Raw genomic sequence first — 56962 nt, forward strand, 5'->3', positions numbered from 1 at the left:
CGGGCCATGTAGTCGCCCAGCGGTACGTGTACGGCGACCAGCACGCTCAGGATCAGCAGGGCTTGCAGCCATCCGGCCACGGTCATGCCTCCTTGGCGGGGTAGCTGCGGTCCAGCGCGAGGTTCAGGGTCAGCACATTGACGCCGGGTTCACCCAGGACGCCGAGCGCACGCGGGGTGGTGCTGTCGCGGACCAGACGCAGCACGTCGGCCACGGTGACGCCCCGGGCCTGGGCCACCCGCGGGGCCTGGACTGCCGCGTAGGCGGGGCTGATCTGCGGGTCGAGGCCGCTGGCGCTCGCGGTGACCGCGTCCGCGGGCACCGCCGGGTGGGCCGGGGCATCGCCGCGGACCGGCAGCACCGAGGCGGCGCTGTAGTCCGCCCCCGGAGTCGCACACCGGACCGCCACGCCCTGATAGCTGCTCAGGAACGGTACGGCGGGGCAGGCCTGGTCCAGGCTGACCACCCGGGTGACCCGGCCGTCGGTGCGGAACACGCCGAGGACGGCACCGACGCCGTCGGCGGTGCAGTACGGCCGTGAGCCGTCCAGGTGCTCCAGCTGTCCCACCGCGAGGCTGCGGGTGCAGACCTGGGTGAGCAGGCTGGGTCTGCCCGAGGCCGGGTCGCCGGGGGCGGGGAGCCTGTCGACGGTGTTCTCAGGGCCCAGGTTGCTCGCGCCGCTGGCGGTGGGGTCGTAGCCGGCCCCCGCCGCGGACGGGCGGGACTGGAAGTACCGCAGCAGCGGACTGCCCTTGGCGTCGGTGAAGGACTGGCCGATCAGGCCGCTGCCGACGGCCCGGCCGCCGCTGGTGCGGACGACTGAGCCCTGCGCCTGGTGGTCGAGGCCTGGCAGCAGGGCGACGGCGGTCAGGGCGAGCGGGTAGAGCAGGCCCACCAGGACGGTGAGCACCAGCACGACCCGGACGGCCGCCAGGTGTTGGGCGGCCCAGTGCGGAATACGACGCATCATCAGATCCCCGGGATGAACTGGACGAGGGCGACGTCGACGAACTTGATCGCCAGGAACGGGGCGAGCACGCCGCCCAGGCCGTAGACCCACAGGTTGCGGGTCAGCAGGGCGGTGGCGCTGCTGGGCCGGTAGCGCACACCGCGCAACGCCAGCGGGATCAGCGCGACGATGACGACCGCGTTGAAGATGACGGCCGACAGGATCGCCGACAGCGGCGAGTGCAACCGCATGATGTTCAGCGCGCCCAGTGCCGGGTAGACCCCGGCGAACATGGCGGGCAGGATCGCGAAGTACTTGGCGAGGTCGTTGGTGATGCTGAACGCCGTCAACGCGCCCCGGGTGATCAGCAGTTGCTTGCCGATCTCGACGATCTCAATGATCTTCGTGGGGTCGGAGTCCAGGTCCACCATGTTCCCGGCCTCCTTGGCGGCCGAGGTCCCGGTGTTCATGGCCACGCCCACGTCGGCCTGGGCCAGCGCCGGGGCGTCGTTGGTGCCGTCGCCGGTCATCGCGACCAGCTTGCCGCCGGCCTGCTCCCGCTTGATCAGGGCGAGTTTGTCCTCAGGAGTGGCCTCGGCGAGGAAGTCGTCGACACCGGCCTCGGCGGCGATGGCGGCGGCGGTCGCCGGGTTGTCGCCGGTGATCATCACGGTGCGGATGCCCATGGCGCGCAGTTGTTGGAAGCGCTCGCTCAGGCCGGGTTTGACGATGTCCTTGAGGTGGATCACGCCCAGGATCCGGGCCGTTCCGTTCGCGGACTCGGCCACGGCCAGCGGGGTGCCGCCGGAGATGGAGACCCGTTCGACCAGGACGTCCAGCCCGGCCGGGACGATCCCGCCCTGCTCGCGTACCCAGTCGGCCACCGCGGTGGCGGCGCCCTTGCGAAGGCTGCGTGCCCCGGGGCCGGCCAGGTCGACGCCCGACATCCGGGTGGTCGCCGAGAAGGGCACCCACGCGCCGTCGCTGTACGGGGCAGTTGCGAGGCCGTAGTGCTCGCGGGCCAGAAGGACCACCGAGCGGCCCTCAGGGGTCTCGTCAGCCAGGCTGGACAGCAGGGCGGCCGAGGCCAGGTCATGTTCCCGCACATGGGAGACCGGCAGGAAGGCGACGGCCTGGCGGTCGCCGAAGGTGATGGTGCCGGTCTTGTCGAGCAGCAGGGTGTGCACATCGCCCGCCGCCTCCACCGCACGCCCGGACATGGCCAGCACATTGCGCTGCACCATCCGGTCCATCCCGGCGATGCCGATCGCGGACAGCAGCGCACCGATGGTGGTCGGGATCAGGCACACCAACAGCGAGACCAGCACGATGCCGGTGACGCCGTTGCCGTTGATCGCCCCGGTGTCGGGCATGGAGGCCATCACCTGCTTGGAGAAGATCGCCATCGGCTGCAGGGTGACCGTCGCCATCAGGAACACGAACGTCAGCGCGACCAGCAGCAGGTTCAACGCCAGCTCATTGGGGGTCTTCTGCCGTTTCGCCCCCTCCACCAGCGAAATCATCCGGTCCAGGAAGCTCGCCCCCGGTTCCTGCGTGATCCGCACGACGATGCGGTCGGAGAGCACCCGGGTGCCTCCGGTCACCGCGCAGCGGTCGCCGCCGGACTCGCGGATCACCGGCGCGGACTCGCCCGTGATCGCCGACTCGTCGACGCTGGCCACGCCCTGGACCACGTCACCGTCACCGGAGACCAGCTCCCCGGCCTCCACCACCACGACGTCCCCGCGCCGCAGTTCGGCGGCGGAGACCTCCTGCTCATCGTGCAGGACGGCCGGCGAGCCCTGCTCCCAGTCGACCAGCCGCCGGGCGGTGCTCTGGGCGCGGGTGCGGCGCAGCGAGTCTGCCTGGGCCCGGCCCCGGCTCTCGGCCACCGCCTCGGCCAGGTTGGCGAACACCACCGTCAGCCACAGCCACACCGTGATCAGCAAGCCGAACACGGTGGGGGTGACCAGGACCAGGCCGGTGGTGAGCGCGGCGCCGGCCTCGGTGACGAACATGACCGGATTGCGCACCAGCGTCACCGGGTTGAGCTTGCGCAGTGCCTGCGGCAACGCCCGCCACAACGCTCTCGGATCCAAGGCGCCCGCGCCGACCCGGTAGGAGCGGCCGTCGGTATCAGGTGGCTGAGTGCGTGGACGACGCGCCCGCACCGATGTCTGAGAGGTCATCAGAACTTCCCCGGGTAGCGGACGGCCAGGACCAGGTAGCCGACCAGGGCGGCTGCGACCAGCAGTCCCACCAGGCTGTCGACATTCACGCGAAGCACCTCTCATCTGTCGGAGCGGCGGCGACCTGCCACCGCCCGGACACATGAAAGCGCTGGTCCAGGACCTGTCCGGGGTTCCTGACGCGGTTCCAACGCCGAACCGCCCAATCTTGCCGTGCCCTTGACAGCGGGTGATCGACGACGGTCGGGAGGGGCTCTCGGCCGACGTCGCCCGGATGGCGGGCAGCTGCGTCAAGGCGGCATCAGGGTTCGCCTCCCGACGATCAATGAGGCGTCAGGGGGAGGCCGCCGCCGGGAGCTGCGGGCATAGCTTCGGCCACAGCGGCCCGACCACCTGCACCACCCACCACGGGCCGGTACGAGAGGACCTGAGGGACGTGTCCGAGGACCACACTCACCAACCGCTCTTCACTCCGGTGTGCGACAACGCCTGCGGCTTCACGCTGCGGCTGTTCCGCAACCGGGACGGCTCGCGCTGCACCGTCGCCTTCACCACCCCCGAGCGGCTGACCGCCCTCCTCGGGACCGGGCAGCGCTGGGTCGAACTGGCCGAGCCCGCACTGCGGGAGCTGGTGCGTCCGCTGGGTGTGCAGCACCTGGTCGTCGACCCCAACCTGATCGCTCCGTCGGTCGCGCCGCACCCGCAACCCGCTCCGCAGCCGCTCGCCCGCCCAGCCGTGACCCTCGTCGGGTCGACGGGCGCCAGAGCCGTCCCTCCGTACCAGTGCACGCCGTGACAGACAGGGAGAATCCCATGCTCACCGACCACCCCAGGACCGTTCACCCGGCCCCCCTGGACTCCGGACCCGTGGACCCCGGACCGGACGAAACCGCCCAGGACTGGACTCCGCTGGGCGCCCCTGGCCCGCCGCCGCTCGCCGGCAGGGCGATGACGTCCTGGTCGGCGGGGTCGGCCTGGCCCAGCTGGCGGCCCGCTTCGCCACCCCGCTGTACGTCCTGGACGAGACCGAGGTCCGCGAGCGCTGCCGCGCCTACCGCCGGGCCATGCCGGAGGCGGACGTGCACTATGCCGCGAAGGCGTTCCTGTGCGGGGCGGTGGCCGAGTGGGTCGAGCAGGAGGGTCTGGGCCTGGACGTCTGCTCCGGTGGCGAGCTCGAGCTCGCGGTCACCTGCGGCTTCCCGCCCGAGCGGATCATCCTGCACGGCAATGCCAAGAGCCCCGAGGAGCTCACAGCGGCTGTCCGGCTGGGGGTGGGCCGCATCGTGGTCGACTCCTTCCCCGAGATCGCCCGGCTGGCCGTCCTGGCCTCCGCCGACCGCCCGCAGAACGTCATGGTCCGGGTGGTCCCCGGGATCGCCGCCGGACACCACGCCTCGGTGCGTACGGGCGTGGAGGAGCAGAAGTTCGGCTTCTCGCTCGACTCGGGGGACGCCGCCGACGCCGTGGCCCGGATCCTGAACCAGCCGCATCTGCGCCTGGTCGGGCTGCACTGCCACCTCGGCTCGCAGATCCCCGACATCGCACCGTACCTGGCCGCGGTCGACCGGCTGGTGCCGGTGCTGGCCGCCATCCGCGACCGGCACGGGATCACCCTGCCCGAACTGGACCTGGGCGGCGGCCACGCCGTTCCCTACCGGGCCGGCGAACCGGCCTTGAACGTGCAGGAGTTCGGGGCCGTGGTGACCGCCACCGTGGCCCGGCAGTGCGCGCGGTTCCGGCTGCCGGTGCCGCGGCTGACGATCGAGCCCGGTCGCGCGATCATCGGCCCCGCCGGTGTCGCGGTCTACCGGGTGCTGACGGTCAAGCACACCCCCAGCGGCCTCACCTTCGTGGCGGTGGACGGCGGGATGAGCGACAACCCCCGTCCGGCGCTCTACGGCTCCCGCTACACCGCCACCCTGGTCGGCCGTGCCTCCGAGGCTCCCCTGGCCGAAGCCCGGGTGGTGGGCCGGCACTGCGAGGCCGGCGACGTCCTGGTGCCCTCGGTCGGTCTGCCCGCCGACATCCGCCCGGGCGATCTGCTGGCCGTACCCGCAGCCGGGGCCTACCACCTGTCCATGGCCTCCAGCTACAACCTGGTGGGCCGCCCGCCCCTGATCGCGGTCCGCGACGGGGCAGCCAGGATGCTGATGCGGCGCGAGACCCTGGAGGACTTCCGCCGCCGGGACATCGGCCGCTGACACCCGTGGTGGGGCACGGTCACCCAGGTGCTGGCCGTGTCCCGCAGGCCGACGGCATCAAGACCGTGTCAAGGTTCCTGCACAGGCCGCAAGAGAGGCGTTAACAAACCCCTACACCCGGCTGACGTGCGGTTCTCTTGCGTTGCCGGCATTCGCGGTGCCGCCCGGGAGTCCTTCCCGGGCGGTTGTGAACCATTCGACCTCTGGGGTGCAACCTCATGCTCGACGTGCTCTTTGTCGGGGTGACGATCCTTGTGTTCGCCGTCCTCGCCCTGATCGTCAAGGGAGTGGAGAAGCTGTGACCGCCGACAACATCGTGGGCCTGATCGTCTCGATCGCCCTCGTCGGATACCTGATCGTGGCTCTGATCCTCCCGGAGAAGTTCTAGTGAACGCTACTCTTGCGGGTTTTCTGCAGGCCCTGGCGCTGGTCGGGGCGCTGGCGTTGTCCTATCGGCCGCTGGGTGACTACATCGCGTACACCCTGACCACGCGCAGGCACCTGCGGGTGGAGCGCGGCATCTTCAAGGTGATCGGGGTGGACGGTGACGCCGAGCAGACCTGGGCGTCCTATCTGCGCAGTGTGCTGGCGTTCTCCTTCGTGTCGGTGCTGTTCCTCTACGGGTTCCAGCGGTTGCAGGAGCACCTGTGGCTGTCGCTGGGCTTTTCCGCGGTTACTCCGGCGATGGCGTGGAACACCGCTGTCTCGTTCGTGACCAACACCAACTGGCAGTCGTACTCGGGTGAGTCGACCATGGGCCACCTGGTGCAGATGGGCGGGCTGGCGGTGCAGAACTTCCTGTCCGCCGCGGTGGGCATCGCCGTGGTGGCGGCGCTGATCCGCGGCTTCACCCGCAACAAGACCGACCACCTCGGCAACTTCTGGGTCGACCTGACCCGGATCGTGCTGCGGGTGCTGCTGCCGATCTCGGTCGTGTTCGCGCTGGTGCTGGTGGCCGGCGGCGTGGTGCAGAACCTGCACGCCGCGCACCTGTACACCACGCTGTCCGGTGGTTCGCAGTCGATCCCGGGCGGGCAGGTGGCCTCGCAGGAGGTCATCAAGCAGTTGGGGACCAACGGCGGCGGCTTCTACAACGCCAACTCCGCGCACCCGTTCGAGAACCCCAACCCGTTCACCAACCTGCTGGCGATCTACCTGCTGCTGGTGGTCTCCTTCGCGCTGTGCCGCACGTTCGGCAAGATGGTCGGCAACCACCGCCAGGGCTACACCATCTTGTCGGTGATGGGCCTGTACTGGGCTGCCTCGGCGGCGCTGATCACCTTCTTCGAGCACCAGCACTCCGGTGTCGCGGCGCACATCGCGGGCGCGGCGATGGAGGGCAAGGAGGTCCGCTTCGGGATCCCCGGCTCCTCGCTGTTCGCGGCCTCGACGACGTTGACGTCGACCGGTGCGGTGAACTCCATGCACGACTCGTTCACCCCGCTGGGCGGCGGCATGGCGATCCTGAACATGATGTTCGGCGAGATCGCGCCGGGCGGGACCGGTTCGGGCCTGTACGGGATCCTGGTGCTGGCGATCGTGACGGTCTTCGTGGCCGGTCTGATGGTCGGCCGCACCCCGGAGTACCTGGGCAAGAAGCTGGGCGCCCGGGAGATGAAGTTCGCCTCGCTCTACATCCTGGCCACCCCGGCGATCGTGCTCTGCGGCACCGGCCTGGCGATGGCGCTCAAGGCCGGCACGGCGGCGGGATGAACAACTCCGGGCCGCACGGCTTCTCCGAGGTGCTGTACGCCTTCACCTCGGCGGCCAACAACAACGGCTCCGCGTTCGGCGGGATCACCGTCACCTCGCCGCACTGGCAGACCGCCCTGGGGCTGGCGATGCTGTTCGGCCGGTTCCTGCCGATGGTGTTCGTGCTGGCCCTGGCCGGCTCGCTGGCCAAGCAGCAGCCGATCCCCGAGAGCGCAGGGACCCTGAAGACCACGAGCCCGCTGTTCGTCGGCATGCTCTCCGGCGTGATCCTCATCGTCGTCGGACTCACCTACTTCCCGGCCCTGGCACTGGGACCGCTCGCGGAAGGCCTCCACTGATGTCCACCCCCGCCCTCAAGACCCCGGTCCTGGAACCGGACCCGCAGCAGACATCAGCACAGGTCGAACACCGGCTCTCGGCCGGACTGCTGGACCCCAGGCAACTGCTCACCTCCTTCCCCGACGCGGTCAGGAAGCTCGACCCGCGGGTCATGGTCAAGAGCCCGGTCATGTTCGTGGTCGAGATCGGCTCGCTGCTGACCACGGTCTCGGCGATCGAGAAGCCCAGCGTCTTCGCCTGGGTGATCACCGTCTGGCTCTGGCTGACCGTGGTCTTCGCCAACCTGGCCGAAGCCGTCGCCGAGGGCCGCGGCAAGGCCCAGGCCGACACCCTGCGCCGCACCAAGACCGACACCGTGGCCCGCAAGGTCCAGGGCCACTGGATCCCCGGCGCCGCCGGAGTCGCCGAAGCAGAGGTCGCGGCAGCCGACCTGCAGCTGGGCGACTTCGTGATCGTCGAGGCCGGGCAGACCATCCCGGGCGACGGCGACGTGGTCGAAGGCGTCGCCTCGGTGGACGAGTCCGCGATCACCGGCGAGTCCGCACCGGTGATCCGCGAGTCCGGCGGCGACCGCTCCGCGGTGACCGGCGGCACCAAGGTGCTGTCGGACCGCATCGTCGTGAAGATCACCTCCGAGCCCGGCAAGACCTTCATCGACCGGATGATCGCCCTGGTCGAGGGCGCCTCCCGGCAGAAGACGCCGAACGAGATCGCCCTGAACATCCTGCTGGCGTCGCTGACGATCGTGTTCCTGCTGGCCGTGGTCACCCTGCAGCCGATGGCCAAGTACGCCGGCGCCGAGCAGAGCATCGTGGTCCTGGTCGCGCTGCTGGTCGCGCTGATCCCGACCACCATCGGGGCGCTGCTGTCCGCGATCGGCATCGCCGGGATGGACCGGCTGGTGCAGCGCAACGTGCTGGCCATGTCCGGGCGCGCGGTCGAGGCGGCCGGCGACGTCTCCACCCTGCTGCTGGACAAGACCGGCACGATCACCTTCGGCAACCGCCAGGCCGCCGAGTTCCTGCCCGTCGACCAGGTGACGGACCGTCAACTCGCGGACGCCGCACAGCTCTCCTCCCTGGCCGACGAAACACCCGAGGGCCGCTCCATCGTCGTGCTGGCCAAGGAGGGGTACGGGCTGCGCGAGCGCGCACAGGGTGAACTGGGCCATGCGACCTGGATCGAGTTCACCGCCCAGACCCGGATGTCGGGCGTGGACCTGGACGAGGCCTCCGGGGTGCACCGCATCCGCAAGGGCGCGGCCGGGTCGGTGGCGGCCTGGGTGCGGGACAACGGCGGCAGCACCGGCACCGAGTTGGATGTCGCCGTCGAGCGGATCTCCCACCGCGGCGGGACCCCGCTGGTGGTCGCCGAGCAGCGTGGCAGCAACCCGGCCCGGGCGCTGGGCGTGATCTACCTCAAGGACGTGGTCAAGCCCGGGATCAAGCAGCGCTTCGAGGACCTGCGGGCGATGGGCATCCGCACCGTCATGATCACCGGGGACAACCCGCTGACGGCCGCCGCCATCGCCGAGGAGGCCGGCGTCGACGACTTCCTCGCCGAGGCCACCCCCGAGGACAAGATGGCCCTGATCAAGCAGGAGCAGGCCGGCGGCAAACTGGTCGCGATGACCGGCGACGGCACCAACGACGCCCCCGCCCTGGCCCAGGCCGACGTCGGGGTCGCCATGAACACCGGGACCTCGGCCGCCAAGGAGGCCGGGAACATGGTGGACCTGGACTCCAACCCCACCAAACTGATCGAGATCGTCGAGATCGGCAAGCAACTGCTGATCACCCGCGGCGCACTGACGACCTTCTCGATCGCCAACGACGTCGCCAAGTACTTCGCGATCATCCCGGCCATGTTCGCCGCGGTGTATCCGGGGCTGGACCAGCTCAATGTGATGGGCCTGCACAGCCCCAAGTCCGCGATCACCTCGGCGATCATCTTCAACGCGCTGATCATCATCGGCCTGATCCCGCTGGCCCTGCGCGGCGTGCGCTACAAGCCCTCCTCGGCCCAGTCGCTGCTACGTCGCAACCTGGGGATCTACGGGGTCGGCGGGCTGATCCTGCCCTTCGTCGGGATCAAGGTCATCGACCTGATCATCCAGTTTCATCCCCGGTCTGCACTGAGAGAGCGTGACGACACCATGGCCAAACCCCTTCCCACCCCGGTGCGCAACCACCTCACCGGCCTACGGATCCTGCTGCTGTTCACCCTGATCTGCGGACTCGCCTACCCCCTGGCGATCACCGGAGTCTCCCAGGTCGCCTTCAGCAAGCAGGCCAACGGCTCACTCGTGAAGGACGCCAGCGGCAAGACCGTCGGCTCCAGCCTGCTGGGCCAGAACTTCACCGTCACCAGCAAGGACGGCAAGACGGTCAGCCCCGACCCCAAGCTGTTCCAGTCCCGCCCCTCGGCGGCCGGTGCGGACGGCTACGACCCGACCGCCTCGGCCGGCAGCAACAAGGGCACCAACGACCCCGACCTGGCCACCACCTACACCCAACTGAAGGCCGCCGTGGCGAAGTTCAACGGGGTCAGCCAGAGCCAGGTCCCCCCGGACGCCATCACCAAGTCCGGCTCGGGCCTGGACCCCGACATCAGCCCGGCCTACGCCGCGATCCAGGTCAACCGCGTCGCCCAAGCCCGCGGCCTGACCAACAGCCAAGTCCAGGCCCTGGTCGCCAAATACACCCAGAGCCGCACCCTCGGCTTCCTCGGCGAACCCAGAGTCGACGTCCTGCAACTCAACATCGCCCTCACCAAGCTCGGCTGAACTCGGCCGTGCTGACGAGCGGTCCGGCCGCACGGGGATGCCTTCCCCGTGCGGCCGGACCGCAATAGGTCCATCAGCGGTTCGAACGACCTGCCGAAGAGGAAAGGACAATTCCGGTGGCACCGCAGCAGGAACAGCCTCCGTACTACTCCCGCGCGAGCGGCCGTAAGGGCAGGCTGAAGGTCTTCCTCGGCGCCGCCCCCGGCGTCGGCAAGACCTACCGGATGCTGGACGAGGCCCGCCGCCGCTCCGAACGCGGCACCGATGTGGTGGTCGCCTTCGTGGAGTGCCACCAACGCCGCAACACCGAGGAGAAGCTCGCGGGCCTGGAGATCCTGCCCCGGCTGACCCGCGAGTACCGCGGCACCGGGTTCACCGAGATGGACGTCGAGGCTGCCCTGGCCCGCCGTCCCGACGTCGCCGTCGTGGACGAACTCGCCCACACCAACATCCCCGGCGGTCGCAACGCCAAGCGCTGGCAGGACATCCAGGAACTGCTGGACGCCGGGATCGACGTGCTCACCGCCGTCAACATCCAGCATCTCGAATCGCTCAACGACGTGGTCCAGAAGATCACCGGGGTGCCGCAGCAGGAGACCGTCCCGGACGCGGTGGTCCGCCGCGCCGACCAGATCGAGCTGGTGGACGTCGCCCCCGAGGGCCTGCGCCGCCGGATGGCACACGGCAGCATCTACGCGCCCGAGAAGGTCGACGCCGCGCTCTCGCACTACTTCCGCGTCGGCAACCTCTCCGCACTGCGCGAACTCGCACTGTTCTGGCTGGCCGGACGGGTCGACGAAGGCCTGCAGAACTACCGCGCCGAGCACGGCATCGCCAGTGTCTGGGAGACCCGCGAACGCGTGGTGGTCGCGCTGACCGGCGGCCCCGAGGGCGAGACCCTGATCCGCCGCGCCTCGCGGATCGCGGCCCGAGCCGCGGGCGGTGACCTGCTGGCGGTTCATGTGGCCCGCAGCGACGGCCTGGCCGATGCCAACCCGGCGGCGCTGGCCGCCCAGCGTCACCTGGTGGAGACCCTCGGCGGCAGCTACCACTCGGTGGTCGGCGACTCGGTGCCGCGGGCCCTGATCGACTTCGCCCGCGCCGAGAACGCCACCCAGCTGGTCCTGGGCACCAGCCGCCGCAGCGCCCTGACCCGCTCCCTGACCGGACGCGGCATCGGCGAGACGATCACCGCCCTGTCCGGCGACATCGACGTCCACATGGTCACCCACGAGCAGTCGGGACGCGGCCGCCGGCTGCCGGTCCCGGGCCGGCTGCACTCCCCGGCCCGGCGGATCGCCGGGCCACTGGCCGGACTGGCCACCCCGTTCCTGCTGACCGCCCTGCTCAGCCAGACCAGAGGAGCGGTCAACCTCACCAGCGACATACTGCTGTTCCTGGCCGCCGTGGTCGGCGTCGCCCTGCTCGGCGGCGTCACCTCCGCGCTGCTGGCCTCGCTGGTCGCGTCGCTGCTGCTGAACTACTACTTCATCCCGCCGATCCACCGCTTCACCATCGCCGACCCCAACAACCTGCTCGCCCTTGCCGTCTTCGCCGCCGTCGCGCTGACCGTCGCCGCCGTGGTGGACCGGGCCGCCCGGCTGGCCCGCCGCGCCGCCCGCGCCACCGCCGAGGCAGAGACCCTGTCCGCACTGGCGGGCAGCGTCCTCGGCGGCCAGAGCGCCATCGAGGCACTGCTGTCCCGGCTCCGGGAGACCTTCGGCATGGACTCGGTCGCCCTGCTCCAACGCGGCCCCGGAGACCTCGCCCAGCCGGCCGAAGTCGCCCAGCGCGAAGAGATCGCCCACGTCGGGCCCCCTCAGAACCCAGTAGGTGCCGCCGATCCCGGATCAGCGGGTGAACCCGAAACAGAACCCCAGGCCGTCGAGGAGGTCCCGGTCGGGGAGGACGCCGTGCTGCTGCTGCGCGGACGCCCGCTGCCCGCCGCCGACCGGCGCGTCCTCGCCGCCTTCGCCGCCCATGTCGCCGCCGCCCTGGACCGGGCCCACCTGGCCGAGGTCGCCGCCGAGATCGAGCCGGTCAAAGCCGCCGACCGGATGCGCACCGCGCTGCTCGCCGCCGTCAGCCACGACCTGCGCACCCCGTTGGCCGTCGCCATGGCCTCGGTCAGCTCACTCCGCAGCCAGGACGTCCAGTTCTCAGCGGAGGACCAGCAGGAACTCCTGGCCAGCGCGGAGGATTCGCTGGGCAAACTCAACCGGCTGGTCGACAACCTGCTCGACATGAGCCGGCTCCAGGCCGGAGCCCTTCCGCTGGACCCGCAACCCACCGCCCTGACCGACGTGGTGTCCGGAGCGGTCCAGTCACTGACCGAGGACCCACAGCCGCACATCGAGGTCCACGGCCTGGACCAGGTGTCGCTCGTGCTCGCGGACGGACCGATGCTGGAACGCGTGGTCGCCAACCTGATGGCCAACGCCCTGCGTTACAGCGGCGGCGTTCCGGTCCTGGTCACCGCCAGCGCGCTGGCCGACCGGGTCGAGGTCAGGGTGGTCGACCACGGTCCCGGACTGCCCGAGGACGAACGGGAGCGGGTCTTCCTGCCCTTCCAGCGCCTGGGCGACACCGACAACGGCACCGGCGTCGGCCTGGGGCTTGCTCTCTCCCGCGGGCTGACCGAGGCCATGGGCGGCACCCTGACCCCCGAGGACACCCCCGGCGGCGGCCTGACCATGCTCCTCACCCTGCCAGCCGCCCCGCAACAGCCCGACACTCCCCGCTCCGGGCAGTCCACGCCCGTCGGCAGCCCTGCCGTGCTCCAGTCCAGCACCCTTCAGACAGGCCCGCTCTCGTGACCCGTGTATTGATCGTCGACGACGAGCCGCAGATGCTGCGCGCCCTGCAGATCAATCTGCAGGCCCGTCAGTACACCGTCGCCACCGCCCTGGACGGCCCCCGCGCCCTGGACGACGCGGCCAGGATCCCCCCGGACGCGATCATCCTCGACCTCGGCCTGCCCGGTCTGGATGGCATCGACGTGATCCGGGCGCTGCGGGTGTGGAGCTCGGTGCCGATCATCGTCCTGTCCGGCCGCACCGACGCCGCCGACAAGATAGCCGCGCTGGACGCCGGGGCCGACGACTACGTCACCAAGCCCTTCTCCATGAACGAACTGCTGGCCCGGCTCCGCGCCGCGCTGCGCCGTCCGGCCACAGTGGAACCAGCCGGCGGCACCGCGGTCATCGGCGACTACACCATCGACCTGGCCAGCTGCACGGTCCGCCCCACCCGAGGCACGGCTCCTGCGGCAGAGGAGGAGGACACGCTGCGGCTCACCCCCACCGAGTGGCGCATCCTGACCGTCCTGATCAGTCACCCGGGACGACTGGTGACCGGCCGCGACATCCTGATCAGCGTCTGGGGCCCGGGACACGAGCGCAAGACCAACTACCTGCGCGTCTACCTCTCCGGCATCCGCCACAAGCTCGAACGCGACCCCACGCACCCCCGCCACCTGCTCACCGAACCGGGGATGGGCTACCGCTACCAGCCCTGACCGAGGTCAGCCCTCGTCCGTGACCGGGGCGTTGGGAGTGTCGAGGCGCGGGGCCCTGTGCGGCTTGGAAGCGGCCTGGAGTTCCTCGGAGGACACGGCCGGCCGTCGGTGCCGTTGCCACAGGGACAGTTCCTTGAGCAAGGCCGGCGGCGGGACCGCCAGCACCCGGCAGCCGGCGTGGGAGACGACGTAGCGGCTGGTGGCGCCGTGGAACCAGCGGGCCGGCCAGCCGCGCTCGCCGGCCCCCAGCACGAGCAGGTCGTCGGACCGGTCAGCGATCGACACCAGGCCGTGGCCCGCTTCGGCGCGTACGACGAGAGGGTGGATCGCCACCCCGCTCGGATAGCCGCCGAAGGCTTCCTCGAAGCTGTTGCGCAGCCGCACGCACGCCTGCGCCTCCCACAGGGCGAGCAGGTCGGAGCACGGGGCGCGGCGGTAGCCCGCCTCGCCGCCCACGGGTGTCCAGGCCATGACTGCCAGCAGCTCGGCCCGCCCCCGACGAGCCTCGTCAACCGCAGCGCGCAGCGCCTCCAAGCTGCTCAGCGACCCGTTCACGCCCACCACGACCCGCCCCACCGGCACCGTCACGACCGCCCCTCACCTTTGTCTCGACGCGGCTATGCAACATCCGACAGGTGGGCCAAGAAAAGCTCCCTGACGATTCCCATATACAGATGATCGGTACTTTGACGCCGACTTGACCGGCGCCCCGCTCGAAGAGGCAGAGGCCCGTCCCAGGCCCGTCCCACAGGCGGGTTAAGGCAGCGACAGAATGCGGTCTCCGACCGTCAGGGGCGCGCCAGGAATCCCGCCCACGGCTTGCCCACGCAACTCAGGATCCGGTTGCATCGGACGCATGGGCCCACTCATCCGCAGCACCGACAGCGCCGTCACGGCGCCGGCCTGCCCTGCGCAGCCGGAGCACGCCGCTCCGCACCCCGGTCGTCTCCACGACGACCGGCCGCCGCATCCCGGTCGCTGAACGCCGCCCTTCCCATCCCGCCTTCTGCCGCGGACGGTCGCCCCAGCGCGCCCTCCCCGCCTGCTCCCGCACGCCGGACGCTTCCGTTCGGGGTGCGGTGAGGTCTGACCTTCCACGGACCGGTGCCTGCCACGGCCCGCCCGGTCCTCCAACGAACGGACCCCTGTGTCTTCTCTCTCCTCCCACGGCCTCGCCTTCGCCGACCGCACCGCGCTGGTCACCGGCGCCACCGAGGGCCTGGGCTTCCAGACCGCGCTGCGCCTGGCCACCGGCGGCGCGCGCGGGTGATCGTCCACGGCCCCAGCGCCGAGAGCACCGCACTCGCCGTCCAGCGCCTGGCGGCGGCCGGCGCCCCCGCTTCGCAGCTGGAGCAGGCCTCCGCCGACTTCGCCCACCTCGACCAGGTGCACCAGCTCGGCACCGCACTGGCCGAGCGGTACGAGCGACTCGACCTGCTGGTCAACAACGCCGGCATCACCGCACCCGAGCGGCGCACCCTGACCCGGCAGGGCAACGAGCTCTGCTTCCAGGTCAACTACCTCGCGCCCTACCTGCTCACCCGACTGCTGGAACGCCCCCTGGCCCGCAGCGCCGACAGCCGCGTCGTCGCCCTGGGGTCCAGCCTGCACCGCACCGCGAACATCGACTGGACCGACCTCACCCGCGCCAAGCGCTACTCCCGTGTGGTCGCCTACGGCCAGTCCAAGCTGGCCCTGACCACCTTCACCGGTGCCCTGGCCCAGTGGCTCCCGGCCGGACACACCGCCATCACGGTGCACCCCGGCGTCGCCGAGACCGCGATCCGCCCGCTGTACGGGACCTCCGGGCGCCCGGCCGCCGAGATCGCCGAGATCCTGCTCACGCTGTGCTGCCCGCTGACCGAGGTCGTCAACGGCGGCTACTACGACCAGCTGATGCTCAGCACCCCCGGACCACAGGTCAACGACAAGCGCTCCATCGAGCGCCTGCTCAGGCTCAGCGAAAAGCTCACCGAACGAGTGCCGCTGTCGGTCTGACGATGCGCCACACCAGATTCCCGCGCATACCCGCGCTGGGACGACTACTCTCCCTCTACTCTCCCCCAGGACGGCGGAGGGTGATGTGGGGTTCGAAGGCGTCGAGCAGCAGTTCGCGCATGCGCTCCACCGGCATCTCGGCGCTGCCCGACAGCATCTGTATCGCCAGCCCGTCCACCAGGCCGGTGAAACGGCTGGCCAGGGCCTCGGGGTCGGCGTCCGGAGCGAGGCCCTCGCGCTGGCAGCGGCGGACGAGGTCGAGGACGATCCCGCGCCAGCGCGAGTAGACGGCACGCTGACCTTCGCGCAGGGACGGCTCGAGCATGGCCGCGGTCCAGGACTGGATCCACACCGACCATTCGTCGATGTCATCGCTGCTGCTGGGCAGTTGGACCTCGACGAGTCGGCGCAGCATCTCCATCGTGTCGCCCACCTGCTGGAACTCGCGTTCCAGGCGGTCGTGCAGGCGGTCGGCGTAGAACAGCAGCGCTGCTCGCAGGGCCCCGTCCTTGGCGGGGAAGTGGTAGTGCACGGTGCCGGTGCTGGTGCCGCAGGCACGGGCGATGTCGGCCACCCGAACGGCGTGGATGCCGTGCCGTGCGATCAGTCGCGCCGTCGCTTCCAGGATCTGGATGCGGCGGGTGTCGGTGTCCAGGGTCTCGGCCCGTCGCCGTGACCCGGCGGCCCGGGTCACGGCGATCGGTTCCCGTCCGCTCCCGGTGGTGAGGTAGCGCACGGGGACCTTGCCGACCCGGGCGATGGCGGCCAGCTCGTGGTCCTGCAGTCGGCGGGTGCCGCGCAGCGCCTTCGAGAGTGCGGTGGGGTCCATCCCGATGAGTTCGGCGAACCTGCGTTGGTTGACGTCGGCCGCCAGCACCACCCGGCGGGCCCGGTCGGCCACGGTCCCGTCGGTGGGCTCGGGGTCCTGCATCGTGGTCGTCTGAGTCTTCTTCGCCATGGCACTTCTCATTATGCCCGCCCGGCCACGTCCAGCTACGCCCGGCTGCCCGGCGGTTCGTGGACCTCAGTCGCCGTCCGCTGCCGGGCGAACCGTTTCGGCCAGGGCCTTGGCGACCTCGTCGGCGGCTCGGTAGCCCGAGCCGATGGCGCCGTCGATGTAGCCGTTCCAGCGGGTGGCGGTCTCGGTCCCGGCCCAGTGCAGGGCACCGGTGGGCTCACGCCATCCGTGCTCGCCGTAGCCGCTCCAGCCGCCGGGGGCGAGGAAGGCCGCATAGCCTCCCCGGGCGAACTGGTCCTGCGGCCATATCGTCTCGGTGTAGTCGACCGGATCTGCGGCGCGGTCGCCGACGACGGCGCGCAGGCTGTCGAGCACCGCGGCACGGCGTTGTTCCGGGTCCGATCCGCTCCAGTCGGTGGCCCGGTCGCCGTAGAGGAAGGCCACCAGGACGCCGGTCGAGGCGTCCTGCGGCGAGTTGTCGAAGACCACGCCGACGGGCAGGTCACCGTAGAGGGTCGCGATACCGGAGAGTCCGTCGGCCCGCCAGAAGGGCTCGGGGTAGACGGCGTGGACCTTGGCGACCCTGCCCATCGGACTGTGCGTGATCCATCCGCTGCGGGCGGCCGGCAGCGCGGGACTGAACGCGATGCCCTGGACCGCCGGCGGCGGAAGGGCGATGACCGCGCGGCGGGCCTCGACCACCGCACCGTCGTCGGTGCGTATCCGGACCCCGGAGGCGTCTCCTGCGGCATCGACGAGTTGCTCGACAGCGCGAACGCGCGCGCCGAGCCGGATCCGGTCGCCGAGCAGGGCCGCGATCGCCCGCGCCGGGGCGGCCGCACCCTCGGCGAACCGCCGGTCCTGGGCGCAGTCCCGAGTCTCCATCAACTGCTCGTAGCTGCCTGCCGCCCGGATGTAGAACAGCAGGTGGAAGAGCGATATCTCGCGCGGTTCGGCGCACCACACGCCCTGGACCGCGAGGGCGAGGCGCACCAGCGCGTCGGCGTCGTCGGTCTGCTCCTGGAAGAAGGACTCGGCGCTCCGGCTGTCCCATTCCGCGAAGCGCGGTGTCAGCCAGGGGTGCTCCGGGTCGACGGTCAGCGCGGACGCGTCGAGCAGCGCGGTGATCCGGAGGTACTCCGCGATCCCCGGACCGGACGCCGGCGCGGCTCCGGAGTATCCGACACGGGAGCCGTCGTGCCACACCTCGGTGTGCTGTCCGGCCTCCCAGGTGGGGAAGGTTCGCTGGCCGAAGCGTTCGGCGAGGGCCAGCAGATGACGCTGGGTCGGCCCGACCCACTGGCCGCCGTGGTCGAGCACCGGTCCTGACTCCCGCTGCTCGCTCAGCACCCGGCCGCCGACCCGGGGCGAGGCCTCCAGGACGACGACGTCCAGGCCGCGTTCCAGCAGTTCGAGCGCGGCGGCAAGGCCCGCGTAGCCGGCTCCGACGACCACGACGTCGGCGAAGGCGGTCGGCTCCGCCGTGGCCGCTCCGCGCGGCGGTGCGGTGGCGGAGGGCTCGGATCCGCTCGGCTCGGGTGCGGTCGGCTCGGGTTCTCTCTGTGGCCTCATGACTCCGAGCCTGCAGCAAGACTGATCCGGAAGTCAATAATTGCGATTGCTTCCTCCCGACCTCTTGACGCGACCTTCACGGTCAGCAATATTGACTCGCTAATCAGTGTTGCGATCCCGGCTTTTCCTCCGCCTATGAGCAATGAGGAGCTTCCATGCCAACCACCACGCAGGCCGAGCCCGACGGCCTGGCCGACATGTCGTCCAAGGGGCTGAGACCAGGGGCGCTGTCCATGGCCACCAGCCTGATCCTCGCCACCGCCTCGGCGGCACCGGCCTACAGCCTCGCCGCCACCCTGGCCTTCGTCGTCGCGGCGGTGGGCTTCCAGGCCCCGGCCGTCGTCGTGCTCGCCTTCGTCCCGATCCTGTTCGTGTCCTTCGGCTATGCGGCGCTCAACCGGGCCGACCCCGACTGCGGCACCATCTTCACCTGGGCCTCCCGGCAGCTCGGCCCACGGGTCGGCTTCCTCTGCGGCTGGGCGATCATCTCCTCGTTCGTGCTGGTCATGGGCAGCCTCGCGCAGGTCGCAGGCCAGTACGTGTTCCTGCTGTTCGGGGCCAACGGCATCGGCGAGGACCCGACGAGCCCCTGGGTCGTGGCCGTCGGCCTGGGCTGGATCGCCCTGATGACCGCCGTGTGCTATCGCGGCATCGAGGTCGCCGCCGCCGTCCAAAGAGCGCTGCTGTTCCTGGAGTTCGCCATGCTGGTGGTGTTCTCCGCGGTCGCGCTGGTCCGGGTCTGGACCGGCCACGCGACTCCGGGCGCCCAGCATCCGCGACTCTCCTGGTTGAATCCCTTCGCGATCTCCTCGCCGAGCGCCTTCGTCAGCGCGCTGGTCCTGATGCTGTTCATCTACTGGGGCTGGGAGACCGCGCTGACGGTCAACGAGGAAACGGCGGACCGTCGCCGCACACCGGGCCGGGCCGCGACGCTGTCGACGATCCTGCTGCTCGCGCTCTACCTCGGCGCGACCATCGCGACGGTCTCCTTCGCCGGAATCGGCACCACCGGCAACGGCCTGGCCAACCCGGACCACTCCGGTGACGTCTTCTCCGCCCTCGGCGGCGCGGTGTTCGGCACCACCGGCTTCGGCTCGGTGATGCTGCACCTGCTGATCCTCATGGTGCTGTCCTCGGCCGCCGCGTCCACCGAGACCACCGTCCTCACCCTCGGGCGCACCCTGCTGGCGATGGCCAGCCATCAGGCGCTGCCCGGTACTTTCGGTTCCGTGCACCCGCGCAACGCGATCCCGCGGACGGCCACGATCGCGACCGGCGTGGCCGGTGGCGCCGCCTACCTGGTGATGAGCTTCCTGGCCCACGGACATGTGATCGGGGACGCCGTCTCCTCCTGCGGCCTCATGATCGCCTTCTACTACGGCCTCACCGGAATCACCTCCGCCTGGGCCTACCGGCGCCAGGTCCGGCGCAGCGCCGCCGACCTGTGGCTGCGGGTGGCCCTCCCCGCCGCGGGTGGTCTCGCGTTGGTCGCGGCCGGCCTGTGGAGCCTGCGCAACGACTGGAGCCCGGACTCCGGCTACACCTCCTGGACGATGCCGTTCCCACCGCACTGGCACATCGGCGGGGTGTTCCTGATCGGAGTCGGCGCGATCGCGGTGGGTGTGGTGCTCATGCTCGTGCAGCAGCGGCGCGCCCCGGACTTCTTCGCCGCCAAACTGCCGTCCCCCGCGTCGGAACAGGAACCCGGCGAGGGCGTCCTGGCTGCCGCGAACCGCGGCTGACCCCTCCGCCCATCCATCACCGGCCTTTCCGGGCCGTCCAACACCCTATGGAGCTTCCATGCCCTTCGACATCCGCGACGCCCTGGACCTCACCGGCGAGCAGCAGCAGATCGTCAGCCTGGCCCGCGAGTTCGCCGCGAAAGAGATCCGTCCCCGGGCTCGGGAGGTCGACGACGCCCAGACCGAATCGCCGCTCGACCTGTGGTCCAAGGCGGCAGCGATCGGCCTGTCCTCCTTCATGATCCCCGCCGAGTACGGCGGGGGCGGCGTCACCGACATGCTGACCCAGGTCCTGGTCCAGGAGGAGCTGTGCCACGGCGACATCGCCATCGGCAACCTGATGACCTCCAGCGGGTTCTTCGCCGACCCGATCCTCGAACTGGGCACCGAGGAGCAGAAGCGACGCTGGCTGGGTCCGCTGTGCGACGCCGCGCCGCCGCTGACGGCACTGGCGGTCACCGAGCCGGGCTACGGTTCCGACGCCGCCGGCATCCGCACCCGCGCGGTACTGGTGCAAGTCGACCGGAACGGGAGCCCGGACGGGGCCACGGCGCTGGGCGACCACTACGTGCTGAACGGCCAGAAGGCGTGGATCTCCAATGCCCCCTACGCCCAGCGCTTCGTCGTCTTCGCCACGGTCGACCCCGCCCTCGGCGCCAGGGGGGTGACCGCGTTCGTGGTCGAGCGCGACACTCCCGGCCTGTCCGTGGGCAGGCCGATGCGCAAGATGGGGCAGCGCGCGATCGTCAATGCCGAGGTGTTCCTGGAGGACGTACGGGTGCCGGTCGCGGACCGGCTCGGCGACGAGGGTCAGGGCTTCGTCGGACTGATGCGGACCTTCGACGCCTCGCGCATCCTGATCGGCGCGTCCTGCGCCGGGCTGTGCCGTGCCGCGCTCGACTACGCGACCGACTACGCCCGGGAGCGGGTGCAGTTCGGCGTGCCGATCATCAAGCACCAGGCGGTGGCGTTCCGACTCGCGGACATGGCGGTGCGCACCGACGCGGCCCACTTGTTCGCGGTGCGCGCGGCGCAGCTGTTCGACCGTGGCGAGCGGGTCACCGCCGAGGCCGCGGCGGCCAAGCTGGTCGGTTCGGAGAACGCCATGGCCAACAGCTGGGCCGCGGTCCAGACCCTGGGCGGCTGGGGCTACTCGCAGGAGTTCCTGGTCGAGAAGTGGATGCGCGACGCCAAGCTGGAGGAGATCGAGGAGGGCACCTCGGACATCCAGCGGCTGGTGATCTCCCGCTCGCTGTCCCGGTTGGCCGGAGCGTCCCGGTCGACAGGAACGTCCGGGTCGGCCGGAACCGCCTCGTCGGGCCGGCAGGCCGGCCGATGAGCGGACTGGACGTCTTCCGCGACCCGGCGTCGATCGCCGTCGTCGGCGCCAGTGACTCGCCGACCAAGTGGGGCCACTGGCTGGCTCGGGGCGCTCTGGCCGGGGCGGCACGGCGCCCGGTGCACCTGGTCAACGCCCGCGGCGGCACGGTCCTCGGTCAGCAGACCGCCTGCTCGCTCCGCGAACTGCCGCAGGTGCCCGGCCTGGTCGCGTTCGCCGTCCCCGCGGCCGCCCTGGGAGCGGCCGTGGACGAGGCGCTGGCCCTGGGCGTCCGCGGGGTGCTGGCCGTCACCGCCGGGACGCCCGACGAGGCAGGCCTGGCCGCCCGCGTCCGGCGGGCGGGGGCCCGGATGATCGGCCCCAACTGCCTCGGCGTCTACGACGCGGACAGCGAACTCGACCTGGTCTGGGGGTCGTTTCGGCCCGGCGCGCTGGCGATCGTCTCGCAGAGCGGCCAACTCGGCCTGGAACTGGCGGGGTTGGCCGCTGACGCCGGAATCGGCGTCTCCCGCTTCGTCTCGGTGGGCAGCCAGGCGGACGTGACCGCGCACGAGGTCCTCGCCGACCTCGCCGACCACCACGGCACCCGGGTGGTCGCCCTCTACCTGGAGAGCTTCGGCGACGGACGCGCGCTGATCGCGGCACTCGCGGCACTGCGCCGGGCCGGGAAGCCGGTGCTGCTGCTGACCGTCGGCGCCAGTGAGGCCGGGCAGTCGGCGGCCCGCTCCCACACCGGCGCGATGACCACGGCGACGGACGTGGTGGACGCCGCGTGCGAGGCTGCCGGTGCGGTGCGCGTCGAGACCCCCGCCCGACTGATCGCCGCCGCGCAACTGCTCGTCCGCGCTCCCCGGCCGCGCGGACGCCGGGTCGTCGTCGTCACTGACAGCGGGGGGCAGGGAGCCCTCGCCGTCGACCTCGCCTCGCGGGCCGGCCTGCTGGTGGCGCCGCTGCCGGAGGAGACCAGACGGGCGCTCGCCGCGGGCCTGCCGGAGCAGGCCACCACCGCGAACCCGGTCGACCTGGCCGGCGGCGGCGAACAGGACCTGGGGAGCTACAGCCGGGTCGTGGAGCTCGCGGCGGCGTCAGGCACCACCGACGCCGTCCTGCTGACCGGGTACTTCGGCAGCTACGGCCGGGACATCCCGGCCCAGCAGCAGCGCGAGACCGAGGTCGCGCTGGCCCTCGCCGACGTGGCGGCACGGCACGCACTGCCGGTCCTGGTGCACTCGATGGCCAGGGACACGGCGACCATCGAGGCGCTGCGCACCGCGGGCGTCCCGACCTTCACGGACATCGAGGCCTCGGTGGACGCCCTGGGCACGGCGGTGCGCCTCGCCGAACTGACGCCCCGCCCGGCCAGCGACGACCGGACGGCTGCCGACGTCCGCGTGGACCCGCCCGGGCACGGGCCCACCGATACGGGTCCGGACTACCTCGCCGCCCGCGAGTTGCTGGCCGACCTGGTCGCCCCTTTCCCACCTGCCGTCGCCGTCACCGATCAGTCCCAACTAGCCGCCGCAGCAAGCCGATTGCGTGCACCGTACGTACTCAAGGCGCAGTGGCTGGAGCACAAGAGCGAACACGGCGGGGTGGCCGTCGGCCTGCCCGACGCCGACGCGCTGAAGGCAGCCCACGCGAGGATGACCGAGCGCCTCGGCCCCGGCCGCTACGTGGTCGAGGAGATGGACCAGCGCCCCGATGTCGTCGAGATGGTGATCGGGACCCGTCCCGACCCCTCCTTCGGACCGGTCGTCGTGGTCGGCTCGGGGGGCGTCCAAGCAGAGCTGTGGCGCGACACCGCGCTGGCACTGGCCCCGTGCACCCGCGAGGAGGCACTGCGCCTGATCGCGCGCCTGCGCTGCGCTCCGCTGCTGGACGGTTGGCGCGGACGTCCCCCGGTCGACACCGGGGCACTGGCCGACGCGGTCGTCCAGCTGTCCCAGCTCGCCGCCCAGCGACCGGACCTGCAGGAGATCGAACTCAACCCGCTTCGCGTCGCCCCGACCGGCGTCCTGGCCGTCGACGCACTGATCACCCGCTCCGGCACCGCCCCGGACCGACACCGCATCCAAGGGAGCACGGCCCATGAACACGTCCCCCACTGAGTTCGACAACCGGGTCGCCGTCGTCACCGGCGGCGGCTCGGGAATCGGCCGGGCCATCGCCCTGCGCTACGCCGCCGCCGGCGGGACGGTCGCGGTACTGGGCCGACGCACCGAGGCGCTGGAAGAGACGCGGCGTCTCGCCGAGAAATTCGGCGGAGTCATCGAGACAGCCTCCGTCGACGTCCGCGACGCAGACGCCCTGACCACGGCGATCGACGCGGTCGCCGCCCGGCACGGACGGCTGGACGCCCTCGTCAACAACGCAGCCGGCAACTTCGTCGTCCCGGCCGAGGAACTGTCACCCAACGGGTGGCGCGCCGTCGTGGACATCGTCCTCAACGGCACGTTCTTCGCCACCAGGGCCGCCGCACAGCACATGCTCGCCGCCCGGGACGGGGCGATCGTCAATGTGATCGCCAGCTACGCCTGGCACGGCCACCCCGGCACCGTCCACAGTGCCGCCGCCAAAGGCGGGGTGCTCGCCATGACCCGCACCCTCGCCGCCGAATGGGGGGCCAGGGGCGTCCGGGTGAACTGCCTCGCCCCCGGCCCGACCGAGACCGAGGGCGCAGGCGCGGCGCTCTGGCCCACGGACGAGGCCAGAGCCCGGGTCCTGAGCAGCGTCCCGGCCGGCCGCTTCACCTCTCCGGAAGAGGTCGCCGAGGCAGCGGTCTTCCTGCTGGAGGACCGGTCACGCTACATCACCGGCACGACGATGGTGATCGACGGCGGCCAGTGGCTCGGCCGTCAGGTCTACGGGGAGCCGAAGGCCGCCACATTCCCGCCACAGGCTGACCCCAGCCCACAGCGAACAGGGGACGACCTCTGATGTCCCACTCCGCACCCGTGCTCTACCAGACCGTCAACCCCGCCACCGGCGAGATCGGCACCACCCGCAGCTGCCTCACGGCGGAGGAGCTCGCGCGGATGACGAACGCCGTCACCGCATCCCACCCCAGGTGGGCGGCGACGCCCCTCACGGCCAGAACCGCCGTCATCAAGCGCGTTGCGGAGATCTACCGCGACCGGCGCGAATACCTCGCGGACCTCATCGTGACGGAGATGGGCAAACCCGTCACCGGCGCCCTCGGCGAGGTGGACCTCTGCGCCGACATCTACGACTACTACGCGGAGAACGCCGCCGATCTGCTGCGCGACCGGCAGCTCCCGCTAACCTCCGGGTCAGGGACCGCGGTCCTGCGCAAGAGCCCCCTCGGAACCATCCTGGGCATCATGCCCTGGAACTTCCCCTACTACCAGATCGCCCGGTTCGCCGCGCCCCACCTGATAGCGGGAAACTCCCTGCTCCTGAAGCCGGCACCGCAGTGCCCCGATTCCGCTGCCGCAGTCGAAGCCGTGTTCACCGAAGCCGGTCTGCCCCAGGAGACCTGCTCGACGCTTTTCATCAGCCATGGCCAGACCGAGTCCGTGATCGCCCACCCCGGGGTTCGCGGCGTCTCCTTCACCGGATCGGGAAAGGGCGGGGCCGTGGTCGCCGAAGCCGCAGGCAGACATCTGAAGAAGGTGGTGCTGGAACTCGGCGGATCGGACCCGTTCATCGTCCTGGAGGTGCAGGACGTGGACGCTGTCGTCGCCGCCGGAATCGCCGCGCGGCTGGACAACAACGGGCAGTCCTGCAACGGCGCGAAGCGGTTCGTCGTGCTGGAAAGCCTGTATGAGGAGTTTCTTCAGAAGTTTGTCGCCTCGATGGCCCGGATATCCCCCGGCGACCCCCGACTCGCTGCCACGCAGCTCGGGCCGCTGTCCTCCGAGGCCGCCGCCAGGCGCCTTGAGGAGCAGGTTGCGCTCGCCGTGGAGGACGGTGCCACGCTGGTGACCGGCGGCACCCGGAAGGGGACCTACTTCCAACCGACTGTGCTGACGGACATCGCACCCGACAACCGCGCCCACCACGAAGAGTTCTTCGGACCCGTCGCGGTCGTCCACCGCGCCCACGATGAAGGGCACGCCGTGAGGATTGCCAACGACACTCCCTTCGGCCTGGGCTGCTATGTCTTCACGGATGATCCCTCGCAGGCAGAACGAGTGGCGGACGGGATCGACGCGGGAATGGTCTTCGTGAACGGCGTCGCGCTGGAAGCCGCGGAGCTTCCCTTCGGAGGCACCAAGAACTCCGGCTTCGGCCGCGAACTGGGGCCCCTTGGCATCGACGAGTTCGTCAACCTGAAGATTCTCCGCGTCACCTGACCGTCTGAGGGCCCGGTGGGGGTCCGGCCGGCCACCGGCAGAGGGACCAATGGCCCTCTGCCCGGCCCCCACCGGTCCCTGCACCAGCGGTGCCACGCGGAACCAGGATGGGGATCAACGGCGCACCCGCCGGGATCCGCCCGCCCTACGAACCGAGGCGCACCATGCCCGTTCTGATCGTCATCATCGTGGTACTCGTACTCCTGGCCGTGCTGGCGATGACGGTGAAGATCGTCAAGCAGTACGAGCAGGGCGTCCTGTTCCGGCTGGGACGCGTGCTCGGGGAGCGCGAGCCCGGGCTGCGGTTCATCATCCCGTTCGTCGACGTGCTGCACCGGGTCTCGCTGCGGATCGTGACCATGCCGATCCAGTCGCAGGGCATCATCACCCGCGACAACGTCAGCGTCGACGTCTCCGCCGTCGCCTACTTCCGGGTGGTCGACCCGGTGAAGTCGGTGGTCGCGATCGAGAACGTCTACTCCGCGATCGACCAGATCGCCCAGACCACCCTGCGCAAGGTCGTCGGCCAGCACACCCTGGACGAGACGCTGTCCGAGACCGACGCGATCAACCTCGACATCCGCGAGATCCTGGACGTGGCCACCGTCGAGTGGGGCGTGCAGGTGACCCTGGTGGAGCTGAAGGACATCCAGCTGCCGGACAGCATGAAGCGGGCGATGGCCCGTCAGGCCGAGGCCGAGCGGGAGAAGCGCGCCAAGATCATCAACGCCGAGGGCGAGTCCCTGGCCGCCGCCGCCCTGGGCGACGCCGCCGACATCATGGCCGCCCACCCGATCGCCCTCCAGCTGCGGAACCTGCAGAGCCTGGTGGAGATCGGCGTCGACAAGAACACCACCGTGGTCTTCCCCGCCCCGCTGATGAGCACCATCGGCGAACTGGGCTCCTTCCTGGCCCGTGAGAGCGCCGCCGCCGCGCCCCTCGTCCCGCCGACCGATCCGGTGGGCCCGGTCGTGACCACGTCCAGGGGCGACATCCCGATCAACGGCAGCGCTCCCACCCCCCTCGTCACCAGCCACTAGCCACCACCCCTGCCCCAGGGCCGCCCGGCGGACGCCGGCGGCGGTCCTGAACGGTGAACAGATGTGAGGACGACCCCGTGAGCACAGAGGCCGGAAACAGCCCGCCCGACACCACACCGACAGCGAAGGAGCCGGACACCCCGGACGGGGCCGAGAAGAAACGGATGTTCGGACTGCCGACCGCGACCGCGCTGGTCATCGGCTCGGTGATCGGGACCGGGGTGTTCGCCCTGCCGACCGCGCTGGCCCCGTACGGGCCGATCAGCCTGGTCGCATTCGTGCTGGTCACCATCGGTGCGCTGGCGCTGGCGTTCACCTTCGGCGCCCTGTCCAAGCGGGTGCCGGGCTCGGGCGGCCCCTACGTCTACGCACGGGACGCCTTCGGGGACTTCGCCGGCTTCCTCAACGCCTGGTCGTACTGGATCACCGCGTGGGCGGGCAACGCCGCCATCGTGGTGGCCTGGGTCGGCTATGTCGAGGTGTTCGTCAACACCGGCCACACCAAGCTCTGGTCCATCGTCATCGCCATGGTGGGGCTGTGGATCCCGGCGCTGATCAACCTCTCCGGCATCCGGAACATGGCGGTCACTCAGATCGTCACCACCGTGCTGAAGTTCATCCCGCTGCTGTTCATGGCCACCGTGGGGCTGCTGTTCATCAAGTCGGCCAACTTCGGTTCCTTCAACGCCAGCGGCACCTCGGCCGGCGCGGCGATCTCCGCCGCCGCCGCGATCGCGCTGTTCAGCTACCTCGGCATCGAGACCGCCTCCGTCGCGGCCGGCCGGGTACGGAACCCGAAGCGCAACGTGGGCCGCGCCACCGTGCTCGGCACCATCGGCTGCGCGGTGGTCTACATCCTGGGCACGATGACCGTCTTCGGCACGGTCTCCAACGCCGCCCTGCAGAAGTCGACCGCGCCGTTCACCGACTCCGCCAACGCCATCTTCGGCGGCCACTGGGCCGGCCAGGCCGTCGCCGTCGCGGCGATCGTCTCCGGCCTGGGCGCGCTGATCGGGTGGACCCTGATCGTCGCCGAGATGCCGATGGCCGCCGCCAAGGACCGTCTGTTCCCGTCCGCCTTCGGCCGGACCCGCCGGGGCGTCCCGGTCTTCGGCATCATCAGCTCGACCCTGCTCGCCTCGGTGCTCACCGCCGTCAGCTACACCCAGTTCCAGAAGGTCTTCACCACCCTGGTCCTGCTGTCCGTGGTCACCGCCGTCATCCCGTACCTGTTCAGCGCCGGGGCGCAGCTCTACTGGCTGCTGACCCGGGGCCGGGCGACCAGCTGGCCGCACCTGGCCCGCGACTGCGGGGTGTCCGCCGTGGCGCTGGCGTTCTCGTTCTGGTCGCTGGCCGGCAGCGGCTACCAGGCCGTCTACTACGGCCTGTTCGTCCTGCTGCTGGGCCTGCCGGTCTACATCTGGCTCAAGGTCGGACGCAAGGAGTACGGCGAGAGCCTGGTCATCCCCTACGACGCCACCGCGGCGCTCGACCCGCCGAACTCCGCCCCGCCGACCGCCGCCCCGGCTGCGGCGACGAACGAGCAGCCCGACGCCGGACTCGCCGCCAGTGGCGCCAAGTGATCCACCCATCCGCCCAACGCTTCGAGGAGCCACCCATGACCACCACCACCCGCACCCTCGGCGTCCACTCCGAGGTCGGCCGGCTGCGCGAGGCCATCGTCCACCGCCCCGGCCTGGAGCTGAACCGGCTGACCCCGGGCAACTGCGACGAGCTGCTGTTCGACGACGTGCTGTGGGCCGACAAGGCCCGCGAGGAGCACGACGCCTTCGCCCAGGTGCTGCGCGACCACGGCACCGCGGTGCACTACTTCGACATCCTGCTCGCCGAGGCGCTCGCCCAGCCCGAGGCCAGGGCGTTCGTCCTGGACCGGCTGTGCACCCCGGAGCTGGTCGGCCCCACCCTGGCCGGACCGCTGCGCGCGCTGGCCGACGACGCCGACCCGGCCACCCTGGCCGAGCTGCTCATCGGCGGCGTCACCCGCCAGGACCTCTCCCCGCTGCGGGTCCGCAGCCTGCGCTGGCACACCCTGGAGCTGGACGACTTCGTACTCCCGCCGCTGCCCAACACCCTGTTCCAGCGCGACAACTCGGCCTGGATCTACGGCGGCGTCACCATCAACCCGATGGCCAAGGCCGCCCGGCAGCGCGAGTCGCTGCACAGCCGCGCCGTCTACGGCTTCCACCCGCTGTTCACCGGGACGGCCTTCCCGGTCTACTACGGCGACGACGACGTCAACCACCAGCCGGCCACCCTGGAGGGCGGCGACATCCACGTCCTGGGACGCGGCGTGGTGCTGATCGGCATGGGTGAGCGGACCACCCCCACCGGCGTGGAGATCCTGGCCCGCGAGCTGTTCCGCAGCGGCCAGGCCAGCACCGTGATCGCGGTCCAGCTGCCCAAGTCGCACGCGTTCATGCACCTGGACACCGTGCTGACCATGATCGACACCGACACCTTCGTCCGCTACCCCAACCTGGACCCCAAGGCCATGCGGACCTGGGTGATCGTCCCCGCCGACCCGGAGGAGGTCGTCGAGCACGACACCGGCGCCCTGCACGTCGAGCACCGCGACGACCTGTTCGCCACCATCGCCGACGCCCTGGGACTGGACAAGATCCGGGTGCTGTCCGCCGACGAGGACGCCCGCGCGGCCGAGCGCGAGCAGTGGGACGACGCCAACAACTACCTCACCCTCTCCCCCGGCGTGGTCGTCGGCTACGAGCGCAACACCGTGACCAACGGCATGCTGCGCGACAACGGCATCGAGGTCATCAGCATCCCCGGCAGCGAACTCGGCCGCGGCCGGGGCGGCGCCCGCTGCATGACCTGCCCCACCCAGCGCGACGGAATCTGAGGCCCACACCATGACCAGCACCACCACCCCCGCCCCCACGGCCACTCGCCACCCCGGCTCGCTGCTCAAGGAGTTGGACCTGGACAAGGCCCGCTTCCTGGCCCTGCTCGGCCTGGCCGCCCAGCTCAAGCAGGCCAAGCAGGACGGCACGGAGACCCCCCGGATGACCGGCCGCAACATCGCCCTGGTCTTCGAGAAGAGCTCCACCCGCACCCGCTGCGCCTTCGAGGTCGCCGCCCACGACCAGGGTGCCCACGTCACCTACCTCGGCCCCGAGGGCTCCCACATCGGACGCGAGGAGTCGATCCGCGACACCGCCCGAGTGCTCGGCCGGATGTTCGACGGAATCGAGTTCCGCGGCTTCGCCCAGGACACCGTGGAGCAGCTGGCCGACCACGCGGGCGTCCCGGTCTGGAACGGCCTCACCGACGCCTGGCACCCCACCCAGATGCTCGCCGACGTGCTCACCATGACCGAGCACCACCCCGGCCCGATCGAGCGGATCGCCTACTGCTTCCTGGGCGACGGCCGCAACAACGTCGCCCGCTCGCTGCTGGTCACCGGCGCGCTGCTGGGCATGGACGTGCGCATCGCCGCGCCTCGCTCGCTCTGGCCCCCGCAGGACGTGATCGACACCGCCCACCGGCTCGCCGAGACCAGCGGCGCGCGCGTGCTGGTCACCGAGGACGTCGAGCGGGGCGTCGCGGGCGTGGACTTCGTCTACACCGACGTCTGGGTCAGCATGGGCGAGTCGGACGAGGAGTGGGCAGCGCGGATACCGCTGCTGCTGCCGTACCGGGTCACCGAGAAGGTCATGCTCGGCTCGGGCCGGCCCGACACCGGGTTCCTGCACTGCCTGCCCTCGGTCCACGACCGCAGCACCCAGCTCGGCGCACGGCTGTTCAACCAGCACGGCCTGGACGGCGCGGAGGTCACCGACGAGGTCTTCGAATCCCCGCGCTCAATGGTGTTCGACCAGGCCGAGAACCGACTGCACACCATCAAGGCCGTCATGGTCGCCGCCCTGGGCGCCTGAGGTGCGGATCGTGGTGGCACTGGGCGGCAACGCCCTGCTGAGGCGCGGCGAGAAGCCCGACGCCAGCGTCCAGATCGAGCACGTCCGCGCCGCCGCCGAGGCCCTGGCACCCTTGGCGCGGCAGCACCAGCTGATCATCTGTCACGGCAACGGCCCCCAGGTCGGCATGCTCTCGCTGGAGAGCGAGAACGACCCGGCCCTGAGCCGCCCCTACCCGATGGACGTCCTGGTCGCGCAGACCCAGGGCATGATCGGCTACTGGCTGGCCCAGTGCCTGCGCAACGCCGGAGTGACCGGGCCCGTGCTCAGCCTGGTCACCCAGACTCAGGTCGACCCCGCGGACCCGGCCTTCGCCACCCCGACCAAGTTCGTCGGCCCCGTCTACAGTGCGCAGCAGGCAGGGGAGTTGGCCGACCAGCACAGCTGGTCCATCGCCGCCGACGGCGACCACTGGCGCCGGGTCGTCCCCTCCCCCGAGCCGCAGCGGATCATCGAACAGGATTCCATCACCCACCTGTTGGAGCAGCACGCCGTGGTCATCTGCGGCGGCGGTGGCGGGGCCCCGGTCACCGCGGACGGCACCGGGCGGCTGACCGGAGTGGAGGCGGTGGTCGACAAGGACGCCACCGCCGCCCTGCTCGCCATCGCGGTCGGAGCCGACCGACTGCTCGTGCTCACCGACGTGGCCGCCGTGATGGCGCACTTCAGCACCCCGCAGGCCGCGGAGCTGCGCCGACTGGACCTCGACGAGCTGGCCGCGCTGCGCTTCCCGGCCGGCTCGATGGGTCCGAAGATCGACGCCTGCCGCCGCTTCGTCGCCACCACCGGCAACACCGCCGCCATCGGCTCCCTCGCCGACGCGGCCGCCGTCCTGGACGGCACCGCCGGAACCACCCTCACCGAGGCCGTGGACGCACGGATGCGGGACCTCCCCGAGATCCTCAACCCGGGTCGGGTCGGGAGCGCAGGCTGATCAGCACGACTGCGGACGCGGCGGCGGGCCGGGTTCAGTCGACGAGTGCGGCTGCGGCGCAGGCCAGCAGGGCGAGGCCGGTCAGAACGCCGAAGAGAAGGAGCAGGCGCAGGACAGGTCGGCTGACGGCGTCGAAGATGCCTTCGTGGCGGGTGGGCAGCACGCCCTGCAGAGCCTCCGCCAGGGAGTTGGCCAACAGGAACACCGTTCCGCCCAGAGAGGCGAACACCAGGGCGACTTCCCCCGCTGCCTCGGCAGGGCTGGTTGTGTCGAACATGCCGTTCGGTTCGCGGCGCAATTGCTTGGTCGCGCCGGCGCTCAGGCTCCCAATCCCCTGGGTCGCGGCGTGCGGGTCGGTCAGGGTGCCGTCCTGGGAGACGAAGGTGCCCTGGCAGGTCGTGTCCGGAGTCTGGTCCGCGCCGGTCAGCGCGACCTGGCAGGTCCTGGCGGTGAACGTCCCGGCCGTCCCGGCCAGGCCCGTGGTGGTGCGGAAGGCCTGAACGCCCACGTAGCACAACCCGAGCGCAGCGCAGGCCGCCACCAGGAAGGCGAGCGCCTTCAGCAGGTCCACCGCGCTGCGCAGCAGCGCGCGGCCCCTGCGTCGCGCGGATCCCCGCCCCGCGGTCCTGTCCTGCAGACCGGCCTTGTCGCGTAACGCCCGTCGATCCTGCATCCGCCCGCCCCCCTTGCCCACGTTGCCTTGCCTGCCCCCAGCATGGCGGTGTTCCGGTGCCGAACGGGAGAGGGCGTCGTGACCGGACCAAGGGCGAACGACGGCACCGCTGTTTGCGACGGTGGAGCTGGAGTTCGAACCCGAGTTCGCCCGGACAGCGGGTGCCGACGCGGGGGGGGCGGGCGACGCGGGAGACCACGAAGAGTCCGCCGCTCTGCTGGCGACAGGCATCAGCGAACTCGAAGAGCTCGCGCGGGACGGGGCCCCGGGCCTGGCGGGTGTCGCTGTCGCATCCGCACGTGAGCTGCTTCAGGGCGCTGTGGAGACCTTGCAGGCCCCGCAGGAACGTGGCTGAGCCGAAGCAGGCGTCCGCGATACTCGCTACCCACCCGCGCCCTCGCTGCGCCATGATGTGTGATCATCTCTGCTCTCGCGATTGGCTCATGGTGTCCCAGCAGTTCAGCCACAGACGACGTGTTCGCAGCACCGCCTCGGCCGTCGCCCTGCTCCTCACCCTCGCCGGAACGACCCTGACGGGCTGCCGGATCGGGCCCGTGCCGGAGAAGCTGCTGCCCGCCAAGCAGCTGAAGGGCGAACTACTGACGGCACCGCTCGGCTCAAAGCCCTTCGCCCGTGGCACGCTGGCGCCCGGCGGCATCCTCACCCTGGACCAGTTCGTGGACGGCCACTTCGCTGTCAAGGATCGCGCGGACGAGAAGGAGATCGCCCGCCAGCAGGGCCTCGCCCGTGCCGCGGAGACCAACTGGAATGCGCCGGACGGCACCCAGGCCGATGTCTTCCTGATTCAGTTCGGCAAGTCCGAGGGAGCCGCAGACTTCGTCAGCGGGGTCTCGGAGGCCACGGCCGCAGACGAGTCACCGAACCGGCCGTTGTCCGCGCCGGCCGGCATACCGGGGGCCGAGGCCTGGACTGCCGGCGCTGTGAACAGCGTCGGGAACTTCCGTCAGACCGCCTGGTTCGCCGTGGGCAACGTCGCGGTCGATCTCACCTACTACACGCCCGGCCGACCCAACCCCGCCGGGCTGAGCCAACTGGCACGAGCCCAGTACGCGCGGCTGGTGGGGCACGTGACCACTCCGTCACCGCAACCGGTGTCCACCGCCGTCGCACCCGCCCCGACCAGCACGGCCCCGGCCACAGCGACGGCGGCCGACAAGAGCCGACTGCTGCGCGATCTGACGGCGGCGCCGAAGGGCTCCCGTCCCTGGGCGAAGTCCAGCACAAACGGGCCCACCGGCATCCTTACGCTGACACAACTGCTGGTGCGCTATGCCGACTCCACCGACCGCGAGCTGGTCAGTAATGAGGAGCTCGACCGGGGCTTCCAGTTCGCAGTCCGGAAGAACTGGCATGCGAGCGACGGAAGCCAGGTCGACATCAACCTGCTCCAGTTCAGTACCGCGACCGGGGCACAGAGTTTCACCCTCGCCTACCAGAGCTCGACCGGGGACGATGTCGGCGCCGATGGTACCTTCCCGGTTCCCGGCAGTGGCGACGCCCAGGCCTTCCAGCACCCCAAGCTCACCGTGGACGGCGACATCTGGACCGAGAGCTATGCCGTGATCGGCAATGTCGCCATCGACGTCGACTTCTGGATGCCGGCCAAGGCCGACCGCAAGGCCGCGACGGCACTGTTCCAGAAGCAGTACGCCACGCTGATGGCCGACCCGACGGTCGCTGCGGCGGCTGCGGCAGCGCCTGCCCTTCCCACTCCGGCCCACTGACCCGGTGACCCGGTGACCCGATCATTCGGTAACCCCGATGACTCGGTGACCCGGTGTCAGGTTCCTGGTGCGGGGAGGGCGAATGGGGCTATGGTGCGACAGTGATCGTTGACGACCGACCTGCGGCATCCGGAGGCGATGCCGGATGCTGAGTCTGGACCTGCACCCGATCTACCGCAACAACCGAGACATCGAACTTGCCCTGCGCCAGTTCCTCTTCGCCGCGACGCGCTCCGGCGAATCCGTGGTCGAGATCATCCCCGGCAAGGGCTCGGGCCAGCTGAAGCGGCGAGTGCTGGCCTTTCTCGACCAGAAGCACATCAGGAAGCTCTACCTCCGCCACGAATCAGCCCCGGGCAACGAGGGACGCATTCTCGTCCACTTCCGTGACCAGGGGCGATGATGACGTCCGCCTGACCGCGAGGACCTGCTCATCCAGCGTGTCCTGGACATCCCGCCGAAGCGGTTCGACAAGAGGACCGTCACGTTCCTGACCTGCGGTCCCGTGACGTGCTCCAGGATCGCACGGGCCGTCAGATGGCAGCCCGGCGTGCTTCACCTGAATCCGCACGGGAGCAGCAGGATGACATCGGGCCGGGCCTCGGGCAGCGTATCCACAGCCTCCTGGAAGCCCCGCCCCTGACCGCCTACGCCTTCGCCGCATCCGGCCCCCCGCGAACGCACCCGCGCCGCAGCAGAGTTACAGAGCTGCAGTGCTATAGAGCTACAGAGACTGGACGATGACACCCAAGCCTGAACTGCACCCGGTCCGCTGGCGCCCCCCGGCCCGTCCCGAACGCGCTCGGCGCCGTGCCGGAAGCGAACCGATGACCCTCTGCCGCCGCATCCCGCTGCCCGGCACGGGCCCCGAGGACGTGGTCGCCGACAGCAAGGGCACGCTCTACACCGGGCTGGCCGACGGAAGCATCGTGGCCCTCGACGTCGACGCCGGGACCGTCCGCACGGTCGCCCGCACCGGTGGCCGACCCCTGGGACTGCACCCCCTGCCCGACGGGCGCCTGCTGATCTGCGACGCCCAACGCGGACTGCTGCGCCTGGACCCCGACAGCGGCCGCATCGAACCCGTCCTCACCGAGATCCAGGGCGAGCGGCTGACCTGCTGCAGCAACGCCACCACGACCGCCGACGGCACGATCTACGTCAGCGACGCCAGCCGCCGCTTCAGCTTGGAGCACTGGAGGGGCGACCTGCTGGAACACTCCGGCACCGGACGGCTCATCCGCCTGGCCCCGGGCGAGGAGCCCGAAGTGCTCCTGGACGGCCTGCAGTTCGCCAACGGAGTCACCCTGGCCGGTGACGGCAGTTTTGTGACCGTCGCCGAAACGGGCGCGTACCGGCTGCGCCGGGTCCATCTCACCGGTGCGCGGGCCGGCCAGGACGACGTCCTGGCGGACAACCTTCCCGGATTTCCGGACAACCTCTCCACCGGACCGGACGGCCTGATCTGGGTCGCGCTGGCGGCAGCCCGCGATCCCCTACTGGACCTGCTGCACCGCTCCAGCCCGCTGCTGCGGCGAGCGCTGTGGCACGTTCCGCAGCGGTTGCAGCCCGACCCGCGTCCCACCACCTGGGCCATCGCCCTGGACAGCGAGGGCCGCACCGTCCACGACCTGCAGCGCAGCGACCTGCACTTCCGCATGGTCACCAGCGCCTGCGCCAGCGGTGGCCGCCTGTACCTCGGCAGCCTGGTCGAGAACGCCCTCCTGGAGATCGCACTACCGCACCCGTCGTCCAGCCTCCCGACCTGATGACTCCACCCAGCAGCCCGGTGCGGCCCGCGATCCGCGGTCGGCCGCCACGACGAGAGCACGGCCACCGCCCTGGGCGACGGCGCACCGGTGCCGCAGGAGCGAGGAACGGACCCGCTCACCCAAGCTCCCCGCTTCTCCGCATACGGTCTCGTCTGCTTAGATCACCCGCATGACGGACTGGTCCCAGCTCCGGCATGCTTACGGCACTGCGGAAGACATCCCCGACCTCCTCGACCGGGTCGACCCAGATCCGCAGGCCCGGGAATGGGGTGACCTCTGGTCCCGCCTGTGCCATCAAGGCACCGTCTACTCAGCCAGCTACGCGGCCCTGCCGGCGTTGACGCAGATGGCACGCCAGTGGTCACCCGCAGAACGCCATATGCCGCTCCTCCTGGCCGGCGCGATCGTGGCCAGTTCGGATCAGCCATACGGGCACGAAGACCCCCACGAGACGCATGCCACCGACATAACCGCGCTGCTGGGACTCGTCGAGGGGGCCGTCGCAGATCAGGGGACCGCTGTCGGCCGACTTCCTGGCTCACCCGGGCTGCGGGGTCCTGTCCGGTTCGATATCCCCGATGCAACCAGCCTGCCGTCGCGACTAGTGTTCGGGCAGGAGGTAGCCGTGGGTTCATCGACGCTGTACCAGGCGTGGGATGCGCTGCCCGACGCGAGCAGCGCGCTTGCGTACCTGCCGCCGACGCAGAACCGACGGGCAGGATGTCGGCCATCGATCGAGCCGGGGATGGGTATGGACGACTGGAGCTTTGGCGAGTGGCAGGGCGCGTTGGGCACTCTTGATGCTCACGACGCGGCTCTGGTGGGCCTGGCAGCGGCGGAACGGATCTCGGGTTGCCTCGGCGATGAGCGCTTTCTCCGGCATGGCAGTTCTGGATCCGAGATGGTCACGGAACTGCTCCAAAGGGCTTGGGTCAATGCCGCCGCGGCTGAGGATTCGTCCGCGGCTCGGATCCGCGAGCTTGCCGATCGACTGGCCGACTGGTCCGGCGAATATCTGACCCTGTCGCTGACCGAACTGTTCCATACGTATGGGTCACCGGCGGGAGACGGTGCTGACGAGGACAACGACGATCCTGCTGACGCAGCCGCCGACCTGGACGAGTTCATGGAAGAGGCGGTGCCGGAAGGTGCGGTGATGATGCATGTCGACGCTCTGACGGCCGTGGCGGAGGCCGTCGTTGCGTGCGCCGGTGGCCCCTGGGACGGCGCCCTTCGCTGCCTGCAGACAGTCGCGATGGCTGCGAGGCAGGGCGATCCCCAGCTCCCGGGACCGGGCGTCGAGCTTCAGCGGCAGCAAGAGGATCTCGCGCTGGTCAGGGCAGCCGGCCGCGAGGAGCGGGGCCGCACGTCGGCCGATCTGCGGGTTCGCGCCGAGGCGGATGCCCGTGGGTGGAAGCAGGCCACCGAGCGGCTCGACCTCCTGCACGACTGAGGGGCGACGACAGGAGTCGCTGCACGGCAGCCACATCGACCGAGGTCTCGAATTCCGTTGTGCGAAGCGGCATTTCGTGGCTCGTTCCAGGGGTCGGTACGGTCCGATGCATGGAGTGGATATTTCAGACGGCCGAAGAAATCGCGGCCGCCCTGCGTGCCGGTGAAGTGACCTCGGCGGAATTGACCGACCAGGCGATCATCCGTATCGAGCGGGACGACAAGGCGATCAACGCGATCTGTGTGCCGGACTTCGACCGTGCCCGAGCCGCCGCGCGCGGTGCCGACCAGGCGCGTGCCCGCGGTGAGGACCGGCCGCTGCTCGGCATTCCGGTGACGGTCAAGGAGTCCTACGACATCGCCGGGCTGCCCACGACCTGGGGCCTGCCGCTGCACCGGGACTACCTGCCGGCCGAGGACGCGGTACAGGTGTCGCGGCTCAAGGCCGCAGGCGCGGTGGTGCTCGGTAAGACCAATGTGCCCTTGGGGCTGCAGGATCTGCAGAGCTTCAACGAGATCTACGGCACCACCAACAACCCGTGGGATCACGGTCGCACGCCGGGTGGATCCTCCGGCGGATCAGCGGCGGCCCTGGCGTCCGGATTCGGCGCGCTGTCCATCGGCTCCGACATCGCCGGTTCGTTGCGCACCCCCGCACACTTCTGCGGTGTCTACGCGCACAAGCCGACACTCGGGCTGGCGGCGAACCGTGGGATGGTCCCGCCGCCCGGTCCGGCCCTGCCGGTCGAACTCGACCTCGCCGTCGTCGGTCCGATGGCACGCAGTGCCCGCGACCTCACACTCCTGCTCGAGGTCATGGCCGGACCGGACCCGCTGACCCACGGCGTGGCCTACGACCTGCGGCTGCCGCCGGCGCGTCACCAGCAGCTCCGCGACTTCAGGGTCCTGGTCATCGAGGACCATCCGCTCATCGCGACCGGATCGGCCGTGCGGGCGGGCGTCAACCGCGTGGCCGACGCGCTGGCCGACGGCGGGGCGCGCGTCGAACGGCGCAGCGCGCGGCTCCCCGACCTGAGCGAAGCCGCGACGCTCTACATGCGGTTGCTCGTGTCGGGCTCCGTCGCCCGCTTTCCCGTCGAAGCGCGCGAGCAGGTGCGGTCACGTGTGGCCGAACTGAGCGAGGACGACTGGAGTCTCGACGCGGCGCGGCTGCGCGGCATGGTGCTCAGCCATGGCGACTGGGTGGAGGTGAACGGCCGTCGCGAGCTCCACCGCCACGGCTGGCGGCACCTCTTCGCCGAGTTCGACGTCGTGGTGTGCCCGGTCACACCTACTCCGGCGTTCCCGCACGACCACCTTCCCAGTCCGCTGGAACGCCGGATCGACGTCGACGGTGTCTCGTACCCGTACTTCGACCAACTCGTCTGGGCCGGCCTGGCCACCATGCCCGGCCTACCCGCCACCGCGGTACCGGCGGGCCGGTCCCCCGAGGGCCTCCCGGTGGGAGTGCAGCTCATCGGTCCGATGCTCGAGGACCGTACCCCGCTGCGGCTGGCCGAACTGCTCGAGCAGAGGATCGGCGGCTTCCAGGCTCCGGAGTAGGGACATCCGCCACCGAGGGCAGTTCGCTCAGGCCGCTTGCGCCTGACCTATTGAGTCGGGACGCAGCTGGGTACCTGGAGCACCAGCAAGATGCCCAGTGCCTTCACCGGGCCGTCGAACCTGGCTATGAACAACAGGTGGTCCCCTGCGGGGATGGCACTGGGCCTGATCAGTTGGTACATCCCGGCGGGCCCGCCATGACCACCGGAGCCGGAGGGGGGCAGCACCTGCGCGAGGTTGTAGCGCCCGCTGTCGTCGTTCTCGATCGCTTCATGGCACGACGCCGACGGCGTCATCACCGCCGCGGGGATACCGGCCTGGTCCAGCGCGGCCTGAAGCCCAGGGACGCCCTTCGGGCCGAACAGCTGGACAGCGACCGTGCCGCCCGGCTTGGACTGCACCGCGTAGTCGGCGTTGACAATGTTCAGGTCACCGGTGCCCGGGGTGCCCGCGGTGCCCTGGAGGGTCGGCGTGGTCGGCGCGGCCGACGCCCCGGGCCCGGTGCCCGCGGTGCTGTGCGGTGTCGGCGCGGCCTGCTGGGTGCTCGGCGTCGTGGACAGCGGCGTGGGTCCGGCCGCCGGCAAGCAGAATCTTGCGGGCCCGGTGCAGCCGCACCTGGGCGGTGGCCGCACTGATACCCAGGGCCTGCGCCGCCTCGTGGACCGTCAGCCCGTCCAGGGCCACCAGCGGTCCCGGTTCGGGACGGGCCGAGACTTATTCGCTCATATGTTCTACTCTAAAATCGAAGACGTTATCGAACACACATACGAGGAGGTGGCATGCGCTGGCAGAACCTCGGCGCCGACAGCGCCACCGCGCCCGCGCTCTTCGGACTCGACGCGGTGACCCGCACCTTCGACACCCCGGAGTTCCGCGGCATCACCTTCCACGAGGTGCGCGCCCGGTCGATCATCAACCGGGTGCCGGGCACCTCCCGGATGGCGTTCGAATGCACCATCAACCCCTACCGGGGATGCAGCCACGCCTGCGTCTACTGCTTCGCCCGCAGCACCCACAGCTATCTCGACCTGGACACCGGGCACGACTTCGACAGCCAGATCGTCGTCAAGGTCAACGCCGCCGAACTGCTGCGCCGCGAACTGGCCGCGCCGCGCTGGCAGGGCGAGCACATCGCCATGGGCACCAACGTCGACTGCTACCAGCGCGCCGAGGGCCGCTACCAGCTGATGCCCGGCATCCTGGCAGCGCTGCGCGACCGGGCGAACCCCTTCTCCATCCTGACCAAGAGCTCACTCATCCTGCGCGACCTGGCGATCCTCGAACAGGCCGCCCAGGTCACCGAGGTGTCCACGGCCGTCTCGGTCGGTTTCACCGACCCCGACCTGTGGCGCAGCGTGGAACCCGGCACCCCCGCCCCCGGCAAACGTCTGGAGGTCTGCCGCACGCTGACCGACCACGGCATACGCTGCGGCGTGCTGATGGCGCCGGTACTCCCCCATCTCTCCGACTCCCCCGAGCAGTTGGACGCCACCGTCCGTGCCATCGCCGCCAGCGGTGCGACGTCCGTGACACCGCTGGTCCTGCACCTGCGCCCCGGTGCACGCGAGTGGTACTTCCAGTGGCTCGCCCAGCACCGGCCCGACCTGGTCCGCCGCTACGAGTCGCTCTACCGCGACAGCGCCTACGCCCCCGCCTGGTACCAGCGCCGCATCACCCGCCAGGTCCAGGAACTCGCCGCCGGGTACGGCATGCGCGATCAGCGGACCCCGCGCGGGGCGACACCGGAGCCTCCCTCGGACGAGCAGACCGTGGACACTCCGGCTCCGGCTCCGGCTCCGGCTCCGGCTCCGGCTCCGATGCAGCTCAGACTCATCTGACCAGCTGTCAGTGAAACCTGGTGGCAGCGGCGGCACCGTCCCGGTGCAGGCTTCGAGGCCCACGACAGGAACCGCGGCGGTCGGGAGGAGGCGCGGCGATGGTCGCCTCTGGGCTGGCCGCGGAGCTGCTGGTCGTGGTGGCGTGGACGTCACGCGTCGCGGCTTGGCTGAACCGGCCGCGCCCTACCCCCACGCCATTGTCGTCAGGGCAGCCAGGCCGAGTAACAGGCCGGCCAGCAGGGCAGTGCCCAGGCATATGGTCCAGACCCCGACGTCCGTTTCCTGCTCGTAGTCGGCCAGGTTGCCGAGGTAGCACCACGTGTCGGGGCGGTCCCACCGATAGAGCACGGGCACCTCCTCTCCCGGCTCCCATGGCTCGTCCAGCGGGTTCCCCTTCGCCCTGGCACGCACCAACCGGCCGGTCTCGATGGTGAATTCGAGAGTCGGCTGGTAACCCTTGCTGCTGTATTCATCCCCGTGGACATATCTGTGCCCGGTCACCACGCCAGTGGTGGCCTTCAGGAAGGCCCGCACGGACCTGGTGTGCAGCCGCATCACCACGGCGACACCTGTCATCAGGGCTACCGCCCCGGCCCACATCTCCATCAGAGGCAGGAACCTGATCAATTCGACGCTCCTTCCTGATGGCACTCGACAGACACATGGCCGTCTGCTCCGGGGCTGCGCGACAAGTCTGGCAGGGCCGCGATCCGGAGGAGACCGACACCCCCAATGCCGCCCACAGCGCCCGGCGCCGAGGAGGTCTACCAGGACACCGTCGAACTCGCCGACCGCCTGGACCACAGCCTGCTGCGGGCCCCCGGGAGCGGGAGCAGGTAACCCTGCGGACCCACCGGCACCAACGCACCCCCGCGTGACACCAGGTGAGCGGTGGCGACCCGGATGGTGGGGCCGGTGGTGTTCCACCGTTCGGCGGTCCGCCGTCGGCTGAGGGGCGTCGGGACCTCGCCGAACTCCTCGGCGCGGGCGGGCCGTAGCGCCCGCGCATCGCCGGTTCCGGCTGTTGGTTTGTCGGCGAACACCCAGCGGTTGTTCGCCAGCGCGTCGTCAGGCTCGGGACGCGGACCGCGTCCGTACTCGTGAGTGAACTCGAAGGGGGTGCGGGTGGTGGTGGACCAGCCTCTCCGTTCCAGATCGGCGGCGGAGTCGGGCCGCGGTTGCGGGTCGAACAGGGCGAGGAGGTCCACGCCGATCTGCTGTTTCGCCGAGGAGTAGACCGGGTTGTCGCGGACCGCGGGTCGTTCCGTGCCGAGTTTCACCTCGTAGGCCAGGGTGCTTCCGGCGGCGCTCAGCCGGTCCAGCGTGTCGATCAGGCGCTCCTCGGCGGCGCTCGAGAGGTAGAGCAGCAGCCCTTCGGCGAGCCAGGCGGTGGGGAGGTCCGGGTCGAAGCCGGCGTCGATCAGCGCACCGGCCCATGCGGTGTCCAGGTCGACGCCGATCGGTACCCGCGTGGTCGTCGCGGTGGCGTGCAGTGCGCCGAGCACGGTGTGTTTGAAGGCCAGGACCCCTGGCCGGTCGACCTCGAAGACCACGTGGCCGGGGGGCCAGTCGAGCCGGAAGGCACGGGTGTCCAGGCCCGCGCCGAGGATGACCGTCTGGCGGGCGCCCGCATGGGCCGACTGGTGCAGGTGGTCGTCGAGCACTCGGGTGCGCAGGCCGAAGTAGCGCCCCAGCCGTCCCCACAGGGGGTTGGCTTCCCCGTCGGGGACCTGGTTCGGGTGGACCGGCCAGCCGGCGGATGCCTGCGCGGCGCGGACGAAGTGCTCCGCGTAAACGTCGCTGGCCAGGGCGTCGCGGCGATGGCTTTCGATCGCCCGGGCCGCGGCCACCATCAGCGCGGTGAGGCCGACGCCTGTTTCCACTGCTGCCACGCCGGAGTGCGGGTGGCCGGTGTCGGTCATGCGTCCTTTCCCTTCGGGGACTGCGACCAGGAGGCGGACTGCTGGTGCGTCAGCAGGCGGGCGCCGTAGACCAGGTTCATGAAGCGAAGGATGTCGGCGTCCGGCAGGTGCAGGCTGGCGGTGCAGTCCGTCAGCACCGTCACATGGAAGCCCTTCTGGAAGGCCGTTCGCGCGGTCGAGTCCAGGCAGACATCGGTGTAGAGACCGGCGAAGACCAGGTGGCCGGTCTGATTGCGGACGAGGTGCTCCTGGAGCCCGTCGCCGAGAAAGGCGTCGAAGCACGCGCGCTTGGTGACGACCAACTCGCCCGGCTCCGGCGACACCTGGTGGAACTCGGCGCCCCAGGTGTCTTCGAGGCATTTGGGCTGCTTGCCCAGGACGAGGTCCCGCCGCTGCCAACTCGGCCCTTGGTAGCGGGTGTCGCCGAGGAATCTGACGAACACGACCTCCGTACCGCACGAGCGTGAGGTGTCGACGGCGCGTGCGGTGTTCGCCGCCACGGTGGCCAGCCTGGCGGGGTCGCGGTGTCTGGCGGCGGCGACCGGGCCGGCGCAGAAGTCGTTCTGCAGGTCGACGACGACCAGCGCCGTCCGGTCCTGGGACGTCCCGTCCCGGGAGGTCACGACGCGGCGTCCATCGCCGCCGCGCTGGGCACCGCACTGGGCACCGCACTGGGCACTGGCGTCCGGTCCGGGCCGGTCGTCTGCAGCGCCTGGAGGAAGGCGTCCACCACGGCCGTGGTGGAGTGTCGCCCGCCGAGGTCCGGGATGTGGATGCCCCGCCGGCCAAGGGATTCCAGAGCGCGTTCGGCCGCCGCCACCGCGCCCGCGCAGCCCGCGTGCCGTTCCGCGATCGCCGCGGCTGCCCGCAGCGTGGCCACCGGGTTGACCAGGTCCCTTCCCTCCAGGTCGTCGGCGGAGCCGTGCACGGTCTGGTACTCGACGAGTCCGGCCACGTCGGGGTGCAGCTGGATGTTCTCGGTGTAGCGGTTCTCCTGCCGCTCGGAGCCGAACCGGTCGAGCAGGACGACGTGCATGATGTCGGCCCACTCGTTGCCGGCGATGATCACGGTGCGGGCGGTCGAGCCGTGGGCGATCAGGTTGCGGTTCACGGTGTCCGGCTGGAACAGCCGGATCTCCACCCGGTGCCGGGCCGAGGCCTGCGCCACCCACTGGTCCAGGGCGCCGTCCAGCAGATGGAACTTGTACGCCATCACGACCGGGCCGATCTCGCCGTCGGGCCACTGTTGCCGCGCCCGCCACAGTGCGTAGTCGATGACCTTGTCGGTGATCTCCTGACTGAAGGCCATGGTCCGGGTGACCACACCGGGGGCGTGGTCGTTCTCTCCGGTGTAGAAGCCCTGGGCCTCGTCGCGGACCATCAGCAGGGGTGTGTCCGGGCCGCCGAGGACGTCGACCTTCACCGCTTGGAGCCGCTGGCGGACCAGGTACAGGGATTGGGCGTTGATCGCCGTGCGGAAGATCGCCGTCACACCGAGCCCGGCCTGGATCCGGCAGAACCGCTCATAGTGCTCGGCGTCCTCCTGCGTCCCCCGGCGGATCCGCTCCACATCGCCTTCGTCCCTCAGCGACACATAGGAGTGGTAGGTCCGCGGCGAACGGGCGATGTCGATATCGGTCGAGTACAACGCGCCGAACCTCCCCAGGGCGCGCTCGAAGACGGCGGCGATCTCCGTCCCCGTTCCCCGGCCGACAGCAAGTCCGATGACCGTTGTCACAGTGCTCCTTTCGTGCACATGCGATCGCGCGCTCAGGCCGTCTCGCCCGGACTCCCGACCAGGAGGTGGTCGCCATGGATCCCGGCTTTGTCCGGGTGGTAGTAGTCCTTGATGCCCTCGACCCAGGCGCTCGCCTCGATCTGGTCGGAGGCATTGGGCCCGAAGGCGTCGAAGAGCGTGTTGATGTTCGCGTGGTCGAAGCCGATCGCCGTCATCAGCGCCACGAAGACCGGGCGGTGCACCAGCTCGTCGCCCGCCGGGTGCCCCAGCGCCCCGAGCGCCTCGGCGAATTCGCTGATCGGCTCGTCGAACAGGTGCGGGGAGAGCACGCTCACGTGGTACTCGTCGAAGGTGATCCTGCCGTCGTGGTGGGCGTCGAGTTCGGCCTCCAAGGCCTCCCAGTACCGCCGGAACGCGACCGACAGCGCCTCCTTCGCCGCGTCGTCGGAGTCGCGTGCCGCCTCGATGACGCGACGTGCCATGAGCTCGAAATCCTCGGCCTCGAGGAGTCCGTTGCCGTCGGCGTCCAGCAGATCGAAGACGAGCTGGGCTCGGTCAACTGCCTTTTCGTGCATAGGTTTCCACCTCACACTCGTTGCCCGCCCCAGCCCCGCCGGTATCCCGGGGGCCGTGGGCGGCTTCCGCTCCACAAATATCCGTCGATATCCGGCAGGCGCATAGAAGGGCCCGAGGGGATTCACCCGGATGAGTGAAGTGGAGAACAAAGGAGGGGAATTCAGCACAGCCGTGCAATGTGTCTACCAGACGTGGCCGTCTACCAGAGGTAGCCGTTCACGGGCACGGGCCTGGCCGGGCGCTCCTTGACGTCGACCAGTTCGAGCAGGTCGCGTTCGAGGCTGATGGCCAGGGCGGTGATGGGGACGTCCTGGCTGCGGTTGGCGAAGGGCTCCTCCGTGGACGCGCCGACCCGCTCGACCATCCGGAAGAACAGGGTGATCAGCAGCGCGGAGGGAATGACCAGCCAGCGGTAGGAGGTCAGCGCGCTGATCGCGGTGAACGGGAACACCACCACGTAACTGTGCACGAACAGCCGGCTGATGTAGTCGTGCGGCCGCGGAATCGGCGTGTTGCTCATCCGCTCGGCGAGCGCCTGCTGGGTGGACAGTCCCGCCAGCGCGGTCTCCATCTGGAAGTTGTCCAGGCCGGTCAGGATGCCGAGGGCGTAACCATGGAAGATGGCCTGGCTCTGCAGCCGGGCCAGCGTCGCGGGGCGGTTGTCCGCCGCCAGCACCAGTTCGGCCTCCTCGGCGGACAGCAGCCGGGTCAGCTCGACGGTGGAGTCCTGCCGGCGCAGCAGCCGGGCCAGGCTGTGCGCCCAGGCGGCCTGGCGGTTGGCGAAGTCGTGCTGCCAGGCCCGGACCGCGCTGGGATCGATCGCGGGGTCGGCGAGTTTGGCGTCGGTGACCGTGCGGGCGACCCGAATCAGCGTCCGTGACTGACCGGTCAGTTGGGCCCAGATGCCACTCGCCTCCCACCACCGCTGATAGGCGGTGTTGGCGCGGAAGGCGAGCAGGATCGCCAGCGCGGTTCCCAGCACGGTGGCGAGCAGCGAGGGCAGCGCGAGCCAGCGAATGCCGGCCCGGTCGATCAGCAGGTACGCGGCCGTGCTGCTGACCGCGGCGAGCGCGAGGTCGAACCGGACGAATGGGAGGGTGCTCTTGAGGTTGAAGCTTCCCTTGACGATCACCGGGCCAGCCTAACCGCACCTTCCCCCAAATCCCATAGGCCCCAGGTGATGTGATGTTCCGTCGGACTATTCGGACGACTGCGCTGACGGAGCATCACATCACCACAAAAGCCGTCAGCCGCGCAGGGTTCGGCCCGAACAGGTCCAGCAGGGCGGTCCAGTGACGCTCCGTCGCCTCGGCGTTGAATTCGGAGGTGTCGGACTGGGTGTAGCCGTGGCCCGCGCCCTGGTACACCTCACAGCGATGGGTGACGCCGGCCTCGGTGAATGCCTTCTCCAGGAGTTCCTGCTGCTCGGGCGGCAGCGACTGGTCCTGGTCGGCGTGGCCGAAGTACGCCTCCGCCGTCATCGTGGCGGCCGCCAGGTGCGGGCTGCCGGGCTCGTCGGTGGCGAGACGGCCGCCGTGGAAGCCGCCGATCGCGGCCACCCGGTCCGGGTAGGCGCCCGCGGTGTGCAGGGCGAGCCGGGCGCCCATGCAGTAGCCGGTGATGCCGACCGGCCCGTCGGCGGCCTCCGCGCGGTCGGCGAGCCAGCCGAGGTAGGCATGCGCGTCGGCGACCACCAGGTCCGGTGTCAGGCCCATCATCAGCGGCATCAGTTCCGCGAACAGGGCGCCGCGGTTGTCGTGGTCGATGAACGCCGGAAGCTGCACCACCGGGGCGCGGCCCTGGCGGTAGAAGACATTGGGCACCAGAACGGCGTAACCCTCGGCGGCCAGTCGGTCGGCCATCGCGTTCAGCGCCGGGCGCGGCCCGAACGCGTCCTGGTAGAGCAGCACGGCCGGGTGGCGTCCGTCGCCCTCGGGGTGGACGAAGTACGCGTCCGCCGTGCCGTCCTGGGTCGGAATCTCGACAGTGCTGCCGTGTACGGCCGTCATGTCCGCATCCTGCCTTCGTAGGGGGTGGGCTTTCGTACTCCACCCTCTCACCAGGCGGAACCAGGCGTTCGACCACCCCACTGAGATCTTCGAACCCTCACAAGCTGTTACCTTATGGAGCCATCCGGCTACTTTGAGCCACTGAGACCTTGGGAAGCACATGCGCGTCGCATGCGTCGGCGGAGGGCCCGCCGGGCTGTATTTCTCCATTCTGATGAAGGGATTCGACCCGGACCACGACATCGCGGTCTTCGAACGGAACCCCGCCGGGTCCACCTACGGGTGGGGGGTGACCTACTGGGGCGACCTGCTGGACACCCTGAACGCCGGCGACCCGCCGACCGCGCGAGCCATCAGCGAGAACTCCGTCCGCTGGTCCGATGGCGAGGCGCACATCCGGGACCAGGTGACGACGCACCGGGGCGACCAGGGCTTCGGCATCGGCCGTCGACGCCTGCTGGACATCCTGGCCGAGCGGGCGACCGAGCTGGGCGTGCGGATCGAGTACGGCCGCGAGATCGAGAGCCCCGACCAGCTCCCCGACGCGGAACTGGTCGTCGCCGCCGACGGCATCAACAGCCGGCTCCGGCAGCACCACGCCGAGCAGTTCGGCACCCGGACCACCGCCGGGCGGAACAAGTTCATCTGGCTGGGCACCAGCCGGACCTTCGACTCCTTCACCTTCGCCTTCGTCGAGTCGGAGTGCGGCTGGATCTGGTTCTACGCCTACCGTTTCAGCGGTGACCTCAGCACCTGCATCGTCGAGTGCTCCCCGGAGACCTGGGCCGGGCTCGGGTTCGACACGCTCGGGGAGGACGCGACCACCGAGCTGTTGGAGCAGCTCTTCGCCCGGCAGCTCGACGGCCACCCGCTGGTCAGCAGAACGGACGGTGCCGGCGCGGCCCCGTGGCTCACCTTCCGGACCATGACCAACACCTCGTGGCACCACGGCAACACCGTGCTGCTGGGCGACGCCGCCCACACCACGCACTACTCCGTCGGCGCGGGAACCACCCTGGCGCTGGAGGACGCCGTCGGCCTCGCCGGGGCGCTGCACCGGCACCCCGACCTCCCTTCGGCGCTGGCGGCCCACCAGGCGGAACGGATGTTCGCCATCCTCTCCACGCAGAGCGCGGCCCGCTACAGCGCCCAGTGGTACGAGGACATCCCCCGGTACATCCAGCTCAGGCCCGCGCAACTCTTCGCGCTGCTCGGGCAGCGGCACTCACCGCTGCTCCCCTATGTGCCGCCGCAGATGTACTACTGGGCCAACCAGGCCGCCGAGGAGTTCACCGCACTGCGGAAGTTTCGCAAGTGGCTCGGCCCCCGGGTGGTGCGGACGCTCCAGACCGGCCGACCGCGCCAGTGACGGCCCACGAGCTCGGCGCGGTCGGCGGCGTGGGCGAAGGAACTTACGGCAGGTTGCGGGCCATGACGATCCGCTGGACCTGGTTGGTGCCCTCGTAGATCTGGGTGATCTTGGCGTCGCGCATCATCCGCTCCAGCGGGTAGTCGCGGGTGTAGCCGTAACCGCCCAGGAGCTGCACGGCGTCGGTGGTGATCTCCATCGCGGCGTCGGAGGCGAAGCACTTGGCCGCGGCGCCGAAGAAGGTCAGATCGCTATCCCCGCGCTGGGAGCGGGCGGCCGCGGCGTAGGTGAGCTGGCGGGCGGCCTCCAGCTTCATCGCCATGTCGGCGAGCATGAACTGGATGCCCTGGAACTCCGCGATCGCCTTGCCGAACTGCTTGCGCTCCTTCACATACCCCGCCGCATAGTCCAACGCCCCCTGCGCGATCCCCAGCGCCTGCGCCGCGATGGTGATCCGGGTGTGGTCCAGGGTCTGCATCGCGGTCGCGAAACCGGTCCCCTCCGCCCCGATGATCCGGTCCGCCGGGATCCGGACGTTGTCCAGGTAGACCTCACGGGTCGGCGAGCCCTTGATGCCCAGCTTGCGCTCCGGCGCCCCGAAGGACACCCCCTCGTCGCCCTTCTCGACCACGAACGCCGAGATGCCCTTGCTGCGCTTGTCCGGGTCGGTGACCGCCATCACCGTGTAGAACTCGGAGACGCCCGCGTTGGTGATCCAGCGCTTGACGCCGTTCAGGACCCAGTAGTCGCCCTCGCGCACCGCGCGGGTCTTCATCCCGGCCGCGTCCGAGCCGGCGTCCGGCTCGGACAGGCAGTAGGAGAACATGCCCTCCCCGGCTGCCAGCGGGGTCAGGTACTTCTGCTTCAGCGCCTCGTCGCCGGACAGGATCACCGGCAGCGAGCCGAGCTTGTTGACGGCCGGGATCAGCGAGGAGGACGCGCAGACCCGGGCCACCTCCTCGATCACGATCACCGTCGCCAGCGCGTCCGCACCGGCCCCGCCGTACTCCTCGGGCACATGCACCGCGTGCAGGTCACTGCTGGTCAGCGCATCCAGCGCCTCCTGCGGGAAGCGGGCCTGCTCGTCCACCTCGGCAGCGAACGGCGCGATCTTGGCCTCGGCCAGCGAACGCACCGCGTCACGGAGCATCTCGTGCTCCTCGGAGATCCGGAACAGGTCGAAGGCGTGGCTCATCGCGGAGCAGCTCCAGTCAGTGACTCAATAGCAGGGAACTCAGTCCCTTAAATTATGCACACCAAGTGCCATCAGCCAAGCCCGATGCTACGTTGCACCCATGACCGAGGCACGCATCCGCACCCGCACCACGACCCCTGCCGCGACCAAGCCGCCCATGCGGGACGCCCTGGTCGCGGCGGCGTTCCGGCTCTTCCTGGAGCGCGGATTCGAGCAGACCACGGTGGACGACATCGTCGCGCTCGCCGGGGTGGGCCGCCGGTCCTTCTTCCGCTACTTCCCGTCCAAGGAGGACGTGGTCTTCCCGGACCACGAGCGCTGCCTGGCCGACATGACCGAGTTCCTCGACGCCAGCGCCGACTCCGACGACCCGGTGGTCCGGGTGTGCGACGCCGCTCGACTGGTCCTGCGCATGTACGCGGAGAACCCCGCCTTCTCGGTGCAGCGCTACCAGCTCACCAAGAAGGTCCCCGCCCTGCGCACCTACGAGCTCTCCGTGGTCTGGCGCTACGAGCGCACCCTCGCCGCCTATCTGCGCGGACGCTACGCGGATCTGCCGGACGGCTCGGTCCGCGCCGACGTGGTCGCCGCCGCGGTGGTCGCCGCGCACAACAACGCCCTGCGCTCCTGGCTGCGCGGCGAGGGCAGGGACGACGCCTCCGCGCTCACGGACCGCGCGCTCGCCCTGGTGCTGGACACCTGGGGCGGCAACCCGGCCGAGGCCGGCCCGGCGGAGGACGTGGTGGTGGTCATCACCCGCCGCAGCACCCCGCTGTGGCGCGTGGTCAGGGACGTGGAGTCCGCGTTCGAGTCGGGCCGCGACTAACCAGGTCCAAGCAGAAGGCACTGAGTGCCTTTACATGGCAACACTTAGTGTCATACGGTCATCGGGTGTACTCACCCTTGACCGCTGTGCCTGCCGCAGAAACTGTGCCTGCCGCAGAAGAGGAAGAGGCGGGGCTCGCCTACCAGCGCTGCCGCTGGTGCGGGACCCCCGCATACCGCCGCCTGCTGTGCCCCACCTGCGCCTCCCCCGACCTGGCGCCCGCCCACTCCGACGGCGTCGGCATCGTGACCCGCCCGCCGCAGGGCCCCCAGGCCACCGTCTTCGTGCAGCTCCACGAAGGCTTCACCGTGCAGGGTCGGATCGTCGGCGCGCTGCCCGGAAGCGTCCACCCCGGCACCGCCGTGCACGCGACCGCCCGGACCGAAACCGCCCCGGCCCTCGACCCGGCCCTCAACTCCGCCCTCAATTCCGCCCTCGACCCCGGCTTCGATCCCGGCTTCGACCCTGCGGAGCCGCTGTTCCGGCTGTGCGCGGAGCAGCCCGGCTTCGCCGCCGCCCACCGCACCCAGCGCCACCCGAACCTCTAGAGAGGGCAGTTCACCACATGGCTGACATCGCCACGGACTTCACCAGGCTGGGAGTCGTCGGCTGCGGCCTGATGGGCTCCGGCATCGCCGAGGTGCTGGCCCGCGCAGGGCTGGACGTCCTCGTCGGCGAGGTGAGCGCCGAGGCGGCCTACTCCGTGCCGTAGGCCGCCCAGCGGCCGAGGGTGAATCCGCCGCCCTCCTGCCGGACTTCCACCGCACCTGCCCCGCCGAAGTGCGCGGGGATGACCAACTCCCGTTCAGCGGCGGCTCGTTCAAGAACCCGATGGCGGCTGGACACGGCTCGCTCCGGATCCAGGCAGAAGCAGCTGTTGCAGGAGGGCGCGAGAATCTGCACCGGGCTGTGCAGCAGATCACCGACGAAGACCGCCCGGTCCCTCCCGGACGCGAGCCGCAGTACCGAGGAGCCGGGCGTGTGGCCCGGCGCGGACTCCAGGGTGAGGCGCTCGTCGATGCGGTGGGTGCCCTCCCACCGGACGGCCTGCCCGGCCCGGTGGACCGGCGCGATGCTGTCCTCGTACATCAGCCGGTCGTCGTCCCGATGGCCGTTCCCGTACCCGTTGTCCGGGCCGAAGTGGAAGTCGTCCGCGGCCGGGAGCAGGTACTGGGCGTTGGGGAAGGCCGGCCCCCACCCCCCGTCCACACTGACGGTGTTCCCACCGACGTGATCGGCGTGGAGGTGGGTGTTGACGACGACGTCGACGTCCTCCGGCCGGACTCCGACCCGCGCCAGCGCACTCAGGAAATCGCCCTGCCGTTGGTGGAACTCCGGCGAGCCGGGCCGCTCGCGCCCGCTCCCCACCCCGGTGTCGACCAGGACGGTCCGTCCGCCGCTGCGCAGCACCCAGGTCTGCAGCGCCACCACCGCACGGTCGCTGTCCGGTTCCCAGTGATCCGGCGCCAACCAGTCCTCGTTGCCCTTCCACACCTCGGCGCCGGACTCCGGCACCAGGCCGCGGGCGGGCGCGAACGCCCCCTGCCACTCGACGACCCTGGTGACCTCGACCTCGCCGAGCACGATGCTCTGCCTGCTCTCACTGTTCATGCCTTCGACTCTAGGAAGATGGGATGAGCTGCTCAATGCCTGTGCAGCTCATCTGGATACGCCTCCGTCTCATAGCTGACACGACGGGTATCCTGGCCCGATGGATGTGGTGAGCGACGCAGTCTCGGCGATACGCATCGGACGTCCTTCGTCCAACCGGGTGCGGGTGAGCGGCAGCTGGTGCGCGCGGCTGGCCCCGTACGACGGTGCGGGCTTCCATGTGGTGCTGGCGGGCAGTTGTTGGCTGCTGCCCGACGGCGACGCTCCGGTCTCGCTCGGCCCGGGTGACGTGGTGCTGCTGCCGCACGGCACCGGACATGTGATCGCCGACGCCCCCGCCGACGCGGCCACCGTGCGGCAGGCGGTGTCGTTCGAGCGGTGGCTCGCCGGGCACGGGCCGCGACGGCCCCGAGCCGCCTCCGGCGAGGCGGGCGAGGCGGCCGAGGTGGAGCTGCTCTGCGGCAAGTACCGGCTGGACCGCAGCCGTATGCATCCGCTGATGGCGGAACTGCCGGAGGTGGTCCACCTGCCGAACCGGGTCGGCGCCCAGGCCGAACTGCGCGCCGCCGTCGACCTGCTGGGCCACGAACTGGGCACGCAGGGGCCCGGCGCCTGCCTCGCGGTGCCCAGCCTGCTCGACCTGCTGCTGGTCTATATGATCCGCTCCTGGGCGGCCCAGGGAAGCGGCACCTGGCCGACCGTGCTGGGCGATCCGGTGGCGGCCGCCGCGCTACGGGCCCTGCACTCGGACCCGGCCGCCCCGTGGACCAACGAACGCCTGGCCGCCGAGGCAGGCGTGTCCCGCGCCACCCTGGCCCGCCGCTTCACCGCGCTGGTCGGCAAACCTCCGATGGCGTACCTGACCTGGTGGCGCCTCACCTTTGCCGCCACCCTGCTGCGCGACACCCCGGACCCGCTGGCCGCCATCGCCCACCGCGTCGGCTACGGCACCCCGTATGCCTTCTCCCATGCCTTCAGCCGGGAATTCGGCACCACCCCGGGGCACTACCGGGCCGGGGGCGGGGCTTCCGCCAATACAGCAGGGGCTTCGAGGGCGGTCAGGTAGTCGACGAGCAGGCTGCGGCTCTCGGAGAGCTCGGCCAACTTGCCGTCGAGCGTCGCTATCTGCCGACGCAGCCCGGCCCGCAGGACCGGGCACGGGTCGAAGTCGGGGGCGTCGCCGTGGACGCAGGGGAGGAGCTCCTGGATCACGTCCAGGGTGAGCCCTGAGGCGCTGAGCATACGGATGCGTCCGACCGCCTGCGCGTCCGCGTCCCCGTACACCCGGTATCCGGCGGGAGTCCGGGCCGGGTTCAGCAGGCCCTCGGTCTCGTAGTAGCGCAGCATCCGCACGCTCACGCCGCTGCGCCGCGACAGCTCGCCGATCTGCATCGTTTCCCCCTTGACCCTGACAGTGCTGTCAGACCTTAGCGTCCTGGGCAGCGCCGCATCAGTCAACCCGCACCCCGCACCCAGCACTTGGAGCCCCGATGACCTCTCCCCGTTGGATGACGACGCTGCTGGCGACCGCGTGCGGGCTGATCGTGGCCAACCTGTACTACGCACAACCGCTCGTCCGCCCGATAGGTGCGGCGCTGGGTCTGCCGGCGGCGGCCGACGGACTGATCGTGACCATGGCTCAGATCGGCTACGGGCTGGGGCTGCTGCTGATCGTTCCGTTGGGGGACCTGGTCGAGAACCGCCGGCTGGCGGTGGGGGTGATCGCGGTCGGCGCCCTGGCCCTGCTGGGCGCGGCGCTGTCCACCCGGCCACTGCCCTTCCTGGTCGCCGCCCTGTTCATCGGGCTGGGCTCGGTCGCCGTCCAGATCCTCGTCCCCTACGCGGCCCACCTGGCCCCCGAGGAGACCCGGGGACGCGCCGTCGGCAACGTCATGAGCGGCCTCATGCTCGGCATCATGCTGGCCCGCCCGCTCGCCGCGATCACCGCACAACTCTCCTCCTGGCACACGGTGTTCTACCTCTCGGCCGGCGTCATGCTGCTGCTCGCGGTGCTGCTGCACCGGGTCCTGCCCGCCCGCACCCCGGCCTCCGACCTGGGGTACGGCCGGCTGCTGGCCTCCATGGCGCAGCTGGCCCGGACGACGCCGGTGCTGCGCCGACGGGCGCTCTACCACGCCCTGCTCTTCGGGGCGTTCAGCCTGTTCTGGACCACGGTCCCGCTGCTGCTGGCCGGGCCCGCGTTCCGCCTGTCCCAGGCCGGTATCGCCCTGTTCGCGCTGGCCGGGGTCGCGGGGGCGGTGGCCGCACCGGTCGCGGGCCGGGTCGCCGATCGCGGATGGAGCAGAGCGGCGACCGGCTTCGCCATGGCGGCCGTCGCCCTCGCCTTCCCGCTGACCGAGGTCCGTCCCCCGGGCTCGTCCCTGCGACTGGCGCTGCTGGTGGCCGCGGCGATCCTGCTCGACTTCGGCGTCTCCGCGAACATGACCCTCGGCCAGCAGGCGATCTTTCGACTCGGCGCCGAGCACCGGGCCCGCCTCAACGGCCTCTACATGGCCACCTTCTTCACCGGGGGCGCGATCGGCTCGGCCCTGGGCGGCCTGCTCTACGCCCGCGGCGGCTGGACCCCGACCTGCTGCGGCGGCCTGGTGCTGCCGGTGATCGCCCTCGCCTGCTTCGCCACCGAACGCGCCCCCGGCCGGACCGTCCCCCGCGCCCTCCCCCGGTCCGGTCCCAGCAGCAGCCGCAGCCGCAGCTGACGGTCACGGCTCCTGCCCGGGGTCGGGCGGGTCAGTCCGGAGTCGGGGATCAGCGCCACGTCGTGGCCGATCAGGGCGAGTGCGGTACTCCCCGGCCCGCACCGGCCACCGCAGGAAGTCGCCACGCGACCGGCCTCGGCCGATAGCGCCGGGGTTCACGTAGGGGACCATCCGACACCGAGCCGGCCACAGCCGGACACGCCCGCGGCAGCGGAGATTCAGAGGGCGATGAGACCTGCGCTCGTCGGCTTGAACCCGCAGGCGTCGAAGTAGAACGCCCGCAGGTCGTCCTCGAAGTCGACGTGCAGCCATGCGCATCCGGCGGTGCGGGCCGCCCGGGCGGCCACGGCGACGAGTTCGGCTCCGATCCCGGAGCGTCGGCGGCTCCCCGCGACAACAGTGTCCAGGAGGAACGCGTGGACGCCGCCGTCCCACCCGACGTTGACGAAGCCGACGAGGTCACCGTCGAGGCGTGCACAGACCCAGCCGAGGCTGTGGCGGTGCGCCCGGGTCAGCCAATCGACGTCCAGGGGGCGATGGTTGAAGCCCTCGGCGTGCAGCGCATTGACGGCCGCGTTGTCGAAGTCGCCCCGCCACTCATACGTGATCACCATGGCGCGAGCGTAGCCCGCAGCCGGGCGGCTGAACGACAGGTTCAGGCCGGCTGGGGAGAGCTGCTGCTGTCGTTCAGGTAGCTCGCGCGACCGTCGTCGTCGAGCTCGAACGACCCCTGGGGGATGACGCAGAACTCGTTCCCCTCAGGGTCGGCCATCACCAGAAATCCTCCCGCCGCGTACTGCTGGAGCAGCCGGCCGCCCAGCGCCACGATCCGTTCCTGCTCAGCGGACGGGTTCGCCGAGGCCACGTCGAAGTGGATCCGGTTCTTGCCGGCTCTCGGCTCGGTGACCTTCTGGAAGCCCACCCCTGGGCCATTGCCTCGGGTGAGCCAGACATACGGGCCCATCCTCGCTGTGATCGTTCTGCCGAGGATCTGGGACCAGAACGAGGCCAGCCGCTCCGGGTCGACGCAGTCGATGATGAGGTCCTTGATGTCCAGGTGGGTGTCAGTCATCCCCCGATGCTCGCAGATCACCATCCCCCGTCCGAGCCCGGCCCGGCCGCCGGGACTGGCTCCTCTCGTTCGGCGTGAGTCGATCTGTCCCTACTTGGTTGCGTTCGCCCCGCACCGCAGATGACGTGGGCGTTCTCAACCGATACTCTGCGCCTCTCGCGAAGCCGAAGGGGCGGAATGCAGCAGGAACGCAAGCACGAGGTCCCGCCCGAGATCCGTCGGGTGCGCGACGACGGACCGCCGATGGGGACCAACGGGTGGTCGCGCTGGGCCGCGATCTGCGGGGTGGTCGCGCTCGTACCGCTCGGCCTCGGCTTCGGCCTGACCGGGCTGGTGCAGACCACCCGCAGCGGCCAACGCGGCCGCGGCCTGGCCGTGCTCGGAATCGCGGCCTCGGTGGTCTGGTCCTCGCTCCTGTACAGCATGTTCACCATTCCAGGCCTGTCGGTCGACCGGAACGCGAACGGCAACGTGGACAAGGCCCAGTACGCCAGCGTCTTCGACGTCCACACCGGGGACTGCTTCACCTGGGCGGCCCCACGGCCCGACGACTCCGTGCAGATGGTGCAACTCGTCCCCTGCGCGCAAACCCACGACGCCCAGGTCTACGACACCCCCACCCTCCCCCTCACGGGCGCCGAGCCGGAGGCCGCGGCCAAGGACGCGTGCGCCGCGTCCCCCGCCGCACCTGCCGGCGCCGAGTTGGGCCTGATGTACCCGCAGTACACCTCGTTCGGCAAGGACAGCCGCCGCGTCATCTGCTACACCACCTCCCCCTGAGCGATCGGGCGGGTGAGCCATACGACTTCGCCGCTGTCCTCCGTGGAAACGTGATCCCGCTCGAACCCGATGGACGTCCGGGCCTGCTCAACCGTGGCCGGCCCCTTGCCGCGCTCCGCGATGAGGGCGCTGAACTCAGCGGCGTCGGACTCGGCCCACGGCCGCAGCAGCAGCCGCTCGGTCTCAAGCTGGAACGACATCGTCTCGTACGTAGACATGCCCCTACTCTGCCCCACGGGTCACCACCCCCTACAGCCGGCTCACGCCAGCCACTGGGGCTTGCTGGACCCCCGGGGCACCAGGATCGGGGTGGGCCAGGCGGCCGGGGTGCGGGAGAACTGAACGGGTGGTGCGAGCATGTGGACGTCGCCCAGTGGACTGGGCGCGTCATAGGCGGCTGGTTCGCGAAGCGAGTGTTCCGCGTCGCTGCCGGCCGACGACGGGTCGACCAGGCCGAGGTCCTGGTACCACATCGCGGTTCTGGTCAGGTTGACCGTGACGTGCCAGGAGCCGCCCTCGGTAGCCCGCTTGACCAGGGCGGCTGTGGCGCCGACAGCTC

51 protein-coding genes and 5 pseudogenes (2 of these 56 only partly in view) are annotated in these 56962 nt (G+C 70.5%); 32 read left to right on the forward strand and 24 right to left on the reverse strand.

Features of this window, described 5'->3' with window-relative positions:
• The 4 genes in view from kdpA (ACXKR8_RS06400) to ACXKR8_RS06415 are tightly spaced (at most 2 nt apart) and all read right to left on the reverse strand, a layout consistent with a single transcriptional unit that may run on beyond the window.
• Positions 1 to 86, reverse strand: the 5' portion of a protein-coding gene (kdpA, locus tag ACXKR8_RS06400) for a potassium-transporting ATPase subunit KdpA (RefSeq protein WP_458271917.1). It extends 1570 nt beyond the left edge of the window; 86 of the gene's 1656 nt are visible here — the first part of the coding sequence; its start codon is at positions 84 to 86; the stop codon falls past the left edge of the window.
• Positions 83 to 967 carry a potassium-transporting ATPase subunit C gene (locus ACXKR8_RS06405; RefSeq protein ID WP_458271918.1) on the reverse strand — a complete coding sequence of 295 codons (885 nt, stop codon included), beginning with the start codon at positions 965 to 967 and terminating at the stop codon, positions 83 to 85. Before ACXKR8_RS06405 ends, kdpA (ACXKR8_RS06400) begins: the two co-directional genes overlap by 4 nt.
• Positions 968 to 969: 2 nt before the next feature.
• Positions 970 to 3138: a potassium-transporting ATPase subunit KdpB gene (gene kdpB, locus ACXKR8_RS06410; RefSeq protein WP_458271919.1), complete on the reverse strand. Its 2169-nt coding sequence runs from the start codon at positions 3136 to 3138 to the stop codon at positions 970 to 972.
• Positions 3138 to 3227, reverse strand: a complete 90-nt coding sequence (locus ACXKR8_RS06415) for a K(+)-transporting ATPase subunit F (RefSeq protein WP_458271920.1) — start codon at positions 3225 to 3227, stop codon at positions 3138 to 3140. Before ACXKR8_RS06415 ends, kdpB (ACXKR8_RS06410) begins: the two co-directional genes overlap by 1 nt.
• Before the next feature lie 347 nt (positions 3228 to 3574).
• On the opposite strand from ACXKR8_RS06415, the gene ACXKR8_RS06420 reads away from it, so the two are divergent.
• The 7 genes and pseudogenes from ACXKR8_RS06420 (at position 3575) to ACXKR8_RS06450 (ending at position 13693) form a co-directional block, all read left to right on the forward strand.
• Positions 3575 to 3934, forward strand: a complete 360-nt coding sequence (locus ACXKR8_RS06420) for an SAV_915 family protein (protein ID WP_458271921.1) — start codon at positions 3575 to 3577, stop codon at positions 3932 to 3934.
• A gap of 103 nt (positions 3935 to 4037) precedes the next feature.
• Positions 4038 to 5339: a diaminopimelate decarboxylase gene (lysA, locus tag ACXKR8_RS06425; RefSeq protein WP_462100662.1), complete on the forward strand. Its 1302-nt coding sequence runs from the start codon at positions 4038 to 4040 to the stop codon at positions 5337 to 5339.
• A gap of 298 nt (positions 5340 to 5637) precedes the next feature.
• Positions 5638 to 5727, forward strand: a complete 90-nt coding sequence (gene kdpF, locus ACXKR8_RS06430) for a K(+)-transporting ATPase subunit F (RefSeq protein ID WP_458271923.1) — start codon at positions 5638 to 5640, stop codon at positions 5725 to 5727.
• A pseudogene (gene kdpA, locus ACXKR8_RS06435) lies at positions 5727 to 7390 on the forward strand (potassium-transporting ATPase subunit KdpA). The gene kdpF and the pseudogene kdpA (ACXKR8_RS06435) overlap by 1 nt, the downstream one beginning before the upstream one ends.
• Positions 7390 to 10176, forward strand: a complete 2787-nt coding sequence (kdpB, locus tag ACXKR8_RS06440; protein WP_462100362.1) for a potassium-transporting ATPase subunit KdpB — start codon at positions 7390 to 7392, stop codon at positions 10174 to 10176. Before kdpA (ACXKR8_RS06435) ends, kdpB (ACXKR8_RS06440) begins: the two are co-directional and overlap by 1 nt.
• A gap of 116 nt (positions 10177 to 10292) precedes the next feature.
• On the forward strand, positions 10293 to 12992 hold the full coding sequence (locus tag ACXKR8_RS06445; RefSeq protein ID WP_458271927.1) for a sensor histidine kinase: 2700 nt from the start codon (positions 10293 to 10295) through the stop codon (positions 12990 to 12992).
• Positions 12989 to 13693, forward strand: a complete 705-nt coding sequence (locus ACXKR8_RS06450; protein WP_458271928.1) for a response regulator — start codon at positions 12989 to 12991, stop codon at positions 13691 to 13693. The genes ACXKR8_RS06445 and ACXKR8_RS06450 overlap by 4 nt, the downstream gene beginning before the upstream one ends.
• A gap of 6 nt (positions 13694 to 13699) precedes the next feature.
• On the opposite strand, the gene ACXKR8_RS06455 is transcribed toward ACXKR8_RS06450, so the two are convergent.
• Positions 13700 to 14281 carry a universal stress protein gene (locus ACXKR8_RS06455; protein ID WP_458271929.1) on the reverse strand — a complete coding sequence of 194 codons (582 nt, stop codon included), beginning with the start codon at positions 14279 to 14281 and terminating at the stop codon, positions 13700 to 13702.
• Between the two features lie 559 nt (positions 14282 to 14840).
• Here ACXKR8_RS06455 and ACXKR8_RS06460 point away from each other — a divergent pair.
• Complete coding sequence (locus ACXKR8_RS06460; protein ID WP_462100363.1) at positions 14841 to 14963, forward strand: hypothetical protein; 123 nt, start codon at positions 14841 to 14843, stop codon at positions 14961 to 14963.
• Complete coding sequence (locus tag ACXKR8_RS06465) at positions 14960 to 15691, forward strand: SDR family NAD(P)-dependent oxidoreductase (RefSeq protein ID WP_462100364.1); 732 nt, start codon at positions 14960 to 14962, stop codon at positions 15689 to 15691. Before ACXKR8_RS06460 ends, ACXKR8_RS06465 begins: the two co-directional genes overlap by 4 nt.
• Before the next feature lie 55 nt (positions 15692 to 15746).
• Here ACXKR8_RS06465 and ACXKR8_RS06470 read toward each other — a convergent pair whose 3' ends face one another.
• On the reverse strand, positions 15747 to 16649 hold the full coding sequence (locus ACXKR8_RS06470; protein WP_458271931.1) for a TetR family transcriptional regulator C-terminal domain-containing protein: 903 nt from the start codon (positions 16647 to 16649) through the stop codon (positions 15747 to 15749).
• A gap of 66 nt (positions 16650 to 16715) precedes the next feature.
• On the reverse strand, positions 16716 to 18221 hold the full coding sequence (locus tag ACXKR8_RS06475) for a flavin monoamine oxidase family protein (RefSeq protein ID WP_458271932.1): 1506 nt from the start codon (positions 18219 to 18221) through the stop codon (positions 16716 to 16718).
• 155 nt (positions 18222 to 18376) lie between these two features.
• Here ACXKR8_RS06475 and ACXKR8_RS06480 point away from each other — a divergent pair, with 155 nt between their 5' ends.
• From ACXKR8_RS06480 to ACXKR8_RS06525, 10 genes are all read left to right on the forward strand, one after another.
• Positions 18377 to 19963: an APC family permease gene (locus ACXKR8_RS06480; protein WP_458271933.1), complete on the forward strand. Its 1587-nt coding sequence runs from the start codon at positions 18377 to 18379 to the stop codon at positions 19961 to 19963.
• A gap of 58 nt (positions 19964 to 20021) precedes the next feature.
• Entirely contained in the window at positions 20022 to 21302 is a 1281-nt protein-coding gene (locus ACXKR8_RS06485) for an acyl-CoA dehydrogenase family protein (protein ID WP_458271934.1), read from the forward strand.
• Entirely contained in the window at positions 21299 to 23410 is a 2112-nt protein-coding gene (locus ACXKR8_RS06490; RefSeq protein ID WP_458271935.1) for an acetate--CoA ligase family protein, read from the forward strand. Before ACXKR8_RS06485 ends, ACXKR8_RS06490 begins: the two co-directional genes overlap by 4 nt.
• Positions 23391 to 24239 carry an SDR family oxidoreductase gene (locus tag ACXKR8_RS06495; protein WP_458271936.1) on the forward strand — a complete coding sequence of 283 codons (849 nt, stop codon included), beginning with the start codon at positions 23391 to 23393 and terminating at the stop codon, positions 24237 to 24239. The genes ACXKR8_RS06490 and ACXKR8_RS06495 overlap by 20 nt, the downstream gene beginning before the upstream one ends.
• Complete coding sequence (locus ACXKR8_RS06500) at positions 24239 to 25618, forward strand: NAD-dependent succinate-semialdehyde dehydrogenase (protein WP_458271937.1); 1380 nt, start codon at positions 24239 to 24241, stop codon at positions 25616 to 25618. The genes ACXKR8_RS06495 and ACXKR8_RS06500 overlap by 1 nt, the downstream gene beginning before the upstream one ends.
• Positions 25619 to 25725: 107 nt before the next feature.
• Positions 25726 to 26658: a slipin family protein gene (locus tag ACXKR8_RS06505; RefSeq protein WP_462100365.1), complete on the forward strand. Its 933-nt coding sequence runs from the start codon at positions 25726 to 25728 to the stop codon at positions 26656 to 26658.
• Positions 26659 to 26822: 164 nt separating this feature from the next.
• Positions 26823 to 28241, forward strand: coding sequence for an amino acid permease (locus ACXKR8_RS06510; protein WP_458274913.1), 1419 nt, complete (start codon positions 26823 to 26825; stop codon positions 28239 to 28241).
• Positions 28242 to 28276: 35 nt separating this feature from the next.
• Positions 28277 to 29536 (forward strand): arginine deiminase, encoded by a 1260-nt coding sequence (locus ACXKR8_RS06515; protein WP_458271939.1) that lies wholly within the window; start codon positions 28277 to 28279, stop codon positions 29534 to 29536.
• A 10-nt stretch (positions 29537 to 29546) separates the two neighbouring features.
• The gene (argF, locus tag ACXKR8_RS06520) at positions 29547 to 30572 is read left to right on the forward strand and encodes an ornithine carbamoyltransferase (RefSeq protein WP_458271940.1); all 1026 of its coding nucleotides are present in this window, start codon (positions 29547 to 29549) and stop codon (positions 30570 to 30572) included.
• 1 nt (position 30573) lies between these two features.
• Positions 30574 to 31545 carry a carbamate kinase gene (locus ACXKR8_RS06525; RefSeq protein ID WP_458271941.1) on the forward strand — a complete coding sequence of 324 codons (972 nt, stop codon included), beginning with the start codon at positions 30574 to 30576 and terminating at the stop codon, positions 31543 to 31545.
• Positions 31546 to 31579: 34 nt separating this feature from the next.
• Here the strand turns inward: ACXKR8_RS06525 and ACXKR8_RS06530 are convergent, their stop codons facing one another.
• A complete protein-coding gene (locus tag ACXKR8_RS06530) occupies positions 31580 to 32218 on the reverse strand; it encodes a hypothetical protein (protein ID WP_458271942.1) in 639 nt (212 codons plus the stop codon).
• 443 nt (positions 32219 to 32661) lie between these two features.
• On the opposite strand from ACXKR8_RS06530, the gene ACXKR8_RS06535 reads away from it, so the two are divergent.
• The 5 genes from ACXKR8_RS06535 to ACXKR8_RS06555 all read left to right on the forward strand — a co-directional run bounded on the left by ACXKR8_RS06535 (position 32662) and on the right by ACXKR8_RS06555 (position 38750).
• Positions 32662 to 33963: a hypothetical protein gene (locus tag ACXKR8_RS06535; RefSeq protein WP_458271943.1), complete on the forward strand. Its 1302-nt coding sequence runs from the start codon at positions 32662 to 32664 to the stop codon at positions 33961 to 33963.
• Between the two features lie 145 nt (positions 33964 to 34108).
• Positions 34109 to 34366, forward strand: a complete 258-nt coding sequence (locus tag ACXKR8_RS06540) for a Smr/MutS family protein (RefSeq protein WP_458271944.1) — start codon at positions 34109 to 34111, stop codon at positions 34364 to 34366.
• Positions 34367 to 34790: 424 nt separating this feature from the next.
• Complete coding sequence (locus ACXKR8_RS06545) at positions 34791 to 35732, forward strand: SMP-30/gluconolactonase/LRE family protein (protein WP_458271945.1); 942 nt, start codon at positions 34791 to 34793, stop codon at positions 35730 to 35732.
• 172 nt (positions 35733 to 35904) lie between these two features.
• Positions 35905 to 37188 (forward strand): hypothetical protein, encoded by a 1284-nt coding sequence (locus tag ACXKR8_RS06550; RefSeq protein WP_458271946.1) that lies wholly within the window; start codon positions 35905 to 35907, stop codon positions 37186 to 37188.
• A gap of 110 nt (positions 37189 to 37298) precedes the next feature.
• The gene (locus tag ACXKR8_RS06555) at positions 37299 to 38750 is read left to right on the forward strand and encodes an amidase (protein WP_458271947.1); all 1452 of its coding nucleotides are present in this window, start codon (positions 37299 to 37301) and stop codon (positions 38748 to 38750) included.
• Between the two features lie 47 nt (positions 38751 to 38797).
• Here the strand turns inward: ACXKR8_RS06555 and ACXKR8_RS06560 are convergent, their stop codons facing one another.
• The gene (locus ACXKR8_RS06560) at positions 38798 to 39334 is read right to left on the reverse strand and encodes a hypothetical protein (protein WP_458275300.1); all 537 of its coding nucleotides are present in this window, start codon (positions 39332 to 39334) and stop codon (positions 38798 to 38800) included.
• 49 nt (positions 39335 to 39383) lie between these two features.
• Positions 39384 to 39434: pseudogene (locus ACXKR8_RS06565) on the reverse strand (hypothetical protein); the annotation flags it as partial.
• 95 nt (positions 39435 to 39529) lie between these two features.
• Between ACXKR8_RS06565 and ACXKR8_RS06570 the strand changes: the two are divergent.
• On the forward strand, positions 39530 to 40588 hold the full coding sequence (locus tag ACXKR8_RS06570) for an Rv2578c family radical SAM protein (RefSeq protein WP_458271948.1): 1059 nt from the start codon (positions 39530 to 39532) through the stop codon (positions 40586 to 40588).
• A 183-nt stretch (positions 40589 to 40771) separates the two neighbouring features.
• Here the strand turns inward: ACXKR8_RS06570 and ACXKR8_RS06575 are convergent, their stop codons facing one another.
• From ACXKR8_RS06575 to ACXKR8_RS06605, 7 genes and pseudogenes are all read right to left on the reverse strand, one after another.
• On the reverse strand, positions 40772 to 41215 hold the full coding sequence (locus ACXKR8_RS06575) for a DUF3592 domain-containing protein (protein ID WP_458271949.1): 444 nt from the start codon (positions 41213 to 41215) through the stop codon (positions 40772 to 40774).
• A 398-nt stretch (positions 41216 to 41613) separates the two neighbouring features.
• Positions 41614 to 42510, reverse strand: a pseudogene (locus tag ACXKR8_RS06580) (SAM-dependent methyltransferase); the annotation flags it as partial.
• Entirely contained in the window at positions 42507 to 43133 is a 627-nt protein-coding gene (locus ACXKR8_RS06585) for a cysteine hydrolase family protein (RefSeq protein WP_458271950.1), read from the reverse strand. The gene ACXKR8_RS06585 and the pseudogene ACXKR8_RS06580, both read right to left, overlap by 4 nt.
• On the reverse strand, positions 43130 to 44248 hold the full coding sequence (locus ACXKR8_RS06590) for an isocitrate/isopropylmalate family dehydrogenase (protein WP_458271951.1): 1119 nt from the start codon (positions 44246 to 44248) through the stop codon (positions 43130 to 43132). Before ACXKR8_RS06590 ends, ACXKR8_RS06585 begins: the two co-directional genes overlap by 4 nt.
• Positions 44249 to 44280: 32 nt before the next feature.
• Complete coding sequence (locus ACXKR8_RS06595; protein WP_458271952.1) at positions 44281 to 44823, reverse strand: EF-hand domain-containing protein; 543 nt, start codon at positions 44821 to 44823, stop codon at positions 44281 to 44283.
• Between the two features lie 200 nt (positions 44824 to 45023).
• Entirely contained in the window at positions 45024 to 45956 is a 933-nt protein-coding gene (locus ACXKR8_RS06600) for a bestrophin family protein (protein WP_458271953.1), read from the reverse strand.
• Positions 45957 to 46050: 94 nt separating this feature from the next.
• Positions 46051 to 46833, reverse strand: coding sequence for a dienelactone hydrolase family protein (locus tag ACXKR8_RS06605; protein WP_462100366.1), 783 nt, complete (start codon positions 46831 to 46833; stop codon positions 46051 to 46053).
• Positions 46834 to 46993: 160 nt separating this feature from the next.
• Here ACXKR8_RS06605 and ACXKR8_RS06610 point away from each other — a divergent pair, with 160 nt between their 5' ends.
• Positions 46994 to 48202 (forward strand): FAD-dependent monooxygenase, encoded by a 1209-nt coding sequence (locus tag ACXKR8_RS06610; RefSeq protein ID WP_458271955.1) that lies wholly within the window; start codon positions 46994 to 46996, stop codon positions 48200 to 48202.
• Between the two features lie 43 nt (positions 48203 to 48245).
• Here the strand turns inward: ACXKR8_RS06610 and ACXKR8_RS06615 are convergent, their stop codons facing one another.
• On the reverse strand, positions 48246 to 49397 hold the full coding sequence (locus ACXKR8_RS06615) for an acyl-CoA dehydrogenase (protein WP_458271956.1): 1152 nt from the start codon (positions 49395 to 49397) through the stop codon (positions 48246 to 48248).
• A 100-nt stretch (positions 49398 to 49497) separates the two neighbouring features.
• Between ACXKR8_RS06615 and ACXKR8_RS06620 the strand changes: the two genes are divergently transcribed.
• The 3 genes and pseudogenes from ACXKR8_RS06620 to ACXKR8_RS06630 form a co-directional block, all read left to right on the forward strand.
• On the forward strand, positions 49498 to 50223 hold the full coding sequence (locus tag ACXKR8_RS06620) for a TetR family transcriptional regulator (RefSeq protein ID WP_458271957.1): 726 nt from the start codon (positions 49498 to 49500) through the stop codon (positions 50221 to 50223).
• A 104-nt stretch (positions 50224 to 50327) separates the two neighbouring features.
• Positions 50328 to 50771 (forward strand): Zn-ribbon domain-containing OB-fold protein, encoded by a 444-nt coding sequence (locus tag ACXKR8_RS06625; RefSeq protein ID WP_458271958.1) that lies wholly within the window; start codon positions 50328 to 50330, stop codon positions 50769 to 50771.
• Positions 50772 to 50788: 17 nt separating this feature from the next.
• A pseudogene (locus ACXKR8_RS06630) lies at positions 50789 to 50917 on the forward strand (3-hydroxyacyl-CoA dehydrogenase NAD-binding domain-containing protein); the annotation flags it as partial.
• 2 nt (positions 50918 to 50919) lie between these two features.
• Here ACXKR8_RS06630 and ACXKR8_RS06635 read toward each other — a convergent pair.
• Positions 50920 to 51834, reverse strand: a complete 915-nt coding sequence (locus ACXKR8_RS06635; protein ID WP_458271959.1) for an MBL fold metallo-hydrolase — start codon at positions 51832 to 51834, stop codon at positions 50920 to 50922.
• A gap of 100 nt (positions 51835 to 51934) precedes the next feature.
• Here ACXKR8_RS06635 and ACXKR8_RS06640 point away from each other — a divergent pair, with 100 nt between their 5' ends.
• Positions 51935 to 52900 (forward strand): AraC family transcriptional regulator, encoded by a 966-nt coding sequence (locus ACXKR8_RS06640; RefSeq protein ID WP_458271960.1) that lies wholly within the window; start codon positions 51935 to 51937, stop codon positions 52898 to 52900.
• Here ACXKR8_RS06640 and ACXKR8_RS06645 read toward each other — a convergent pair.
• Complete coding sequence (locus tag ACXKR8_RS06645) at positions 52840 to 53226, reverse strand: MerR family transcriptional regulator (RefSeq protein WP_458271961.1); 387 nt, start codon at positions 53224 to 53226, stop codon at positions 52840 to 52842. The two genes, ACXKR8_RS06640 and ACXKR8_RS06645, sit on opposite strands and share 61 nt — an antisense overlap.
• 98 nt (positions 53227 to 53324) lie before the next feature.
• Between ACXKR8_RS06645 and ACXKR8_RS06650 the strand changes: the two genes are divergently transcribed.
• Positions 53325 to 54551, forward strand: a complete 1227-nt coding sequence (locus tag ACXKR8_RS06650) for an MFS transporter (RefSeq protein ID WP_458271962.1) — start codon at positions 53325 to 53327, stop codon at positions 54549 to 54551.
• Between the two features lie 218 nt (positions 54552 to 54769).
• Here ACXKR8_RS06650 and ACXKR8_RS06655 read toward each other — a convergent pair whose 3' ends face one another.
• Both ACXKR8_RS06655 and ACXKR8_RS06660 read right to left on the reverse strand, forming a co-directional pair.
• Entirely contained in the window at positions 54770 to 55165 is a 396-nt protein-coding gene (locus ACXKR8_RS06655; RefSeq protein ID WP_458271963.1) for a GNAT family N-acetyltransferase, read from the reverse strand.
• A gap of 41 nt (positions 55166 to 55206) precedes the next feature.
• A complete protein-coding gene (locus ACXKR8_RS06660) occupies positions 55207 to 55623 on the reverse strand; it encodes a VOC family protein (RefSeq protein WP_458271964.1) in 417 nt (138 codons plus the stop codon).
• A 177-nt stretch (positions 55624 to 55800) separates the two neighbouring features.
• On the opposite strand from ACXKR8_RS06660, the gene ACXKR8_RS06665 reads away from it, so the two are divergent.
• Positions 55801 to 56403 (forward strand): DUF4190 domain-containing protein, encoded by a 603-nt coding sequence (locus ACXKR8_RS06665; RefSeq protein ID WP_458271965.1) that lies wholly within the window; start codon positions 55801 to 55803, stop codon positions 56401 to 56403.
• 65 nt (positions 56404 to 56468) lie between these two features.
• On the opposite strand, the pseudogene ACXKR8_RS06670 reads toward ACXKR8_RS06665, so the two are convergent.
• Positions 56469 to 56621, reverse strand: a pseudogene (locus ACXKR8_RS06670) (GNAT family N-acetyltransferase); the annotation flags it as partial.
• Between the two features lie 42 nt (positions 56622 to 56663).
• A protein-coding gene (locus ACXKR8_RS06675; RefSeq protein ID WP_458271966.1) for a CoA transferase crosses the window boundary here: on the reverse strand, positions 56664 to 56962 show its final stretch. The gene runs 1162 nt beyond the window's last position; the window shows 299 of its 1461 coding nt (coding positions 1163-1461); its start codon lies beyond the right edge, outside the window; it ends in the stop codon at positions 56664 to 56666.

The sequence above is a fragment of the Streptacidiphilus sp. PAMC 29251 genome, from assembly GCF_054208735.2.

Bases quoted from the DNA above. Each gene is read 5' to 3' on its own strand.
- ACXKR8_RS06470 (WP_458271931.1), bottom strand. From the start codon at position 16,649: ATGGCGAAGAAGACTCAGACGACCACGATGCAGGACCCCGAGCCCACC.
- ACXKR8_RS06495 (WP_458271936.1), top strand. From the start codon at position 23,391: ATGAACACGTCCCCCACTGAGTTCGACAACCGGGTCGCCGTCGTCACC.
- ACXKR8_RS06610 (WP_458271955.1), top strand. From the start codon at position 46,994: ATGCGCGTCGCATGCGTCGGCGGAGGGCCCGCCGGGCTGTATTTCTCC.
- ACXKR8_RS06595 (WP_458271952.1), bottom strand. From the start codon at position 44,823: ATGCACGAAAAGGCAGTTGACCGAGCCCAGCTCGTCTTCGATCTGCTG.
- ACXKR8_RS06550 (WP_458271946.1), top strand. From the start codon at position 35,905: ATGACGGACTGGTCCCAGCTCCGGCATGCTTACGGCACTGCGGAAGAC.
- ACXKR8_RS06475 (WP_458271932.1), bottom strand. From the start codon at position 18,221: ATGAGGCCACAGAGAGAACCCGAGCCGACCGCACCCGAGCCGAGCGGA.
- ACXKR8_RS06485 (WP_458271934.1), top strand. From the start codon at position 20,022: ATGCCCTTCGACATCCGCGACGCCCTGGACCTCACCGGCGAGCAGCAG.
- ACXKR8_RS06570 (WP_458271948.1), top strand. From the start codon at position 39,530: ATGCGCTGGCAGAACCTCGGCGCCGACAGCGCCACCGCGCCCGCGCTC.
- ACXKR8_RS06545 (WP_458271945.1), top strand. From the start codon at position 34,791: ATGACCCTCTGCCGCCGCATCCCGCTGCCCGGCACGGGCCCCGAGGAC.
- ACXKR8_RS06640 (WP_458271960.1), top strand. From the start codon at position 51,935: ATGGATGTGGTGAGCGACGCAGTCTCGGCGATACGCATCGGACGTCCT.
- ACXKR8_RS06515 (WP_458271939.1), top strand. From the start codon at position 28,277: ATGACCACCACCACCCGCACCCTCGGCGTCCACTCCGAGGTCGGCCGG.
- ACXKR8_RS06665 (WP_458271965.1), top strand. From the start codon at position 55,801: ATGCAGCAGGAACGCAAGCACGAGGTCCCGCCCGAGATCCGTCGGGTG.
- ACXKR8_RS06510 (WP_458274913.1), top strand. From the start codon at position 26,823: ATGTTCGGACTGCCGACCGCGACCGCGCTGGTCATCGGCTCGGTGATC.
- argF (WP_458271940.1), top strand. From the start codon at position 29,547: ATGACCAGCACCACCACCCCCGCCCCCACGGCCACTCGCCACCCCGGC.
- ACXKR8_RS06530 (WP_458271942.1), bottom strand. From the start codon at position 32,218: ATGCAGGATCGACGGGCGTTACGCGACAAGGCCGGTCTGCAGGACAGG.
- ACXKR8_RS06645 (WP_458271961.1), bottom strand. From the start codon at position 53,226: ATGCAGATCGGCGAGCTGTCGCGGCGCAGCGGCGTGAGCGTGCGGATG.
- ACXKR8_RS06535 (WP_458271943.1), top strand. From the start codon at position 32,662: ATGGTGTCCCAGCAGTTCAGCCACAGACGACGTGTTCGCAGCACCGCC.
- kdpB (WP_462100362.1), top strand. From the start codon at position 7,390: ATGTCCACCCCCGCCCTCAAGACCCCGGTCCTGGAACCGGACCCGCAG.
- ACXKR8_RS06655 (WP_458271963.1), bottom strand. From the start codon at position 55,165: ATGGTGATCACGTATGAGTGGCGGGGCGACTTCGACAACGCGGCCGTC.
- ACXKR8_RS06650 (WP_458271962.1), top strand. From the start codon at position 53,325: ATGACCTCTCCCCGTTGGATGACGACGCTGCTGGCGACCGCGTGCGGG.
- ACXKR8_RS06660 (WP_458271964.1), bottom strand. From the start codon at position 55,623: ATGACTGACACCCACCTGGACATCAAGGACCTCATCATCGACTGCGTC.
- ACXKR8_RS06500 (WP_458271937.1), top strand. From the start codon at position 24,239: ATGTCCCACTCCGCACCCGTGCTCTACCAGACCGTCAACCCCGCCACC.
- ACXKR8_RS06505 (WP_462100365.1), top strand. From the start codon at position 25,726: ATGGGGATCAACGGCGCACCCGCCGGGATCCGCCCGCCCTACGAACCG.
- ACXKR8_RS06605 (WP_462100366.1), bottom strand. From the start codon at position 46,833: ATGACGGCCGTACACGGCAGCACTGTCGAGATTCCGACCCAGGACGGC.
- ACXKR8_RS06615 (WP_458271956.1), bottom strand. From the start codon at position 49,397: ATGAGCCACGCCTTCGACCTGTTCCGGATCTCCGAGGAGCACGAGATG.
- ACXKR8_RS06405 (WP_458271918.1), bottom strand. From the start codon at position 967: ATGCGTCGTATTCCGCACTGGGCCGCCCAACACCTGGCGGCCGTCCGG.
- ACXKR8_RS06490 (WP_458271935.1), top strand. From the start codon at position 21,299: ATGAGCGGACTGGACGTCTTCCGCGACCCGGCGTCGATCGCCGTCGTC.
- ACXKR8_RS06635 (WP_458271959.1), bottom strand. From the start codon at position 51,834: ATGAACAGTGAGAGCAGGCAGAGCATCGTGCTCGGCGAGGTCGAGGTC.
- ACXKR8_RS06555 (WP_458271947.1), top strand. From the start codon at position 37,299: ATGGAGTGGATATTTCAGACGGCCGAAGAAATCGCGGCCGCCCTGCGT.
- ACXKR8_RS06620 (WP_458271957.1), top strand. From the start codon at position 49,498: ATGACCGAGGCACGCATCCGCACCCGCACCACGACCCCTGCCGCGACC.
- ACXKR8_RS06540 (WP_458271944.1), top strand. From the start codon at position 34,109: ATGCTGAGTCTGGACCTGCACCCGATCTACCGCAACAACCGAGACATC.
- kdpB (WP_458271919.1), bottom strand. From the start codon at position 3,138: ATGACCTCTCAGACATCGGTGCGGGCGCGTCGTCCACGCACTCAGCCA.
- ACXKR8_RS06480 (WP_458271933.1), top strand. From the start codon at position 18,377: ATGCCAACCACCACGCAGGCCGAGCCCGACGGCCTGGCCGACATGTCG.